The organism is Bradyrhizobium sp. Unk1, from assembly GCF_059512345.1.
The window spans coordinates 224,941-271,278 of sequence record NZ_JCAMOP010000009.1 but is presented as its reverse complement, the minus strand read 5'-3'; the positions used below and the strand labels follow the sequence as shown (position 1 = coordinate 271,278).

40 protein-coding genes and 1 pseudogene are annotated in these 46,338 nt (G+C 59.8%); 23 read left to right on the top strand and 18 right to left on the bottom strand.

The features are described from left to right. Positions 1-427 precede the first annotated feature (427 nt). The 4 genes from AC5ZFO_RS14475 to AC5ZFO_RS14460 all read right to left on the bottom strand — a co-directional run bounded on the left by AC5ZFO_RS14475 (position 428) and on the right by AC5ZFO_RS14460 (position 5,605). Complete coding sequence (locus AC5ZFO_RS14475) at positions 428-1,711, bottom strand: S41 family peptidase (RefSeq protein WP_282523994.1); 1,284 nt, start codon at positions 1,709-1,711, stop codon at positions 428-430. Positions 1,712-2,111: 400 nt separating this feature from the next. After that, positions 2,112-3,281, bottom strand: coding sequence for a saccharopine dehydrogenase family protein (locus AC5ZFO_RS14470; RefSeq protein WP_282523993.1), 1,170 nt, complete (start codon positions 3,279-3,281; stop codon positions 2,112-2,114). A 655-nt stretch (positions 3,282-3,936) separates the two neighbouring features. Next, positions 3,937-4,491, bottom strand: coding sequence for a thioredoxin family protein (locus AC5ZFO_RS14465; protein ID WP_496122183.1), 555 nt, complete (start codon positions 4,489-4,491; stop codon positions 3,937-3,939). A 271-nt stretch (positions 4,492-4,762) separates the two neighbouring features. Continuing rightward, a complete protein-coding gene (locus AC5ZFO_RS14460) occupies positions 4,763-5,605 on the bottom strand; it encodes a DUF1194 domain-containing protein (RefSeq protein ID WP_282523991.1) in 843 nt (280 codons plus the stop codon). Between the two features lie 1,161 nt (positions 5,606-6,766). On the opposite strand from AC5ZFO_RS14460, the gene AC5ZFO_RS14455 reads away from it, so the two are divergent. Beyond that, on the top strand, positions 6,767-6,862 hold the full coding sequence (locus AC5ZFO_RS14455; protein ID WP_368860679.1) for a hypothetical protein: 96 nt from the start codon (positions 6,767-6,769) through the stop codon (positions 6,860-6,862). A gap of 870 nt (positions 6,863-7,732) precedes the next feature. Here AC5ZFO_RS14455 and AC5ZFO_RS14450 read toward each other — a convergent pair. Both AC5ZFO_RS14450 and AC5ZFO_RS14445 read right to left on the bottom strand, forming a co-directional pair. Next, positions 7,733-8,161: a hypothetical protein gene (locus tag AC5ZFO_RS14450; protein ID WP_282523990.1), complete on the bottom strand. Its 429-nt coding sequence runs from the start codon at positions 8,159-8,161 to the stop codon at positions 7,733-7,735. 213 nt (positions 8,162-8,374) lie between these two features. Next, positions 8,375-8,722: a hypothetical protein gene (locus AC5ZFO_RS14445; protein ID WP_496122182.1), complete on the bottom strand. Its 348-nt coding sequence runs from the start codon at positions 8,720-8,722 to the stop codon at positions 8,375-8,377. Positions 8,723-8,834: 112 nt separating this feature from the next. On the opposite strand from AC5ZFO_RS14445, the gene AC5ZFO_RS14440 reads away from it, so the two are divergent. Next, the gene (locus AC5ZFO_RS14440; RefSeq protein ID WP_496122181.1) at positions 8,835-9,179 is read left to right on the top strand and encodes a hypothetical protein; all 345 of its coding nucleotides are present in this window, start codon (positions 8,835-8,837) and stop codon (positions 9,177-9,179) included. A 400-nt stretch (positions 9,180-9,579) separates the two neighbouring features. After that, positions 9,580-9,849 carry an antibiotic biosynthesis monooxygenase gene (locus AC5ZFO_RS14435; protein WP_282523987.1) on the top strand — a complete coding sequence of 90 codons (270 nt, stop codon included), beginning with the start codon at positions 9,580-9,582 and terminating at the stop codon, positions 9,847-9,849. Between the two features lie 166 nt (positions 9,850-10,015). Here the strand turns inward: AC5ZFO_RS14435 and AC5ZFO_RS14430 are convergent, their stop codons facing one another. The 4 genes from AC5ZFO_RS14430 to AC5ZFO_RS14415 form a co-directional block, all read right to left on the bottom strand. Then, positions 10,016-11,293, bottom strand: coding sequence for a complex I NDUFA9 subunit family protein (locus AC5ZFO_RS14430; RefSeq protein WP_282523986.1), 1,278 nt, complete (start codon positions 11,291-11,293; stop codon positions 10,016-10,018). A 1,876-nt stretch (positions 11,294-13,169) separates the two neighbouring features. Then, positions 13,170-13,379 carry a PRC-barrel domain-containing protein gene (locus AC5ZFO_RS14425; protein WP_282523985.1) on the bottom strand — a complete coding sequence of 70 codons (210 nt, stop codon included), beginning with the start codon at positions 13,377-13,379 and terminating at the stop codon, positions 13,170-13,172. Positions 13,380-15,024: 1,645 nt separating this feature from the next. After that, positions 15,025-15,447: an SseB family protein gene (locus AC5ZFO_RS14420; RefSeq protein WP_282523984.1), complete on the bottom strand. Its 423-nt coding sequence runs from the start codon at positions 15,445-15,447 to the stop codon at positions 15,025-15,027. Between the two features lie 98 nt (positions 15,448-15,545). Then, positions 15,546-17,423, bottom strand: coding sequence for a sigma-54-dependent Fis family transcriptional regulator (locus AC5ZFO_RS14415; protein WP_496122180.1), 1,878 nt, complete (start codon positions 17,421-17,423; stop codon positions 15,546-15,548). Positions 17,424-17,759: 336 nt separating this feature from the next. On the opposite strand from AC5ZFO_RS14415, the gene AC5ZFO_RS14410 reads away from it, so the two are divergent. The 10 genes from AC5ZFO_RS14410 to AC5ZFO_RS14365 all read left to right on the top strand — a co-directional run bounded on the left by AC5ZFO_RS14410 (position 17,760) and on the right by AC5ZFO_RS14365 (position 27,675). Next, positions 17,760-18,803: an NAD(P)-dependent alcohol dehydrogenase gene (locus AC5ZFO_RS14410; RefSeq protein WP_282523982.1), complete on the top strand. Its 1,044-nt coding sequence runs from the start codon at positions 17,760-17,762 to the stop codon at positions 18,801-18,803. A 57-nt stretch (positions 18,804-18,860) separates the two neighbouring features. Next, positions 18,861-19,232: a hypothetical protein gene (locus AC5ZFO_RS14405; RefSeq protein ID WP_282523981.1), complete on the top strand. Its 372-nt coding sequence runs from the start codon at positions 18,861-18,863 to the stop codon at positions 19,230-19,232. Positions 19,233-19,279: 47 nt separating this feature from the next. Beyond that, the gene (locus tag AC5ZFO_RS14400) at positions 19,280-19,498 is read left to right on the top strand and encodes a hypothetical protein (protein WP_282523980.1); all 219 of its coding nucleotides are present in this window, start codon (positions 19,280-19,282) and stop codon (positions 19,496-19,498) included. Positions 19,499-19,648: 150 nt separating this feature from the next. Next, on the top strand, positions 19,649-21,319 hold the full coding sequence (locus AC5ZFO_RS14395; RefSeq protein ID WP_282523979.1) for an aromatic/alkene/methane monooxygenase hydroxylase/oxygenase subunit alpha: 1,671 nt from the start codon (positions 19,649-19,651) through the stop codon (positions 21,317-21,319). A gap of 105 nt (positions 21,320-21,424) precedes the next feature. Continuing rightward, complete coding sequence (locus AC5ZFO_RS14390) at positions 21,425-22,465, top strand: 2Fe-2S iron-sulfur cluster-binding protein (RefSeq protein WP_282523978.1); 1,041 nt, start codon at positions 21,425-21,427, stop codon at positions 22,463-22,465. A 49-nt stretch (positions 22,466-22,514) separates the two neighbouring features. Beyond that, on the top strand, positions 22,515-23,618 hold the full coding sequence (locus tag AC5ZFO_RS14385; RefSeq protein ID WP_282523977.1) for an aromatic/alkene monooxygenase hydroxylase subunit beta: 1,104 nt from the start codon (positions 22,515-22,517) through the stop codon (positions 23,616-23,618). Positions 23,619-23,664: 46 nt separating this feature from the next. Then, positions 23,665-24,021: an MmoB/DmpM family protein gene (locus tag AC5ZFO_RS14380; protein WP_028150059.1), complete on the top strand. Its 357-nt coding sequence runs from the start codon at positions 23,665-23,667 to the stop codon at positions 24,019-24,021. A 109-nt stretch (positions 24,022-24,130) separates the two neighbouring features. After that, on the top strand, positions 24,131-25,174 hold the full coding sequence (locus AC5ZFO_RS14375) for an amidohydrolase family protein (RefSeq protein WP_282523976.1): 1,044 nt from the start codon (positions 24,131-24,133) through the stop codon (positions 25,172-25,174). Between the two features lie 5 nt (positions 25,175-25,179). Beyond that, complete coding sequence (locus AC5ZFO_RS14370) at positions 25,180-25,968, top strand: iron-sulfur cluster assembly protein (protein ID WP_282523975.1); 789 nt, start codon at positions 25,180-25,182, stop codon at positions 25,966-25,968. 78 nt (positions 25,969-26,046) lie between these two features. Further along, positions 26,047-27,675, top strand: a complete 1,629-nt coding sequence (locus AC5ZFO_RS14365; protein WP_496122179.1) for a molecular chaperone GroEL — start codon at positions 26,047-26,049, stop codon at positions 27,673-27,675. Between the two features lie 94 nt (positions 27,676-27,769). Here the strand turns inward: AC5ZFO_RS14365 and AC5ZFO_RS14360 are convergent, their stop codons facing one another. From AC5ZFO_RS14360 to AC5ZFO_RS14350, 3 genes and pseudogenes are all read right to left on the bottom strand, one after another. Further along, positions 27,770-29,695, bottom strand: a complete 1,926-nt coding sequence (locus tag AC5ZFO_RS14360) for a sigma-54-dependent Fis family transcriptional regulator (RefSeq protein ID WP_404979852.1) — start codon at positions 29,693-29,695, stop codon at positions 27,770-27,772. A gap of 385 nt (positions 29,696-30,080) precedes the next feature. Further along, entirely contained in the window at positions 30,081-30,689 is a 609-nt protein-coding gene (locus AC5ZFO_RS14355) for a UbiX family flavin prenyltransferase (RefSeq protein WP_496122178.1), read from the bottom strand. Then, positions 30,686-32,040 (bottom strand): annotated as a pseudogene (locus tag AC5ZFO_RS14350) (UbiD family decarboxylase); the annotation flags it as partial. The pseudogene AC5ZFO_RS14350 and the gene AC5ZFO_RS14355, both read right to left, overlap by 4 nt. Before the next feature lie 199 nt (positions 32,041-32,239). Here AC5ZFO_RS14350 and ubiT point away from each other — a divergent pair. Both ubiT and AC5ZFO_RS14340 read left to right on the top strand, forming a co-directional pair. After that, positions 32,240-32,779, top strand: a complete 540-nt coding sequence (gene ubiT / locus AC5ZFO_RS14345; RefSeq protein ID WP_282523971.1) for a ubiquinone anaerobic biosynthesis accessory factor UbiT — start codon at positions 32,240-32,242, stop codon at positions 32,777-32,779. Then, complete coding sequence (locus AC5ZFO_RS14340) at positions 32,779-33,777, top strand: peptidase U32 family protein (protein ID WP_282524002.1); 999 nt, start codon at positions 32,779-32,781, stop codon at positions 33,775-33,777. The genes ubiT and AC5ZFO_RS14340 overlap by 1 nt, the downstream gene beginning before the upstream one ends. Positions 33,778-33,906: 129 nt before the next feature. On the opposite strand, the gene AC5ZFO_RS14335 is transcribed toward AC5ZFO_RS14340, so the two are convergent. The 3 genes from AC5ZFO_RS14335 to AC5ZFO_RS14325 form a co-directional block, all read right to left on the bottom strand. Further along, positions 33,907-34,230: a hypothetical protein gene (locus AC5ZFO_RS14335; RefSeq protein ID WP_496122177.1), complete on the bottom strand. Its 324-nt coding sequence runs from the start codon at positions 34,228-34,230 to the stop codon at positions 33,907-33,909. Positions 34,231-34,755: 525 nt separating this feature from the next. Further along, positions 34,756-35,016, bottom strand: a complete 261-nt coding sequence (locus tag AC5ZFO_RS14330) for a hypothetical protein (protein WP_282523969.1) — start codon at positions 35,014-35,016, stop codon at positions 34,756-34,758. Between the two features lie 182 nt (positions 35,017-35,198). After that, positions 35,199-35,942: an SGNH/GDSL hydrolase family protein gene (locus AC5ZFO_RS14325; RefSeq protein ID WP_282523968.1), complete on the bottom strand. Its 744-nt coding sequence runs from the start codon at positions 35,940-35,942 to the stop codon at positions 35,199-35,201. Between the two features lie 164 nt (positions 35,943-36,106). Between AC5ZFO_RS14325 and AC5ZFO_RS14320 the strand changes: the two genes are divergently transcribed. The 6 genes from AC5ZFO_RS14320 to AC5ZFO_RS14295 all read left to right on the top strand — a co-directional run bounded on the left by AC5ZFO_RS14320 (position 36,107) and on the right by AC5ZFO_RS14295 (position 42,055). Further along, complete coding sequence (locus AC5ZFO_RS14320) at positions 36,107-37,339, top strand: hypothetical protein (RefSeq protein WP_282523967.1); 1,233 nt, start codon at positions 36,107-36,109, stop codon at positions 37,337-37,339. Positions 37,340-37,344: 5 nt separating this feature from the next. Next, a complete protein-coding gene (locus AC5ZFO_RS14315; RefSeq protein ID WP_282523966.1) occupies positions 37,345-37,929 on the top strand; it encodes a protein-S-isoprenylcysteine O-methyltransferase in 585 nt (194 codons plus the stop codon). Between the two features lie 203 nt (positions 37,930-38,132). After that, the gene (locus AC5ZFO_RS14310) at positions 38,133-38,330 is read left to right on the top strand and encodes a hypothetical protein (RefSeq protein ID WP_282523965.1); all 198 of its coding nucleotides are present in this window, start codon (positions 38,133-38,135) and stop codon (positions 38,328-38,330) included. 88 nt (positions 38,331-38,418) lie between these two features. Further along, on the top strand, positions 38,419-39,108 hold the full coding sequence (locus AC5ZFO_RS14305) for a hypothetical protein (RefSeq protein ID WP_282523964.1): 690 nt from the start codon (positions 38,419-38,421) through the stop codon (positions 39,106-39,108). A 701-nt stretch (positions 39,109-39,809) separates the two neighbouring features. Further along, positions 39,810-40,223, top strand: coding sequence for a Rap1a/Tai family immunity protein (locus tag AC5ZFO_RS14300; protein WP_282523963.1), 414 nt, complete (start codon positions 39,810-39,812; stop codon positions 40,221-40,223). 215 nt (positions 40,224-40,438) lie between these two features. Next, positions 40,439-42,055, top strand: coding sequence for a B12-binding domain-containing radical SAM protein (locus AC5ZFO_RS14295; RefSeq protein ID WP_282524001.1), 1,617 nt, complete (start codon positions 40,439-40,441; stop codon positions 42,053-42,055). On the opposite strand, the gene AC5ZFO_RS14290 is transcribed toward AC5ZFO_RS14295, so the two are convergent. Continuing rightward, the gene (locus AC5ZFO_RS14290; RefSeq protein WP_282523962.1) at positions 42,035-42,952 is read right to left on the bottom strand and encodes a lipid A biosynthesis lauroyl acyltransferase; all 918 of its coding nucleotides are present in this window, start codon (positions 42,950-42,952) and stop codon (positions 42,035-42,037) included. The two genes, AC5ZFO_RS14295 and AC5ZFO_RS14290, sit on opposite strands and share 21 nt — an antisense overlap. 310 nt (positions 42,953-43,262) lie before the next feature. Between AC5ZFO_RS14290 and AC5ZFO_RS14285 the strand changes: the two genes are divergently transcribed. Both AC5ZFO_RS14285 and AC5ZFO_RS14280 read left to right on the top strand, forming a co-directional pair. Next, positions 43,263-43,847: a hypothetical protein gene (locus AC5ZFO_RS14285; protein ID WP_496122176.1), complete on the top strand. Its 585-nt coding sequence runs from the start codon at positions 43,263-43,265 to the stop codon at positions 43,845-43,847. A gap of 214 nt (positions 43,848-44,061) precedes the next feature. Then, on the top strand, positions 44,062-44,844 hold the full coding sequence (locus AC5ZFO_RS14280; protein WP_282523960.1) for a response regulator transcription factor: 783 nt from the start codon (positions 44,062-44,064) through the stop codon (positions 44,842-44,844). Positions 44,845-44,899: 55 nt separating this feature from the next. Here AC5ZFO_RS14280 and AC5ZFO_RS14275 read toward each other — a convergent pair whose 3' ends face one another. Next, on the bottom strand, positions 44,900-46,252 hold the full coding sequence (locus tag AC5ZFO_RS14275) for an HlyD family type I secretion periplasmic adaptor subunit (protein WP_496122175.1): 1,353 nt from the start codon (positions 46,250-46,252) through the stop codon (positions 44,900-44,902). Positions 46,253-46,338 lie beyond the last annotated feature (86 nt).

Sequence of the window (46,338 nt, the reverse complement as noted above, 5' to 3'; positions counted from 1 at the left end):
CTGCCAAGGACAAGAAATCATCCTATTTCGATGTTCGAATACAAAACGCCGCTTCGGGAAACCGAGGCGGCGTTTTTTGTCTCGAGCTCTAGGTCGCTTGGGGTCTTGGGGATCGTCAAATCAGAAGGCTGATTCAAGGCTGCTTTTAGGAGGCAGCCCGTGACGGATCAACGACGAGCACCGGAGCCGCATCTCAGGCCTCATCATCGAGCCCGCCAGCATCTCGAACAAAGATCCGGCGGCAAGGTTCCTCGACAAGACGGTGATGCTGGGCCCGGCTTTGACGGTGGTCTGCACCCGCAGAAGGCGATCGAATGAACTGCGTGCCTAACGACTCTGGGTCAAACTGCGACTTGGCGGGGAGGGCAGCTTTTGGCGCGCAAACCGGACCTAGTCAGGAATGGATCTCTTAGCTGCCTCCCAAGGATCAGTCCACGGACAGGACTGCGATTGCACGATTAAGTTGAGGATCATCTAGACCCATGGAGCCCGGCTCGGCTTGGACCTCGATCGTGGGGGCGACGCCAACGCCTTCCAGCCGCTCGCCGTCGACCTGCACGTCCCCGACCGCGAGCAACAGCAAGCCGCCATCAATGAGAAATGCCGTCGCAGAGAGGACAGCTCCCTCGGTCCGGCTACCGATGACCTCGCCAAGCCGATATTTCTTGAAGCCATAGGCAAGGATTTCCTTGCCGCTGCGGGTGCCACCGTTGACAAGCATGGCGGCAGGCTTGCGCCACTTCACGTTCTCGAGTTCGCTGGCGCCATTGCGATCAGTGACCTGTATCGTCGGCGCTCGCGTGTTGAACAAATCAAGATATCCGGGGATCGCGCCGCCCCAGCCATCGCGCAAGTCCCAGATCAGTGCGTCGGCGCCGTTCAGGGGACTCTGCGATAGAAGATGCTCGAGCGTCCGCTGATACACGGAGCCGGCGTAGCACCAGACATGAACATAGCCGATGCTTCGGCCGTTGGCCGGTATTATACGGGCGCTGGCCCTCAAGCCGTCCAAGAACATCTTGTTGGGCTCAATTTCGACCGGAGTAACCGATATTTGCATAAACGCGCCGGCACGACGCAGCCCCAGCACAACTTCCTTGCCGACCTTGCCACGGAATGATTGTACCGGCTCAAACGGTGCACCATCGGCGAAGACGATCGCATCGCCAGCGAGCAGGCCGGCTTGTTGGGCTAGCGTGCCTTCTATAACACCGGTGATCATGTTGCGACCCTGCGTGTCGAGACGCGAGAGGATGCCGATGCCGGGATAGGAGATACGGCCATTCGGAAAAACACGTTCCAGTCCGCGCCGCCTTAACGCACCAGCAAAGATATCAGAAAGCTGGTAGTACTCTGGTTCGTACGGTGTGTAGTAGCGGGTGTGCGAAGCATGCAGCTCAGAGAGCATGCTATTAATGACGCCGGCCAGCGCCTCTTCGGAACTCGCCCGCGCGGCGTCCGGCAAGTAACGTTCCCGGACGGCCGACCAATCGAGCCCGTCTAGGTGCGGATCGTAAAAACGATCTCGCACGGTCCGCCATACCTCCTCGAACGTGGCGATGCGTGCGGGCACGGCCTGGGATGTGGCCGAATCCGCTGCTTGTTGCTGCTCGGCCCACAACACCGTTGGAGTCAGAGCTGATGCCGCGGCCACTGACGTGAGCCGCAAAAAGTGGCGGCGCGACAGTGCTGAGTTGATTACCTTCTTCATCGTGCAACCTTGCGATGGAGCTCGTCGCTGTCCCGATAATCGGACATTCTCAGAGCCAGAGGGAATGTCTCAAACGGGCCGATATTGTTGCAAAAGTCGATTTTCGCCGATGACCAAAATTCTGCGGGCCGTGGGCGCGACTTTCGCATGCAGGGACCTCACGGCCTCACGCAAAATTCACAGGCGCCTTCGGCAACGCGATTGAGGTCATACGAATCAGCGATCGCTCGCTGCTTAGTGTTTTCGCGGAAAATCTTGAGCCCAGCAACTTTCGACTTTTGCAACACAATCGGCCGAAAGCGGCCATTGAACCGGATTTGAGGCCGCGCACGCCAATCCGCGCTTTTCGTTGGCTACGATCCACGTGATCCAGCACGCCGCTGCAGTTCTGAGCGTTACCTCAACGCGCGTTGAAGGTGAGGCCGGCGCGCTCCTTTAGACGCTTGCGCAACGCCGGACCCATCAGCGCGCCCGGCGTCCAGGTGCCGCCCTCGCCCTGCACGTCGCGCACGAGGCAGAGAGCGCTCTCGGCGATCATCTTGCTGGTCGAGCCGTAGCCCGGATCGCGGTCGCCCGTGACGACCGCCTCGACCCGTCGGCCATCCGGCAACTCGCCCAGGAAGAGGATGTCGTAGAAGCCCTTCGCGCGCTCTTCCCGAGTCGGGCCTGCACCGGGTTTGAGACCGCCGGTCCCGAGCAGGGAAAATATGGTGGCGAAGGTCTCCGTCGTCACGCGACCGATTTCCCCAAATCCGGGCGCGACCATCATCTCGTCGTAAACGAAGTCCGTGCCGTAGGGATGACCCAACAGGAAATTCGTGCGGTGTACGTTCTTGGTGTTGACCGGCGCCATGGGAAACGGCACGAGCCACACGTTCATGCTCGGGTCGTACTCGGGGATAAGGCCCGACGGCTGAGACGGCCCGGTGAACCCCGGTGTCAGCGCGAAGGGATCGGTCAGCAGCCGGATCAGGGCCGGGTCGCGCGCCGCGGTCGCCAACGTCGCCTGGGCGCTCGCTGCGGTGCCGCCCGACATGCCGCCTTTCACCTTGCGCAGGCGGGCTTTAACCCGCCGCGCCGGGTGTCCGAATTTCTCGCGCGCCTTCTCCTGCAACGTGAGCACGCCGAGATCGAACGGGATGGAATCGAAGCCGCAGGAGAAGACGATGCGCGCGCCGGTCCGTTTCGCCTCTTCGTGATGGGCGTCGATCATGCGCCGCATCCATGCCGGTTCGCCGCACAGATCGACATAGCTAGTGCCGGTGGCCGCGCAGGCCGCCACAAGCTCGGGGCCGTAAAGCTGATAAGGCCCGACCGTCGCGATAATCACGGCCGCACGCTCGCACATCGAGCGTAGGCTGGCCGGTTCGCCGGCATCCGCTTTGACCAAAGTCAAATCGTCTGGTGCGCCGATGTCGGCACGCACTTTCTGGAGCTTGTCGGTCGAGCGTCCCGCGATCGCCCAGGACGGAGCATCGTCGCCGCGATAGGACGTCGTCAGATATTCGGCGACGAGACGGCCGGTGTAACCCGTCGCGCCATAGACGATGAGGTCGAAGTCCCGCTTCACGACGTTGGTCCTCCTCGCGACCGGGAGAGCGCTACCCCGTACTCGCACCGGTCTTCCGCCGGCAGGATCGCACCAGCTTGCCTAGCGCGCTCATTCGATCACCTCGTCGGCGCGGGCCGAGCAGGCGCCTAAGAGGTGAGGATGCCAGGCCATTTTGTGCTGTCCCGGAGCCCGGCGAGGACACGAGGACGCGCAGTAAGTGACACTAGAGGGGGCAGCCGCTTTCGTTGAACCGTCCCATCGCATTTGACGGAGGATACCACAGTTCCTGTCTTGGGGCGCGCAACGTCCGGTTGGAGTCAATACGCCATTTTGACCAGGCGAGCCACTTCCCGTCTCCCCCTCGACAAGCGGACAGTTTCCGGGCCGGTTGGCGTGCCCCAAACGGGCCAACAAGAACTCAGGGTGAGCAAATCTGGTCCGAGCGCTCGACAGGAGTCGATCGGTGTCGCAAAAGCGACGCAGCACTGACGGGTCGGATTGCAGGAGCCGAAGCCTCGTGTTGCCCCGGAAGCAGACCTGAAGGAGAAGGGGCGAACGCGACTCCGGCAGCAGCCGCAGGGTCCTCGTGATGCCGCTAGTCAAATCGCACATGTGCAGCAAATGCTGCGCACGCGGCGGTCTCAGATACGAAACCTGTTGACAGGGATCGGCTTCATTCGTCCTTCCATTTGATCGAGCAGCCAATAGACGCCTTTTGGTCAGCCGGCGCAAGACCGGTGGTCGCAATCGCGCGCATGGCCTCGACAAGCTCTCGGGGCGCCCCCGCGCGAGGCGGAGTTGCACGCCCTTCGTCGAGCCGGCCGCGATACTTGAGCTTGCGGTCGGCATTGTAACCGAAGAAGTCCGGCGTACAGACCGCCCCATACGCCCGAGCGACTGTCTGGGTCTCGTCGTGGAGATATGGAAACGGGAAATCATGAGCCTTCGCGAAACGCTTCATATTCTCAAATGAGTCTTCGGGATAGTTCGCCGCATCGTTCGAGCAAACCGCCGCAAAGCCTATGCTCTCCGACATCAGCACGCGGGCGTCTGAAACCATGCGGTCGATCACAGTTTTGACATAGGGACAATGGTTGCAGATGAAGACGACGACGGTGCCTTTTTCGCCCGCAACGTCGTCCAGAGCGTAAATCTTGCCGTCGGTGGCCGGAAGCTGGAACACGGGCGCCGGCGTATCAAGAACGACTTGAGTAGCTGCTGTCGCCATTTCGCACCTCCTTGTGCCCAAATATATGCTGACTACGGCCTGCTGGGGCACAGTTTCCAAAGCCTGCTCGCTAGTCGCGTTGTTTTGGCCATATGTTAGCCATTTCCGGTCGCTCCTTAACAGCCGTCATTGGGACGAGCGCGGGATTTCGTCGGTGTAGGCCACGAACGGACGTTAGCAGCTCCAATGTCCCGACGCGTGGGGCTGCGACCATGATAAACTGCTGTCTAAAGTTTGTTCGCCCGGCGGCTCTGAATGATCGTCTCGACACTCACCGCCGGCCGCGCTCCTGCGATTTTTTTTCGCCGATCAGACAGGGCACCCGGGGCTCTTTCTCGGCGGCTGGGACGATCCCGCTCTCTGGCGTGAGGCCCGCAACTTCGCGAACAAGCTTGGTTCGGATCGCTGCCTGGAATTTTTCGCGATCTTTGATCGTCATGATGAAGGCGCCCGGCCCTCCGATCACGCAGTCCTCGTAATAGAGATCGAGGTTCTCGATATCGGTCGTCGAGAGGGATGGCTCCTTCACCATGATCGGGAGGCCGTTGATGATGATGCCTTTCTCCAGGGCAGCGTCGCGCGCGCCGGTTACGGGGGCTCCGTCGTTGTTCGGCCCATCGCCGGAAATGTCGATGACGCGCCGCAACCCGCGATACGGATTCTCTTCGAACAGCTGCAGTGCGAAATTAATCGCACCGGAAATTGAGGTACTCGAACCTCGGCGAACCGGTGTTTTCATGATCTCGGAGGCCACGGCATCCGCCGATTCCGGGCCATCGATCACGCGCCAGGGAATGATGATCTTGTCGTCGCCCGACATCGACCACTCGAAATAGGTCATGGCCACCTTGTTGCCCGGAACAGCACTCAGCGCCTGCAGGAAGTCTTTCGACACGATGGCCTGTGCATAGCCTTCGCGCTGAATGGCAAGTTCGTCCATGTCCATCGAATAGGAGACGTCGACGGCGATAACGAGCTCGACATTGACGGATGATACTTTGTGTTTGGTGTCGGCGAATTGAGATTTCGAGCTCGGCGCGGCAATGCTGGCAACGTCACCTCCGACGATCGTCCCCGCAACAAGCACCGCCCCGACCGAGACACACCAGCGCATGGCGGCCCTCCCGTCCTTTCACGAGCATGGTGACACCCAAAACGCGCTCCGAAAAGCGGAAACATGCAATTGCCGTTCACGTTCGCAGCAATTGAGGCTTGCTCTGGACGATGAGTAGAAGCCCGGAGCTGCCTCGTGCTTCCAGAAAGAGCCGGATCGCGCCAACTCCAAAAGCTTTGCCTGTCACGGATGAGACTCCCCAGGTTCCAGTTGGCAAGATGACTGAGCAGGATCTCAATGCCCTCGTTGCCTGGTTGCGCACCATTCCGCCGATCGAACAGGGGTGATCTTCCTTCGAATGCCGAACGTCGCAGATGGGGTCGACGCTGGCGCAGGACAGGGAAGTGATTAGGAAAGAACGGCGAGCCTAGCTTTCTAAGTCCACAAAAGGGGGCGGCACTCAAGGCGGCGAACGCGAGCGTCATGCACGAGGCCGGCAAGAGACGCGACGCGTAGAATCGGGCCCCCGGAATCGAGCGGCGCAATTTCGATAGGGAAAAAGGGAAGGCACGCGTTTTCCGCAAAATTGCGGGACTCACACCAAACTTAACCGTTTTGCTCAACGTTAATTCGTACCCGTTGTTGTTGATCGAGACGAAACCGGACACTCTTATTGAGCAATCGCATTGTTTGACTGTCGCGCCATGGTCTCGAAAGCAATGAAACGAATGAAGCGGCCAAGGTTGAAAATGTCCGAAACGAAGTGTTCGGCATGCGGCGGCACGGGGCATGAGCCAGGTGAGCAACTGCAGGGCGGTCGCAGAATTTACCCGCCTAAGTGCAAGGTCTGCGAAGGCAAGGGCCGGGTGAAAGAGACCGCCAACTGAGGCGGGCGAACTCGACGAAGCGGTCTACGCCAACACCTCGCTGCGGCGACCCATGCCGCGCATTGTTGAAATTCGGGGGTTCCGCTACTCCGCGCTTTTGGGAATTTTCCAATGGGCTAACTGGGTATTGCGTTGGTGGTTGGCGGCATGGCTCTTCTTCTCGGCGGCCCGATAGTTGCCCTTTCCCCAGAAAGAGGGAGCCGCCAAAGGAGTCGTTTGAAGAAGCCGGCTACTGACCATCGGGCGGACCAGCGAGGGCCGCACGCGTGCCAAGGCCAAGGGTAAGCAGTTCGGCCGCCCAGCACGCTTGAGCGGCCACTAGCAGGCGGAAGCGATCCAGCGTCATCATGACGGTGAGAGCGTCGGCGAGCTGGCGCGATCTTACGGGGTCCACCACTCGATCATCTCGTGTCTGGCCACCGAGGTTTAGAGGGGGGAGGGGTTCTCCATCCGGGCCCGAATTCGAGGGCGGGCGGCGGGTAATATTCTATTTTTCCGAGAATGCAGACGTTCGGGAATACCGTAAATTATAGGGGGCTGCGTCCATCATTGGCCTCAATTGCATCGACAAATTGCGTTACTGATTTGTCAGTGAGCCAGCGTCTCGCAAGCGGTCGGTCTTTCTGGCCTTTGAACTCACAACTCACCGACGCGAGTGGCGTGCAATGGGGCCCGGCCTAGCCGGGCCTTTTGTACTTCGTGGCTGCCCTCACTTCACCGTGGACCTGCCGCGCCGCATCGCGATCAGGGCCGTGCTTGGCGCAAATTCACAAATTTTTGGCTTGAACGGCCAAGATTCAAATCGACCTTTCTACTATGGCGACCCAGTCGGCCCCACACCGGGGTGCACTTCGACCGGAGATCGATGACCAAGCAGCCACCATTGCGCGTCTTTTTCAGTTGCTTGTTTTGCGGTGCGCTTAATAGCGCTCTCCAGGTAAAACGACCGTTCGTGGGAAGCGGGCGCCTCGATTGTAAAGCGCGCGGGCGGACACTCCATCGATGGTGGGGCACATACGACTTTACAGATCGGATGGGGTCGCTCGACTCGTAGCGAGCGGCTTCGCCGACGCGATCGCTGCAAGCTAAACCGCCGCGCAGTATCCCGGCCTCCGGCACGGCGCCAAGCCCTAAAAGGCGCCGTCGCGACATCGATAATCGATGCAGGTTCGAGCGAGGACCAGCAGCGAGTCGCCTATCACATGCGCAGAGCCGGCCATGCGTTCGAGGTGGTCGACAGCGTCGATCAGGTTATCGAGTGGTTGAAGCACCACGGCTTACCGCAGAGGAAAAATCGCGTTCATCGCTTGAGAATATATCCGGTCAAGTCGATCTTCCGCATGATCAACAACTGCATCGCGATATCTTCAACACCGCTCGCGTGAGCCTTGAGAAGGTCCCAGGCGCGTTGATGTCCCTTGTCACGCAAAACGTCACCGTCAGCGTCGTTGACATTTCTGATTAGCTCCAGGACGAGGACATGGTCACCAAAAGTCGCGAGATCGTGCGTCGGGGCATTAAACATGTCGTTTGCGTTCATCCCGCCAACGCAGAGAGCGATCCTGTCCTCGATAGGCAGGTGATCGGCTGGCTCGACGTCGGTGGCACCTGAATGGTCCTCTGGAACAACTTCGACGCGGGCGACCCGCAAGCCGAGTGCCAGCGCGACCACGGCATGGCCGGCTTCGTGATAAGCCGCGCCGAGAAAGTCATCGTCGCCATCGTTCATCGCCGTCCCCCGTCCCGGTTCATCACACCGCGCACATGCTCATGGCCGTCGCCGCCGATCAACGCCTGACGCCGAACCATGCTTCGCTTTTGCCACCGAGCACCGCGCAGTGAGCAAAGCGACATTGCGCGAGGCCGTGACCATTTTACTAAAGATGGCCGTTTAACCGTGTATCGTGCTTTCGATATCAGCGACGCTTAGAGAGCGATATCGTCAGCGCTGACTAAACATGCTGTTCCTGAAAGTGCCAAAGCCAGCGCGGCCACGGACTGAGGATGGCACATGATCAAGCATTCCACAGATGGCCTGCTGTTTTTTGAAGGCCGAGAATTGAGCATTACTGCTTACGGCGTTAGCCGGACACACGCCAAAATCCACGCGGATGGGCTGGGTCTTCTTCCAATACACTTCTACATCACGCTTGACGGCTTTCTTACAGTTGCAAAATGTCGGCTCGTGTGGAGATGGCGGGACGATATCAGTGTCCTCTTTGAAAGATGGCTTGATATCCGCCAACGTATCGCGCTTGATCAAGCAGGTGCTTGTGAAGCCGGTGATCATCGATCCAGATAGGTGATGGCCGATGCACCGCTCGCACCGAAGCCGGCCAAGCGCGGCTGGTTGGGCGGGTGGCTGTTTGAAACCAGCCAACGGGGAGATTTAATCGTCGCCGATGTTGGGCATGCGCTGGCAGGCCCAGAACAGCGGGGCAAAGCAGACATCCTGCCGCAAGGCCGCGACCTCCGAGTTTGACCCGGAACGGACCTCGTCAAGCGAACGCACCCGTTGCAGACGATCTGTACAACGCGTACCGTCGCCGATGCTGATGCAAGGAACCCCAATGACTGATCGAGAAAAGATTCTAATTGCCCTTCGCGAAAAGCCTCTGAAGGTTTTCGAAATCATGAAGCGCGTGAACATAAAGCATCAGGACGACTGCCAATCGCTCCTGTTGAAGATGCGTGACGACGGCGCCGTGAAGTTCGATATTCACAGGGGACATTGGCTCGCTGCGTGACAACGTTCGCTTGGTCACCAGCGGCTGGTAGAGTTGCCTCCAAGTTCCTTTCAGCGGAGAGAACGACTAGCCGCCTTCGGGCGGTTCTTTCTTTTGGCGGCATCAGTTGGGTAACTTCCGTTGGTCACTTTTCAGAAATGGCCTAGGGCTGCGGGATGTCCGTTCGCAGGGGTAAACCTGACCCTAACGGATTAAAGTGCCGACTTCCGAAATTGACCCGAAGCGGACATCCGACTTATGAGGCCGTTCTATCGGACAAAGGGCAAACCTCCGATGGCATCAGTGCAACCCGGAAATGAAATAGCTCCAAGCGATGGCCAGTATTATGCTGGTGCTACTGGACGTGCTGTTTCAAGCGTTCGTGAAAAGATTGTTACGACCAGTCAGGGAGGAACATCTGATGACGACTATGTTTGTTAGACACACGGTTTCCGACTACAAGACTTGGCGGAGGGCTTACGACGATTTTGCTCCGGTTCAGAAGGCGAAGGGCGTAACAGCCGAGGCTGTCTACCGAGCAGTCGAAGATCCCAATGACATCACAGTAACTCACGAGTTTTCCACGATTGAAGCTGCGCAGGCCTTCGCGGAGAGTGCTGAATTGAAGAATGCCATGCAGAATGCGGGAGTGGCGGGAGCTCCAACGATTTGGTTTACCAACAAGGCGTGAAGTATTGATCCCGGCCAAGTACCGGGATTTGTTTTGCTGTGGTGTGCCATGTCGCCTGTTGACCCTGAGCTGACCGTCGATCTTTCGCGCCTAGTGCGCGACCCCGGAGGCAAGCCCCTTTCCGACATCAGTAGTCACATCGTGACACGGTAACGAAGTCGCAACCCTACCTGGCCCGACCCTTACTTGTGTTTTGAGCTTCCTCGTTTGTATGCTTGAGCATCGCCTTGAGTTCTTCTTCGAGCGATCGCGGCGAAATTCCGAGTGAACCGAATCCCGGCCGGCTGCCCGAGACCATCGTGTCGATCTGCATAAGCTCAACCTGATTGCGCGTGAGTGGCGGGTGCGGCAGGATCTCAGCGAGGCCGGCGGCGGCATTCCAGAAAGCAAAGGGCACTCGCACCAGGATTGGCTGCAATCCGGCGGTGCGCGCAATGGTCCGCAACAGCTCCCCGTATGAGTAAACGCGCGGGCCGGCCAGTTCGTAGATAGGATACGGTCTTTGTGTTTGCCGCAGGACTTGTGCGATCGCCGCGGCGACGTCGTCCGCGTACACCGGCTGAAGCCTCGTCCTGCCGTCGCCGAATATCGGATAAGCCGGCAGGGTCCGAAGCAGCCCAAGAATTGTCGTGAGAAAGGCGTCGTCCGGCGCGAACATTACCGCCGGGCGGATAACGACTGCGCCAGGGAATGCCGCTTGCACAGCCACCTCGCCCTCGCCGCGATTGCGAATATAGGGCGAAGGCGATGTGGGGTCAGCGCCTATTCCTGATAGGTGCACAAACCGTTTGATCCCGGCCCGCCGTGCCACTCCGGCGATCCTGGCGGCCGCTTCGACGTGCACCGAATGAAATGTGTCGCCTCCATGCTCGGTGTAAAGGCTGATCGCGTTGACGACGCCGTCGGCACCCATAACGGCGGCCTCTACAGAGCGCTCGTCATGTGCATCAGCGATGACCTGTTCCGCGTTGTCGCCCTCGGCCCGCGCAGGATGCCGTGAGGCTATGCGCACCGTGACGGTGGAGACGCTCAAATGGCGCACAACGCGACGACCAACGAAGCCGGTCCCCCCAAACACGGTCACGCGGTTCATTCCCCGGTCCATCCCACGATCCTGCGCAAAGTTCTGTATTGACCCGCCGAGCGCCGCGCGCACTACCTCAGCGGCCTCCGCCGGCGAGCTGCCTTTGTTGAGATGATGCGAGATCACATCAATCAAAATTTGCGCTGCAGGGCCGACCGTTTGCCACTCTTTCCTAGCTTGATCGATCAGCGGCTGCGCCTCATTATAGAGCGTTTCCGCCTGTTCGATGATCGGATGTGCCTTACTGAGAAGATCGATCAGCGCCTTGGTCGCTGGCAATGACCGCTCAATTTGTTCAAGCTGCGCGTCGCTGAGACCGGAAACGTGACCAATGGCTTCAATGAGCAAGTGTTTCAGCATAGCGCAACCTTGCTGGTAGCGACGCACTAACTCAGGGCAACCAAGCGAAAGTGGGCACGGCTCGGGGGTGTGTCAGTTTTTGTCTCAGCCGACCGGGCCCGGCCGCCAAGCCCTCAGAGCTTGAAACAATCGCGCGCAATGGTGGCTGATATTTGATCCACATCGATTATGTCCAGCATCTGGACCCAAATTTCCGTTAGCTGCCTTGGACAAGGCCTTTGGGGAGTGCAAGGCTGACAAGTCTTGGAACGTCCTAGAAAACACGACGTCGGGCCACTCTGTTAGGACACATCCGGCGGGGCCGCCTTGCCGAATGAGGCGCGGTATTGAGAACTGTCCTTATGGACAGATAGGCTCAGTGCCCAAGTCGAACTGCTTGAAGTGGTGGATACGGGTCGGCGGTGCCGCTAGTCCGAGGACGAGAGTTCAAGGTAGTCCTAGAGAGCTCACAAGCACCTCGGCAGATGACCGCTACGGCGCGGCGACACGGTCTCTCGCGCTCCTTGTTGCTCCGACGGCGATGGTTGTTTCGCCCTGAGCCGAAGGACGCCGTCGCGCAACAAATGGGCCTCGCAGCATGTCCGCCGCGGCGGGCAACGAGCGATCTCTCGTCGGCGCTTGCGATCATCCTGGCGGGGTATTTCGAGCCTAAGCGCTTCGCCGGGTAGCACGCGCTTCGCGCTACTAGGAAGAGTCGCCGCGCCGGCTGCGCCCCGCTCGGAATGCGCCCGCGAGATTATCTCCGGGTCAACCGCCTGAACGTTAGTTCGCAATTACACCAAGGACCGGGCCCATAAGCGTCATATGCAGGTGCATACCCGCCGTAACCGGGCACAGCATAGGCGCCGCAGTTGTAGTATTCCCCGTACCCGGGTTCAGGGCAGCCTCGATACCCATAGTATCTGTGTATCTGTCGCCTGGCCCTGGATAATACCCAGGTGCATACCCACCGTAGTAGCCATAGCCCGGCCCCCAGGCATATGCACCTCCGATCACGGCTCCCGCGATCAATCCGCCAGCGAGAGCGGGACCAAATCCGCCGCGCCAACCACCTCCTGCAAACCCACCATGAAACCCGCCCCCATGAAAGCCACCACCGCCGAACCCACCCCGCGCGGAAGCGCTCGTCGGCGCGAGCGCAACGGCTACAGCAACGAACGCGATAAGAGCTTTTCTGAGCATGAAAACCTCCCTGGTTCAGGAGCATGTCAAAGCTAAACGCCACAATGTCTGTTTGGTTGCCCGAGACTGGCCGGCGGCTCCCTTGATTTGGCATGGCCCGCGGCGTGTCGTTGTGGAGCTCCTCGCAGAAGCCACCCTTGCCGACGTAGCTCGACTTAGCCGGTGGGGCAGGTGCCGGTCCTCTGGATGCGTTCCCCATCCGTGGCCAGCCTCAGCAGGACGAGTTGCCTGTCAGGACGTTGACCTTGCTGAAGCGGAAATCAAAGCCGTACGAAGTAATCGAATGACTTTAGATGTTTGCTGCGGTGCACGAGTCCGAAGATGGCCCATCGCTTCAGTTGGCGTAGTGCCACGCGATGTCTGAAGTTGATGGCAAACCGGAAGTAGCTGGCCGACTGCAAAAACGACGCGATTGACCCGAAGCGGGCCTTGCTTTAGGCCGCCTCGGATATCCGCGCCGCTCGCATCTCGCGCCGTCTGCGTTTGGAGCTGAAACATTTTCTAGCCTGAATGATTTACTCCCGGGGCTTCGCAAGATGCGAGGCATTCATGAACCCTCTTTCGGCGAGCGACGTGTTTCTTACGGTCGCGGTTATGAGCACGACGTTCCTGATTTGAGATCGGGTTTTTCATCCTGATCGGAATGTTCTGAAATAGCGCGCTATTGGGGGTGGTGCGCAGCAGGGTGCGAAGGCTAGTTCTCCTCGAATTTGATGGTTGAGACCGGCCATCTTCCGTCATGACCTTTGATTGAAATCCGAAGCCCGTGCAATTCATCCAGCCAAACGTTCTCGACCGTGCCTGCCTTTCCGTCGGTAAGGACGACGGTTTTGCCAATCAATTCGGATTGCGCCTTACCGTACTCATTCAAAATCGTCGATGCATGAAGCTTCACCGGCGGCATCGTTCATCCATATTCGGCCGAGCCGACTGCGGCTCAACCGCGCGGCTTGTTCCAGTGCTCGGCCGCTTCCAATTCGCGGAGCCGATCGATTTGCGCTCTAAGGCTCGCCGGTAGTTCCGGCTCTGGTTTCAGCGACGCGCGTAATCTCTCGCCGATCTCTCGAACGATGGCCCAACTGTGTATGTGGTCAATGTCAATCCGGTTGCGCATGATGGAGCCCCTGGTTCCTCAGCACGCCGTGCGCTCCCCCCGCAACCGATCAGGGCACTGCTGGCGATTTTGGATAAAACGGGAGACCGCCGCATTTGGCTATCTGCGCGAGCGCTTGTACTGAGAACAGCGGGTCGATGACCGCGACCTTTGGCTATCCCGCGACGTGCGCCGTGTTACTACCGGCGAGCGACGGTCTCGTGTTCTCTAAAGCCTTGCAGGCGCTTTCGTTCCTTGCTGGTCTGATCGCGACGCGATGTTCCATTTGGAAGGAGGAATCTACCCGAGCCGCTAGTCAGGGGGCGCCATGGCGGCACTTCCTGATGCGGCCGAAGACATCGAGCCCCAGCGCGGGGAACCATTTCTGAGAGTGCCGGGTTAGTTCATGGGGCGATAAAGGGGACCATCGTCATGAGGACCAAATATCTCGCTGCGATTGCGATAGCTGTTCTTGCTTGTAGTGGGCTGGTCGTGAATTCAGTCGGCTCGCTTCATCGCGAAAAGCAGTCCGCGCCGGCCGCCATACAAGTGGCGGACCGATTAGCTGGGTCCTTGGATCCGTATTTGATACGGTCTGGTGGCTAAAACGGCCGGTGTAACTCAGAAATGCATTGGCGGCGCTGCTTTAAGTCATGGGGCATCGCGCCCGTTCGGCAAGCAAGGCTGTAACGCCTTTGCCTCACATCCCATCGCGCTCGCATCCATACGTCGCATTCCTCGTCTGTCGGATTGAACGCTGCCTCTGCCTACGCCGCAACTTCGTGTCCGTTACTTCCGGTATTGGCCCATCGCTTCGGTTGGCGTAGTGCCGCGCGATGTCTGAAGTTGACGGCAGACCGGAAGTAGCTGGCCGACTGCAAAAACGACGCGATTGGACCCGTTCCGGACATTCGATAAGCACCGGAAGCCACGCGGGCGACAATGACTTTGGTAGGCGTCGTTTGAACAACTCTGTCTCAGGCGCAGGATTTGATAAGGTATCGTAGGTTTGGTTGGTGTGGGGAAAGGCGGTGAATCATGATCCGCTTTCCCCCGCGCTCTGGTCGACCGAGACCTGTCATTCCGACAGAGACAAAATCAATAGAAGGTTCAATGCAGGTCTGGCGGTTCAATTGTTGGAATAGGCGTTGAGTTTCCTCGCAAATCATACGCCTCTTAATCAGCGGTGTTGTCGGATTTCGCGTTGTGCACCGGCTATAGAGCCGAGGACCCCAGCTCTCCAGTAATCCTTCATTCCAGTCTGGCTCGCCGTTCTCTGACGAGCGGTCTTAAGCGGATGATTGAAGCAGATATCGAAGTCCGGACGGGTGTGGCGAAAGGCTGTAGCGCTCTCCCGCTACGAATTCTGCGTCCGGCTGAGTGCGAGAGCGACGAATTCGACCCGGCCTGCAGTGCGGGCTGGTCGTGCCGATACATTGTTGCGCAAGCACCGCGCCTATCGCGCGGACTTGATCGGCATGTCAAAGATCTCGCCACTCATGAGGAGAGCGATCTCGGCGGCGGGCAGTGGCTTCTGACATTCGGACAACGGATTGAGCCAGAAATTAGAGTCAGGCAACATTTCGAACAGATTGCGCGCAGCGGCGCCAAGGCACACTTCAGGCTGTTTTATATAGTCGTGGATGCGTTTCTTTGAGGTGAAGGTGGGGTGCCATCTCATGTTCTTGAAATCGACCGTTGCAACGTTGATCTCCTCCTGAAATTTGAGCGAGCGACGGCGTCCAGGTTTCATCGGCGCTTCCGGCGTCAGAATGTAGATCTCCGTCTCGAGCAACGCGCGATAGAATGCGGGAACGATGCTGGCGTCCCTTGCGGCAGCCTGCATCAGGGCTTCGAGACTGTTTTCCGGTTCAAACATGGCGACACTCCCAATTGAACCCGGCGAGGGGCTGGACTTCAACGCCTCCAGTTACAGCCGGATCGCGCTGTCGCCGCAGAGCCTTCGCCACGATTGTGCTAATCCTTGTTGCCGCGCAGGGCACGATAGATCGTATTGCGCGACACGCCCAGGCGGCGCGCGGTCTTGCTGATATTGTTGCCCGTTTCCGCATACGCGGTCAGGACATGCGAGCGCTGAATCTCATGCAGATTGGCCTTGAGCCCACCACCCACCGCCTTGCCGGTCAAGCGCACGCTGCCTGAATGTGCAAGTACGGACTCGACCGATGTCTCGTCGATCAGATCTCCCGGCTCGGCCAGCGACAATCGGGAAAGCACGTTGCGCAGTTCGCGGATGTTTCCATCCCAATCGACTTCGGCCAAACGATCGATCGCCCCTTCGGTCAAATCCATCAAGGGATCGATCTTGTGGATCAAATGGCGCGCGATCTCGGCGAAATCGGAACGCTCGCGCAAAGGCGGCAACGTCACCTCCAGCGTGTTGAGGCGAAACAGCAAATCAGATCGGAATCGGCCCTTCGCAATCGAGTCGTCGAGATTGGCATTGGTGGCAGACACCAGGAGAACGTCGACCTGACGTTTGGTGCCACCGACGGGCCGGACAGTCCAATCGTCCAGAAAGCGCAGCAGCACGGCCTGCAACGTCACCGGCATGTCGCCGATCTCGTCGAGGAAGAGCGTTCCGCCGTCCGCTTCCTTGAACAGTCCCGCAGCCCCACCCTTTTTTGCTCCCGTGAAAGCGCCGTCGGCATAGCCGAACAGCTCTGCCTCGATCAGGCTGTCAGGGAGCGCTGCGCAATTCACCGGGACGAAAGCGCCGGCCCGTCCACTGGCGGTATGAGCATGGCGGGCGAGTTGCTCCTTGCCGGTGCCGGTTTCGCCACGGATCAGGATCGGCATCCTGCGGATCGCCGCGACTCCCACCCGTTGGACAACGGAAGCGATCGCCGGATCGGCGGAGACGAACTGGGTGGGGACGTCCTTGGGCGTCGACGGCCGAGGCCGCGAGATGGCTTGCATCATCGAGAACTGGCGCGCGTTCTCGATTGTTGCGATGAATTGGCTACCGACCTCGTCCTCGAGGCGCTGGCGTTCCTTGCGCCGGCCTTCATCGACAAAGGCGTTGAATTTCGTACGAAAGACGTCGGCGAAGCGACGACCCGGCGAGGCTGGCAGGCCATGCAGCAGGACGCTTGCGGCCCTGTTGGCTGCAAGGATCCTGCCCTCGTTGTCGACGGCCAGCAGGCCCGCGCTCAACGTATGCAGATACTCGCCGCGGTTATGGAAAGCGATCAGGATGTTTCCGCGGTGATGTTCGCGGAACAGACCATTCTCGATCTGGGTTGCCGCCATCGCGACGAGCGCCTGGGTATGCGCCTGCCTCGACATGCAATCCGATGACGCGTCCAGTATTCCGGCCAGTTCGCCATCGGGCGCGAAGATTGGCGCCGCGATGCAAGTAAGATTGTTGTAGCGCGAGAAAAAGTGCTCGCCCCCGTGAACGACGATGGCCCGCTTGAGATATGCGGCGGTGCCGAGGCCATTGGTGCCGCAAATGGCTTCAGTCCAGATAGTGCCGGGCCGAATGCTCGCTGCGTTCGAGGCATCGCTGAAGCTCGAGTCCGAGATGATGTCGAGCAGCAGGCCGTCGGCATTTGCAAAGGCGATCATGAAATTGGAGCCGGCAATCTGCTGATGCAGCGTGTGCATCTCCGCGAGCGCCAGGCCGCGAATCAGTGAACAGCGCTGCTGCTCCTGGCGCAAAACAGCGGAGCTCACTAACTCGGGCGAAGGAGGGCGCAATGTATCGAGACCAAGCGAAATGCAGCGCATCCAGCTGTCGTAGATATCGGCCGATAGAAGCTCTGCCGGCGGCGAGCCGCGCTGATCGAGCGTCATCCAAGCATTGTCCATGCGTCGGCTGGCGGTCAGCATCGTAGCTCCTCCTGGAGTCGCGGCTTGGCGATTTCCTCTTGGTCGTAGCCCGGTTCGGGTCGTTCTCGCGCGTGGCGCGGTTCTCACGATCATAGATCAAACAATCAAGAATCCAAATTTCTGCTCAACCGCTCTTGTAGCCGTCGAACTGTTCCGTCTCGGAACAGTCGCGCGCAAAGTCTGCTCCGAGGCGGATCGGCGCGAGCACTCCCGAGATCGCAATAACACTAGAAAGATCAGACCGTTGTGCGCTTGGCACAGCCCTTGCTCAACTGTTCAGCGGGACGGCGATCGCGTCAGATCGACGGAATAAAAATTTTGCCGGGGAGGCGTTTGATGAAAGCGGCGGTGCTTCATGAGTTCGACGAGAAGCTGACGGCGAAGGAGTTCGTCAAGTTCGATGACGTAACTGACCCGAAGATCTCGCGCCCGATGGACGTGATCGTGCGCATCGGTGGTGCCGGCGTCTGTCGCACCGATCTGCACATCGTTGAGGGCATCTGGCGCAGCAAGGTCGACGTCAAGCTTCCATACATCATGGGCCACGAGAACGCCGGCTGGGTCGAAGCGATCGGCCCGGGTGTCGAAGGGGTCAAGGTTGGCGACAGCGTAATTTGCCATCCGCTGGTGACCAGCGGGCATTGTCTCGCGTGCCGGCGCGGCGACGACATGCATGCGCTGGACAGCTCGTTTCCTGGCATCAATGCCAATGGCGGCTATGCGCAGTATCTGCTGACGGGACAGCGCTCCCTGATCAAGCTGCCGAAGTCGCTCGCACCGAAGGATGTTGCTCCCTACACCGATGCCGGGCTGACGGCTTATCGCGCCGCGAAGAAGGCATCCCGTCATCTGTTGCCCGGCGAATATGTCGCGGTGATCGGCGCCGGTGGGCTGGGCCATATCGGCATACAGGTTCTCGCGGCGCTCTGCGCGGCAGAAATCATCGTCGTCGATCGCGCCGAACAGTCTCTCGAACTCGCCAAGAAGTGCGGTGCGCATCATGTCGTGAAGGCAGACGGCAACGAAGTCGAGGCCGTGCTGGCGCTGACCGACGGGCGCGGCGCGGAGGCCGTGATCGATTTTGTTGGCGAGGGTGACGCTATCGCCAAGGGCCTGTCGATGACGGCGAACGCCGGCTACTACTACATCGTCGGGTATGGTGGGAAGATCGATATCCCGACCATCGACATGATCACATCGGAAAAGACCATCGTCGGCAACCTGGTCGGCACATACGCCGAGCTGGTCGAGCTGATGGCGCTCGCGGATCGCGGCCTCGTCGAACTCCACACCAAGGAATACAGGCTGAGCCAGGCCAATGACGCGCTTCATGATCTGCATCATGGACGCATTCATGGCCGTGCGGTCCTGATCCCGTAGGGCATGTGCCGCGAGATGCAAAGCTTCGGTCTAGATCATCGAACGAGAGTGGCGCGAGTGATAAAGGACAGCCGACGCCGGCCACCGATCACCGACGAGGAAGCCGCTGAATTGCAGCGCGCCCGCGATCGGATGATTGCCCGTGACAGTCTGATCGACGAGATGGTCGATAACAACGAGATGCAGATCAAGAATGAGCATGCGCGCGGCGGAGCCGAAATCGAACTCGCGTGCGCCGTGCGTGACGTAGCGCGCGCCGAGGCCGGAAGCGACGCGCATGCCGAACTGGAGCGAGCGATCGCGCGCCTGGAGATGCTCCAGGAGGAGCATCGACGCCTGGTGGCCGAGCGTGAATGGCTCGACACGTCCCTGCTTGAGATCGACAACGGTCCTTCGTCCGGCGACCACCAACGTTCGGGGCACGCATGATGAGCAAGAACAACGCAACCATGATTGCATCAAAGGAACAGGCACAAATGCCGCCTCCGCAACCGGACATGAGCGAGGAAGCCGGATCGAAAGACGCCTTCTTCATTCAGCTGGCCGAGATCACGGAGGCCATGATCGCCGCGCACGGCAGGGATTTCGCCACTGGTGCGCTGGTCCTCTCGGCGAAATTCGTCGCCGAAGGCAGACCTCTCATCAAACGAGCCAACGGAGGTGACGAGACCGTCAGCGCCGAGAAGCCGGGCTGACGTGAAGCGACGAGTCAGCAGATCAATCAATCCATTTAGCGGACTTAAAGTGTGTTTTGCGGCGGAGAATTTCAACAAGGCAATCCAGGGGTTTGACCCGGAACCGAAGCGAGAATGCTGAAGATAACGCAACGTTCAAAGGAGCTGGAAATGTCTGCAAGTCTGACACTGAACAAGATCACCGCGCAGAAGGGGATCAGCATCGCTGAAGCGGCCAACCGCGTCGCGGACCTTGGTTGGACGCCAAGCTACGTGCAGGAGGCGATGACGTTCCCGACCGACTACAAGATCTCGAAGACACCGCGCGACCCGATGAAGCAGGTCCTGCGGTCATATTTCCCGATGCAGGAAGAGAAAGACAACCGCGTCTATGGCGCGCTGGATGCGGCGTTGCGCGGCGACATGTTCCGCAATGTCGAGCCGCGATGGGTCGAGTGGATGAAGCTGTTCCTGGCGATCATCCCGTTCCCGGAGATCTCGGCGGCGCGTTCGATGGCGATGGTCGGGCGGTTGGCGCCCGGCGAGGAGTTGCGCACCGGCTTCACCATGCAGATGGTCGACGAGTTCCGGCACTCAACGATCCAGATGAACCTCAAGAAGTGGTACATGGAGAATTACATCGATCCAGCCGGGTTCGATATCACGGAAGCCGCGTTCGGCAAGTGCTATGCGACCACGATCGGCCGCCAGTTCGCCGAGGGCTTCCTGACCGGTGACGCAATCACCGCGGCCAACGTCTATCTGACGGTCGTCGCGGAAACCGCCTTCACCAATACCCTGTTCGTGGCGATGCCGTCGGAAGCGGCGCGCAACGGCGACTATGCATTGCCAACCGTGTTCCTGTCGGTCCAGTCGGACGAATCCCGTCATATCGGCAACGGCCACTCGATGCTGATGGCGATGATCAACGATCCGTCGAACCACCAGTTGCTGGAGCGCGATCTGAAATACGCCTTCTGGCAAAATCACGCGATTGTCGATGCCGCGATCGGGACGTTCATCGAGTACGGCACGACCAACCGCGACAAGAACAAGGAGTCCTACGCCGAGCTCTGGCATCGCTGGATCTACGAGGACTATTACCGGACCTACATGCTGCCGCTCGAGAAGTACGGCATCAAGATCCATCACGATGACGTCGCCGCCGCCTGGGATCGGATCGTCAAGAAGAACTATGTCCACAAGACCGCGCAGTTCTTCACGGTCGGATGGTCGGTGAACTTCTGGCGTATCGAGGCCCAGACCGAGCGTGACTTCGAGTGGTTCGAGCACAAATATCCAGGTTGGTACGCCGAATTCGGCGATTTCTGGAAATGGCATGCCAAGCTCAGCGTGCCCGGCGAGACCAACATCCTCTTCAACAGCGAGGTGGGCTATTCATACCCGCATCGTTGCTGGAGCTGCATGGTCCCTTGCCTGATCCGCGAGGACTTCGTCTGCGACGAGGTCGACGGCAAGATCTACACTTACTGCTCCGAAGGTTGTCGTTGGACCCACAAGGTGGCGTTCGCCGCGGAATACGAGGGCCGCGCGACGCCGGCAATGGGCCGCTTCAGCGGTCGCCGTGAATGGGAGGACTGCTATCACGGCTGGGATGTCGCCGACGCGATCAAGGATCTCGGTTTTGTCCGGCCCGACGGCAAGACCATGATCGCGCAACCGCATCTGCGCTTCGACTCCAAGGACATGTGGACGCTCGATGACGTGCGCGGACACACGCTTGGCAGTCCGTTGCGTGGCTTCAGAGCGCTTTCGCCGATCGAGCGCGAGGTGGCGACTGCCGAATACCGTAAGGGCTTCAAGATCAATCCCTGCCACTAAAGAGATGATGAGGGGAGGGGCCGCTTTCGGCGGCCCCTCTTGCCAGGACCGGCAAACGGTTTGGCGATCGTTCTGTACAACTGCCACGACGACAGGGCCGGGATAATGACGGACGTGCGGGTTCACAAGGTTCGTTTCGAACCAGTGGGTATCGAGATGGAAGTGGAAGAGGGCGAGACCGTCCTGGATGCCGCGTTTCGTCAGGGCATCTCGCTGATGCATGGCTGCAAGGAAGGTCAGTGCGGCAGCTGCAAATCAAAGCTGGTCGAGGGGGACATCGAGCTTCTGAAATACTCGACCTTCGCTCTGCCGGATTACGAGAGCGAGACCGGCCACATCCTGCTGTGCCGGACGCATGTCTACAGCGACATCGGTGTTGAATTACTCAACTATGACGAAGACCTGCTCAGCCGCTCGATCGCGGTGAAGGCATTTTCCGGTCGCGTGGCAGGGATTAGCGCGCTGACGTCAGACATCAGATTGCTGGAGATCGAGATCGAGAGGCCGATGAAGTTTTGGGCCGGCCAGTACGTCGATCTGACGCTTCAGGATGGCACCATCACCCGCGCCTTTTCGATGGCGAACCCGCCCGGAGAAGGCACCAATCTCCGCTTCATTATCAAGAAATATCCGAAGGGGGCATTCTCGTCCCGGCTCGATGGGAAATTGGCCGTCGGCGACGCCGTGATCGCCAAGGGGCCGTATGGCACCTGCTTCCGGCGCGAAGAACGTCCGGGGCCGATGCTGCTGATCGGCGGCGGCTCGGGCATGTCGCCGCTGTGGTCGATCCTGGCCGATCACATCGGGAGCGGCGAGCAGAGACCGGTCCGGTTTTTCTACGGAGCGCGTACCCGCGCCGACTTGTTCTACCTCGATGAGCTCGCGGCCATCGCGGCGCGGCTGAACGATTTCAAATTCGTGCCGGCACTGTCGCATGCGGAGACGGGTGACGGCTGGGACGGCGAGACCGGACTGATCCACGAGGTCGTGCTGCGCCATCTGCGCGAGGAGAAGCTGAGCGGTGCCATCGACGCCTACGCGTGCGGGCCGACGCCGATGATCGACGCCGTATTGCCCGTGCTGCAAATGAACGGCGTCGAGCCGGACCACATCTATTTCGACAAGTTTACGCCGGCGGTGCGATGACGGCGTTCAAGGTTCGTCGCAGAACAGAATGGCAGAAAGGGAGTAAGCAATGAGCGCACAAACGAGCAGAGCAGCAGCGACCAAGCCTGCGGCAATCGTCAAATCCGGAGCCGCGGGGGCAGCGGTTTTCCCGGGCTCCGACAGCCGCAAGTACAACTACTTCGAACCGAAGGGGCGCAAGGCGACCCACTACGAAGACATGACGGTCGATGTTCAACCCGATCCGGAGCGCTATCTGCTGCAGGATTGGATCATCTCGTTCCCTGACGGGACGCCGACCTATTCCAAGGATTGGACGGCGGCAAAAAGCTCGAACTGGCACAAATTCCGCGCTGTCGACCAGGAGTGGGAGCGTACCCATTACCAGCGTCAGTCGACGATCTGCGGCATGGTGCAGAACACCATCGAGAATGGCCGGAAATCGGGCGCGCCGACCCGCTTCGATCCCGCCTGGGTGAAGATATTGCAGAACCATCTCGGAGCCTACAAGCATGCCGAGTTCGGTCTCGGCACCTCGACGATGCAGGCGCAGCGTTACGGCTACACGCAGATGGTCAACAATGCGATCTTGACCAACTCGTCCTACAAGCTTCGCTTCGCGCAGGACATCACTCTTTATCTGAGCGAAATCGGCCTCGACCTTCCAGGCTTCGACATTGCCGCCGGCAAGAAGCACTGGCTGGAAGATCCGATCTGGCAAGGCGTGCGCAAGTCGGTTGAATCAGTGATGGGTTCAAACGACTATCTCGAGCAATATTTTGCGACCAATGCGGTGTTCGAGCCGCTGGTCGGCGAACTCTTCCGCTCGGGCTTCCTGATGCAGGCGGCGTCTGCGCAGAACGACTTCATCACTCCGGCTGTCGTCTCCGCTGCGGAGGCCGACTATGAGCGCAATCTCGCCAACACCGTCGAGCTGTTCCACATCCTCGGCACTGATCCGACCTTCGGGGCGCAGAACCTTGGGTTGTTCAACAAATGGTTGGCCAATCATGCCGATCTCGCGCTCGATGCCGCCAATCATTTGCAGCCCATCTGGTCGCAGCCTCGGGTCAAGGTCGCGGCTTTCGCCGATGCCATGGCACACGCGAAGAATCGTATCAGGGGTATCGCCACCGAGCTTGGCCTGACGGTTCCGGCCGGATTGGCGTCGTAATCGGCATCGCTTCACGCCCTCACACTCAATCCCTCTGGAGACCGACATGCTGCACGAGAATGACAACATCTTCAAATCGATGAAAGACATCACGTTCGAGGACACGGTGTCGCATCAATGCGGAGTGACAATGAACGATAGCGTCGAGGCGCGCGCTATCGCCGAAGTCATGAGCCGTCATGAACACATCAAGGTGACCTACATGCCGGCGATGATCCGTATCGATGGCGACGGCAAGATGGAATTCAAGATGGATGAGATTTCCGAAGAGTTGGGCCGCGTCATGACCCCGCATCTCTTCGAGATTTCAACCTCGACGCATTACGGCCGCATGGTCATGACGGATGACAACACCGTCATGCTGTTCGGCGATATGAACGAGATGATGAAATACATCGTTTAATGATCGCCAGCGAACCAGCCTGGCCGGCATCGAGCCGGCCGGGCTCATTCGACGACATCAATCGCGCCTCACAACAGTACGCAATATCCAGCGGAGCGGGAGTAATGCCATGTACAGGACGGCCAAGGGTGAAGAGATTTTTGTCATCGATGGGCATACGCATTTCTGGGATGGTAGCCCGGCCAACCAGAAGAATATCCACGGCAAGCAGTTCATCGACTGCTTCTACGCCTATCACTCGAATCTGAGCCCGCCGTCGGAGAAATGGGAGAAAGAGAAGTTCGAGAAGTACGACGCCAAAACGATGTTCGACGACCTGTTCGTCACCGGTTACGACGACATGGCGATCCTGCAGCCGACCTATCTCACCGACTTTTACAAGAACGGCTTCAATACCACCGAACGAAACTCGGCGATGAAGAAGAGCCATCCGGACCGCTTCATCCTGAACGGCGCCTTTGATCCGCGTGACGGTACCAAGGGCATCGAAGACCTTCATGCGCTCTCCGAGAAGCACAAGCTGAAGGGTGTCAAGCTTTACACCGCCGAATGGCGCGGCGAGTCGAAGGGCTACAAGCTCACCGACAAGGCATCCTACCAGTATCTCGAGGCGGCGCAGAAGCTCGGGATCAAGAACATCCACGTCCACAAGGGGCCAACGATCATCCCGCTGAACCGGGATGCGTTCGATGTTGCCGATATCGATGACGTCGCCACCTCGTTCCAGGATTTGAACTTCATCGTCGAGCATTGCGGCTTGCCGCGCCTTGACGATTTTTGCTGGATCGCGACCCAGGAAACCAACGTCTATGCCGGCCTCGCGGTGGCGTTGCCCTTCATCCATTCGCGGCCGGGGTATTTCGCCCACGTCATTTCCGAACTGCTATTCTGGGTCGGACCGGACAAGATCCTTTACGGCAGCGATTATGGCATCTGGACGCCGAAATGGCTGATCGACAAGTTCATGGCATTTGAAATTCCGGCCGACGTCACCAAGGAGACCGGTTCGGTGCTGTCGATGGAAACGAAGATCAAGATCCTCGGTCTCAATGCCGCGCGCATCTACGGCATTGATGTCGAAGCGCAGAAGAAGAAGATCCGCGCGGGCGGCGGTTATGCCCACTTTCCCGAAGCCGTTCACGCGCCGAGGTGATGGCCATGAAGCGTGGCGTTGAGGGGAGGGAGCGGCCGAGAAGCCGCTCGTCAGATGACAAGCAGGCCCAGATATGGGCCTGCCTGCGAGACGTGATGGATCCGGAACTCGACGAGTCCGTCATCGACCTGAATTTCGTGACCAGGGCCGATGTCGACGCGAAGGATCGGGTCCACGTCGAGTTCCGCTTGCCGACCTATTGGTGCGCTCCCAATTTTTCGTTCCTGATGGCGGACGACATGCGCCGGTCCATCAGCGCGTTGGACTGGGTCAAGGGCGTCAGCGTGGTCTTGGGTGAGCATATGTATGCCGACAAGATTAATGCGGGCCTCGCGCAGGGGCGCTCGTTCCAGGAAACGTTCGGCGCCGAGGCCGATGGCAGCCTCGATGATCTGCGCCAGACATTCCTCGTCAAGGCGTTCCAGCGCCGGCAGGTTGCGCTACTGGGTCACCTCATCGCGCTGGGGCAATCGCCGGCGGAGATCGTCGGTCTGACGTTGACAGAGCTCGGGTGCCTGCCGCTCGACGATGCAGGTGAGAAGCTGATTCAGCGCTATCTCGAGCGACGCGCCATCGTAGGTCCGGCAAGCGGTGATGAACCCGCCTTTGTCGATGCGAACGGAGCGCGGCTGAAGGCCGACGGCCTTGCCGCATACGTATCGAATCTACGGCGCGTGGGCATCAATGCTGAATTCAACGGTGCGCTGTGCCGCGGCCTGCTTGCCGCGCGGTTCGACCTCGAGACACCGTTCGTACCGAAATCGAGGACGATGCCGGCGTCGCCGGGCACGTAACAGGTGCCGTGATGCGGGTGCGCAGCATCGATAATAAGTCCAGACCAGACGACCTCAAGGCAAAGTCGGGGATATAGAATGCCGAAGATTATGTTGCACGATGAAGCTGCGCGGGCCGCGCTGGGTCGGGGCGTCGCCAAGCTCGCCAAGGCGGTACGCGGAACGCTGGGTCCGAGGGGCATGAACGCGATCATGGACCGACCGATCGGCACGCCGATCGTGTCGCGCGATGGCGTCAGCATTGCCAGCGAAATCGAACTTGAATGCCCGTTTGAGAATATGGGCGCGCAGGTGTTGCGTGAGGTTTCAGCGCGAACCAATGAGGTGGCGGGGGACGGCACCACCACGGCCACCGTGTTGGCCGATGTTCTTGTGCAGGAAGGCCTGAAATGTTTGGCGGCCGGCGCCAATCCGGTCGAGCTGGTTGAAGGGCTGGAGCTGGCGGTTAGTGAGACCATCACGGCGTTACGACGGTCGGCGAGACCGCTGCAGGGGTCTGCTGGCCTGCGGGCTGTTGCGAGCATTGCCGCCAACGACACGGCGCTTGGCGACATGGTCGGCGAAGCCTTCGAGCGCGCCGGCAATCACGGAATCGTCGCGGTGGAATTTGGCAACACGGTCGAGACGACGCTGGAAATCGTTGAAGGCATGGCCTTCGATCGTGGTTATCTTTCACATCACATGGTCACCGATGTCGAGAAAATGCAGGTGGTTCTCGACAGTCCGTTCATCATCATGACCGATCTCAAGATCCAGACCGGGGAGCAACTGGCTGGTGTGATCTCGCTCATCGAGAAGAGCGGGCGACCTTTGCTGATCATCGCCGAGGAAGTGGCGCCATCGGTCATCATGCAATTGCTGGCGCGTCGGGAGAAATCCAATTTCAAGGTCGCCGCGATTCATCCGCCGGAGTTCGGCCATTGGCGCAAGGCGATGCTCGAGGATATCGCGATCACGACCGGAGGGCGCGTTATCTCGGCTGATCTAGGCGGAAGGCTCGAGAAGGTGGAGCTGCACGACCTTGGGTCCGCGCGCCAAGTGCGCATTTCCGCCTCGAAGACCCTGATCACGGCTGGAGGTGGCGATCAGAAGACGATCGCGGCGCGACGCGAGCAGGTGTTGCGCCAATACGATGTCGCTCCCGAAAATATTGAGCGGGACAAGTTCCAGGAGCGCATCGCAAAACTGTCCGGCGGCACAGCGATGATTCTTGCCGGCGGCGCGACGCCGGTCGAGCAAAAACGCCGGACCCAGCTGATCGAGGATGCGATCAACGCGACCCGCGCCGCGATCGAAGAAGGCATTGTGCCGGGCGGCGGAGTGGCCTTGCTCAGGATCGCTGCAAGGCTCGACGAATTGATCAATCGTCTGGACGGAGGCGCCAGGCAGGGCGCCGAGCTGCTGCAACGCGCGCTCAGCCGGCCGCTTTTCTACATTGCCGCCAATGCCGGCTTGAACGGAGAGGCGGAAGTTGCGAGGATTGCCAAGGCCACGAATGGCCACGGGCTCGACGTGCGCAATGGCTCGGCGGTCGATCTTGTCGAAGCTGGCATCATCGACCCGGTCAAGGTTTGCTACAGCGCGGTTCGCAATGCGGCATCGGTGGCCGGACTGATCCTGACGACGCAGACCTTGATTGCCAAGAAGCCGGATGATTACGATCCGACCGCTGGCCCGGCCCGAGGTGGTGGTGCTGAGCTGCTTTGAACGGAACCGGTCATCGGTTCGAAGCGACCGGGCTCTATCCATAACTGGGCATGCTGCGATACTCGCAGCATCGGTGCTTCGAGGCACTGTGGCATCACTCGGGCTTCTTCTGCCCCAGTGCGCGATAGATGGTGTTTCTTGAGACGCCGAGGCGTCGCGCGGTTTCGCTGACGTTTCCGGCGGTCTCGGCATACACCACAAGGATTCGCGCGCGGTGGATGTCGTGGAGCGATCCGGACTCCGTTCCAGGGAGTGGAACGATGTTCTCCGCGCTGGCTTCGTTGATAGAGCCGTCCGCGGCGGCAAGGGTGAATCGCGCCAGAACGTTGCGTAGCTCGCGGACGTTGCCAGGCCAGGGACGTGCGGCGAGATGCGCAATGTCCGTCCGCGTGATTTCGCAATTCGGGTCGATCGCATTGAGCAGATGGCGAACGATGGCATCAAAGTCGGTGCGATCTCGGAGTGGCGGCAGGTTGACCTCGAGCGTATTGAGACGATAGAGCAGGTCGGATCGGAATCGGGCTTCGGCGATGGCCTTGTCCAACCTGGCGTTGGTGGCGGAGATGAGAAAGACATCGACCTTCGATCTGACGCCGCCGACAGGACGCACGGTCCAGTCGTCGAGCAGGCGCAGAAGCACCGCTTGCAGCGCGACGGGCATGTCGCCGATCTCGTCAAGGAACAGCGTGCCGCCGTCGGCCTCCTTGACCAGTCCAATCGCGCCGCCGCGCCGCGCGCCGGTGAATGCTCCCTCGGCATAGCCAAACAGCTCGCTCTCGATCAGGCTTTCCGGCAGGGCGGCGCAATTCACAGGGATGAACGCGCCGGTTCGCCCACTCGCCATATGGGCGTGGCGGGCAAGCTGTTCCTTGCCGGTTCCGGTCTCGCCGCGGATGAGGATGGGCATCTTGCGTGCTGCCGCGGTCTCGACTTGACGGACGATGGCTCGGACCGCGGGGTCGCGCGCAACGAAGCCGGCGGCCATGCTCTGAAGAGACCGTGGTTCCGGCTTTGAATCCTTTCGGGCAGATGATGAGCTCGCGGTCTCGCGGCCGTCAGATCCGGATCTCGATTTCTGGACATCGCGATGCGTGATCAACTGGCGTCGTCGCGCATGCAGCACCACGATGGCGCCGATGCCGGAGCGTTCGTTTTCGACGAAGTTAAAGCTCGCGTTGGGAAGCAGCTCCTTCAACCTGCCCGGCCACTCATCGAAGGGAACGGTCTTCAAAAAGCGGGTTGGCGCGTCGTTGTGAATGCCGTGGCGATCATGCTGGAGTGCGTTCAGAGCACGCTCGGTGGCGTGGAGGATCATGCCACGACGATCGAGCACGATGCATTCATCGTTCGCCCATTGCGATCTCTTGCCGAGAAAGCGGCACAGCAACTCCTCATGTTCCTGTCGGACTGATTGGGCCAGAACGCTTTCCACGTGATGGCCGACCGCGACGGCCAAAGCCAGGCTCTGCGGGTTGAAGGTGCTTGCAGGACCCGAGATGTCGACCACGCCAAGCAGTTCGCCATCGGTCGGGTCATGAACCGGGACGGCAGCGCAAGTCCACCGCTGCACCTCCGAGCAGAAATGCTCTGTACCGTGAATTTGGACAGGTTTCGATTCCGCTATCGCGGCGCCAATCGCGTTGGTGCCGATGTCGGCCTCGCTCCAGCGACCTCCGTGTTCGAGATGGACTGCGCGGCCGGCGTCGATGACCCTGTCGTCGCCCTGTGTATCGATGATCAGCCCACTCGGATCGGTGAGGATCATGATTGAGTTTGCATCGCACAGAAATGTTTTCGAATTCTCGAGAGCGCAGCGGGCGGCATGACGGAGCGACGCGTATTTGGAGCGATGACGGAACAACTCGGCGTCCGCGACGAGCGGCGCTCGCGCACGGTCGACGGTGACGCGATGGTTCCTGGATCGCTGCCACGACGCTGCGACCGATGATCTCAAGTCGGATGACAACGCTCCGCGCTCGACGAACTTCTCCCACGCCGCCAGCACTTCTCGTTGGTCCATCCCGGCTCCTCCGACGTGAAAGGTGCTGGACCCGCTCATGACGGGCCCTGCGATCATTCACCTGAATGCGGGGGAGTGCCTGCCGCAACTGCCGGTTCGGCTCACGCAAAGTCCGACGGTAAGACCCTTCCAGGCCGCCGTGACGGCCGTCTGAATCGGATTCCATATCCGTCGCACCCGCCGTGAAGACGACCGCGCCTTCCGATCAAGCAACCCCTTCAGCGTCCCACGTCCCTAACGTCCCAGGCCTTTCTCTCAAGCCCGTTGACCAGATCAACCTATACTTTTTGAATGGTTCTAGCAAAGGTAGCGATCGAAGTTCCGCTTGGCCGCGGCTCGATCTGTTCGAGAGTCCGGGCTAGGCGCGCTGTAGTGCGGCGCAGCATTAGGGAATTGGGCGGCGCGCGCTATTATCTTCGCCGGCCCATGCCTGCGCTGGCGCCGACACGCCGGGCAGGTCCAGGAGATTGATGGCGCGGCAGGCGATCTGGTCGACCACCTCAGCCAGAGACTGCGGCTTGAGATAGAAAGCCGGTAGCGGTGGCGCGAGGATTGCACCGCTTTCAGTCACCTGCGCCATCGTGCGGAGATGGCCGAGATGCAGCGGGCTTTCACGCGCCAGGAGCACCAAGCGGCGCCGCTCCTTGAGCTGCACGTCGGCAGCGCGTACCAGCAGATTGTCGAGTTGCCCCCAGGCGATGGCGGAGAGCGTACGGATCGAGCAGGGGGCCACGATCATCCCGTGAATCGGAAACGAGCCGCTGGCGATGCAGCTACCGATGTCATGGTGAGCATGGTAGCGAAAGGCCAGGCCGCGCAGACGCGCCGGCGCGTTGGCGTCCACCTCCTCGGCAAGCGTGCGCTCCGCTGCCGGCGAGATCACGAGGTGGAGGGCGCAACGCGGATCTTCCGCGAGCCGTTCGACAATGCGAGCGCCGATTGCAGCGCCTGAGGCCCCGCTGATGCCGACGATGACGCCCAGCCGCTCGCTCATGCCAATTCCCGTGCGACGTCCATGAGGCCGAGGCGCGACCACATTGCATCGACCCGCGCGATCACGTCGGGATCCATCGCGAGCGGTTCGCCCCAGAGCCGTTCTGTCTCCGGCGGGATTTTTGTGGTGGCATCGATGCCGAGCTTGCCACCGAGTCCGGATTTTGGAGAAGCAAAGTCGAGATAGTCGATCGGCGTGTCGGTCAGCGTCACCAGGTCGCGCGAGCTGTCACTGCGAGTCGAGACCGCCCACATCACCGCGCGCCAGTCGCGAATGTCGATATCGTCGTCGACCACGATCAGCAATTTCGTATAGCTGAACTGCGGGAGCATCGACCACAGGCCGAGCATCAGCCGTCGCGCCTGGCCCGGATAGCGCTTCTTGATCGCCGCAATCGCGATGCGATATGAGCAGGCCTCCGGCGGCAGAAAACAGTCGACCACTTCGGGAAATTGCTGCCGGATCAGCGGCACGAACAGTCGGTTCAGCGCCTCGCTGATCCGCGATGGCTCGTCCGGCGGGCGGCCGGTAAAGGTCGAGAGATAGATCGGTTGGCGCCGGCCGGTCACGGCGGTGACGCGCATGACCGGAAAGTCCTCGACCGAGTTGTAGTAGCCGGTGTGATCGCCGTGGGGGCCCTCGGGCGCCGTTTCGGTTGCCGAAACAAAACCCTCGATCACGATCTCGGCTGCGGCCGCAGTTCGGAGATCGTCTCGGGCAGCGGCAGCACGGAAGCCAGGACGGTCGCGGGATCGGCGCCGATGACGACCGCCACCGGCATGTCGCGGCCGAGTGCTTTCCACTCGCGGTGATGGCGTGCGCCGCCGCGGTGAGCGAGCCAGCGGATAATGGTGCGGTTGCGGCCGAGCACCTGGATACGGTAGACGCCGACATTCTCTTCCTGATCGGCGGCTGCCGATTCCGGTGGCACCGTGATGACAAGCGGCCAAGTGATCAGCGGCGCGGGTTCGCCCGGCCAGCAGATCTGCACCGGCAGCCTGCCGAGGTCGATGTCGTCGCCCATGGCGACGCAGTCGTGGACCGGCGCGGCTGCGCGCGTGCGGGGCCGGGTCGCGAGCGCGGCGCGCGCCAGCGGAAGCTTGTCCCAGGCATCCCGCAATCCGTGCGGCGGGCGCGGCGCGCGCAGTTCGGCCATCGGCGCGCCGAGCTCATCGAGGCGATCCGGCGTAATTCCCATACCCCACGCGATGCGTTCGACCGAGCCGAAGACGTTGGTGAGAAGCGGCATCTCGGACGGCGTGCCGTCGGCCTTGATCGGCTGCTCGAACAATAGTGCAGGCCCGTGCTCGCCAAGCACCCGGCGGTGGATTTCGGTGATCTCATGGACCACCGAGACTCTCTCGCGAATACGTCGCAACTGCCCCTTGCTCTCGATGAAGCGCAGGAAGTCGGACAATTCTCGAAAGCGCGGGACATCACGCTGCAAGTGAACGAACTCCTCTAGAATAGGCAGAGCTAGCCGGGATGATTTCCGCCTTCATTGTACCGGCTCAAATACATCCGCGCACAATCCGTCCAGATTTGATCCCATGAATGCTCCGTCCGTTGCGCCGTCCGGCCCTTTGCCGGTCATCCCGCCACTTGTCGCTGTCGCGATGCGTCCCTTGCCGCTGCTTCCGCTGCAGCGCGTTCTATCAGGCTTCTTGCAGCGGATATGCCAGCGCAATCCCGCGATCTTCGATCGGCTTGGCGAGCATTCGCGCGCGCGGTTCGGCATCAGACCAACCGACCTGCCGTTCGCCTTCGTCGTCGAGGCGGCGCCGCCACACCTTACGGTGGTGCGCGACCTGCCGCGTGATCTGGATGCGCGCATCTCCGCCTCGCTCGCCAATCTGCTGGCCCTGCTCGAAGGAAAGGTCGACGGCGACGCATTGATGTTCTCGCGCGAGCTCGTGATCGAGGGCGATATCGAGGCGGTGCTCGCGTTGCGCAATGCAATCGACGACGCTCAGCTCGATCTCGCGGCGGAGCTGTCCTCGTTGCTCGGCCCGCTGGCTGGCCCCGCAAGGCGCGCGCTGGAGGCGGCGCGCGACAGCCTGATCGGCGGGTCGCGGAGGCCGTTCAAATGATGGAGCTGATCTGCCCCGCCGGTACCCCGGCTGCGCTGAAGAGCGCCATCGATGCCGGCGCCGAAGCGGTCTATTGCGGATTCAACGACGAAACCAATGCGCGTAACTTTCCGGGCTTGAATTTCAGCCGCGACGAGCTGCGCAGGGGGATCGCGCTCGCGCATAGAAGCGACGCGAAGGTGCTGGTTGCCATCAACACCTTTCCGCGTGCTTCCAGAGTCGAGCTGTGGCAGCGCGCTGTGGACGATGCGGTGAGTGCCGACGCCGATGCGCTGATCCTCGCCGACATCGGCCTGATGGACTACACAGCGAGGCGCCATCCAAACCAGCGCCTGCATGTCTCGGTGCAGGCGGCGGCCGCAAACCCGGACGCCATTGCCTTCTATGTCGAGACCTTTGGCGCCCGCCGCGTGGTGCTGCCCCGCGTCCTCAGCGTGCCGGAGATCGCGGAGATCTCGCGCGAGGCGGCTTGCGAGACCGAGGTCTTCGTGTTTGGCGGCCTCTGTGTGATGGCGGAAGGACGCTGCTCGCTGTCCTCCTATGCCACCGGCAAGTCGCCGAACATGCAGGGCGTCTGCTCGCCCGCAAGCCACGTGGCCTACGAGCAGACGCCGCAGGGAACGACGTCGCGGCTGGGCGGCTTCACCATCAACCGGTTCGAACCCAGCGAGCCGGCCGGCTATCCGACGCTGTGCAAGGGGCGCTTTTCGACGGAGCAGGCCAAAGGCCTTGCCGAGCGTCAACCCGAACAGCGGGTCGCTTTTCTCGATCGGGGCGGCCTCCAAAACAGCAGTAAATTTTGCGAGTGGCCATACGCCCTCACCCGTTCCGGGAGACCAAATTTTGCGGCCGAGCGCGCCATCCTGTCTGAACTTCGCGGGATGGAGGTCAGGCCCGAATCTATAGATCGCGGTCGCGCTCGTCTTTCTGTTAATCTTGGCGCTCGGCTTCTCTCCCTTACCCGACCTGAGGCTGACCGGCGCCGGTCAGGAAGTTGACCATCACTGGGTTTGGCGCGGCTCCGGTGAGCACGCCCACGCCGGTCACCGACGGCAAGATGCCAGCTAGAAGGTCGTGCGACGAATGCCCATTTTCCGCCGGATAAGCCCGGCGGTGCGACCACTAAGTCATTGATTGTTTTCAGCCCGGGGCTGACTCTTAATCAGCGGGTCCCAGGTTCGAGCCCTGGTGCGCCCACCAAATAAGATCAACGACTTGGGACGTTTGGGGATCAGAACGGGCCCCGCAGTTGCGAAATCGGCTTGATCCGCCTGATAAACTCGCGTGAAAATCAAACTTTCATGATCATGCGCTTGTCCATGTTCTGTACCTTCGCGCGCTGAAGTACAGCGCGCAGACCACTTGGTACAGATCGATTGCGTGAGCTGCTTGGTACAGATCGATTGCGTGAGCTGCGCGCTCAACGATGTGAGCATCGGTTCAAAGGCCATCTTCGAGCTCAGGGCCGAGATGGTCTCGCAAGGAGAACTCGGATGCGCCGTCGGCGCGATATTGTCCTCGAGCAGCCGGGGCAACCAATTTTGCGTCTATGGAAAGACGGAGAGGTACGTCAGGGTCAAGCTGATGACCACCGAGCCATTGGCAACAGCTCTAACGTCCTAGTACTCGCCGGACGCAAAGCATTCTGATTTCGTTAGTTTGGTGTAGTTGCTCAGCACTCGGGGGATCAATGGAGCCGAGAGTCTCGGTACTAAACTTCGTTTCCAATTCTGAAGCCATGCAGATGCAAATCTGCAAGCAAGCGTCCGTCGAAAAGCCGCCTTGCTGCGCGCAACCGTTTCGGCACGCTGAGAGAAACTGCGGTCGCCATTCTGCAGCCGTGGCGATTGTTATAAAATTGATAGCAACCATCGTCAGAACTGGGAGAAACGCGGACATTGCTTCGCTTCCCTTTTTTAGTTTGTCGAGGGGCGCTCTAATTCGACCCTATCTTTTTCGCCTCTAGCAACATCCAGCTACTTGCGTAGCTGTCCCCTGAAGCGGAACCACAAATGACCGATCAGTGATAGGACTATGGCGGCCAGAATTATCGGGAGCCAGATCGACGTGGTTATGATGAACAAGGATATGATCACCGCACGTCCAAAGACCGATTCGGTGACCGGATTCTTAAGACGAGCGAAATAGGCGTAGATAATAAAGATGGTGGTTGGCACCATCCACGCGGCGACAAGCACCAGTAATAGGTCAACAAGTTGGCTGGCATAATGGTGCATGAGCGCACCTCCTGACAGCGTCGGCGCGAGTTACTGTCACCGTTGCGAGAGATGCGGTGATTGTCGACGATAATTGGTCTTTGTTCGCGTTGGTGGGCATCTGTACGCTCGGCATCGCTGTCACGGCCGGTGCCCAAACTCATGCGAACCCACAGACTTCGATTCGCTTGAGCTCGGGCCTCTCAACGCGCACTCGTTGAGATTGCTCGGGCAAGGGCTCGTCCAATGCAATCATAACCATCGGCGGTGTTGTGCAATCCGTCCCACGTTACAAGCGCGCTTTGCGCAACTCCGGCACTGACCGAGTTTCGCATCAGCGCAAAACGAGAGAATAGCCCGACCCGTTCTTGTTTTGCGACATCGATGATGATGTCCTCCATTGTCGAATAGCCAGCTGAGGCGAGCACCTGTGGCGCATATTGCAGATCCATCAACACGACATCGGCAGACCCCGCCTTAAGTGCCCTTACCCCTTCAAGAACGTTTCTTTTGAGCCCTTGGTCCGGTCGGCCACCCCAGGCGACGTCATTGGTACCTAATTGCCAGATAACGAGATCAGGAGTGTGTGCGAAAACGTCACGCTCGAACCGCGCGATGTTGTTCGGAATCGTATCGCCGACTCGACCGCTGTTGATGACCTCGATCGTTGCGTTGGATCTAAGCCTCGAGAGTTCTCGGCGCATCACCTGCGGATATGTGGCCGCGGACCGAAGTACCCAGAGCCCCACCGTCGACGATGATCCGATCGCGACAATCTTTAGCGGCGCACCAGATCTCAAGCGCGCCGCCGTGCGCGGCAATTGTGCGCCCAGCGAGACATCCAAATTTGCAGCAAGGCATCTCTCGCCAGATGATGCCTCGTCCTGCGCTTGAGAGGGCGCTATGCTGGACAAACCGACAATCACGGCAGCACCGATCGACGCCATTGTTCGAGCGGTTCGGCTTACGCATGGCAGAACAAATCGACCCATGTTCCCCAATAACTGGTCGATTCTCTCTTGACAACCCTTGGCTTCAAACGTCTGTCTTTGATTGCAGGTCGATTGACGTGTGGGGAGCGAGCAGCACGCATGAGTCCGGGGATAAGACAATGTCCGGCAAGCCTGTAGCGAAACGGTTGGTATTCCATATCGGCGGCTATGATCCAATCACGTCGCATGCCAGCGCGCAACGACGCTTTGTGCGCGAAATTGCGAGGTTCCAACGTACTTGGTCAGTGAAAGCGGCCGTTGACGGTTTGCATGATACCGCCGACCAGATACGATGGAATGTGACGACAACTGGCCCCGATTGGCTCGTCGAAACCGATTACCGTCTGGTCCGATGGCACGACGTAATTGAGGCCTTCGGGGGTCGAAGCATTGGCTCACGCATTTCCGTCGGGAGTCTTGCGTTTCTGGATTTCGTTCTGACCGGCACTCTTTGGCGGTACTTGCTGACCAATTGGCGCTACGCACTTTTCTTTCTCTATCCATTCGTCACGTTCGGATTGCTCATCGCGGCCGCCTTTTTGATTGGCGTGGCTGCATTCAAGATCACCGGATCCATTCCTATCGCTACCGGTGGCGGTTTCTTCGGAATCGTAGCCGTTTTGGCGGGCCCGTGGCGCTGGCTCCACCTGGGCGACTTGTTCGACGATTGGATTTTTTCTCGCGAGTATATTCGATGCGGTAATTCGGAAATTGAGCAGAGACTGGACAGATTGGCCGCCGAGCTCGTGGCTGCGGCGAGCAACTCTGCCGCAGACGAAATCTTGGTCATAGCGCACAGTCTTGGCGCCGTACTTGCGGTTGATCTGCTTGATCGCGCCTTGAAGCAGGACCCTGAACTCGGTCGGAATAAAACTCCCGTCACGTTCTTGAGCGTTGGATCATCCATACTCAAAGTCGGCCTGCACCCGAAAGCAACACGCTTTCGCGCGACGATGGAACGCGTCGCCAAGTCGCGCGCGATCTTCTGGGGCGATTATCAGGCCCTCGTCGACCCGTTGAACTTTTACAAGAGCCGGCCGATGGCCGAAATGGGCTTGTCGACAGAGAACGAAGCGACCGTCAGGGTCGTGAGATTCAGTCGAATGCTCGACGACGAGATCTATCGACGCATCCGCCTCCACTTCTTCCGTTTGCACAACCAGTTCGTCAGCGGAAATGACAAGCGAACATCGTATGACTACTTCATGCTGACTTGCGGACCTGTTTCAGCCAAATCCCAGACGCTCGCCCCGGATGGCGCCGTGTCGATGATCGCTGACGACGGAGGACTGATTGCGAGCGCGGCGCTTTCGGAAGGCGAACTGCCAAGTCGTCCGGGCGCGGCGGCCTGATTCAAATGACGCCCACTATTTCGAAAATCATTTTCGTTGCCTTGGCGATCGGCTGGTACCTCATACGCTACAAGTACGCGCGGCGTTCCCGCCGTGCGAGGATTGTGCGGAGCGCTCGCGGCCCGCTGGAAATTGCCCTCCTGCTTACATCACTTTCGGGACTCGGACTTGTTCCGCTTGTCTACGTAGCGACAGGGATGCCTCGTTTCGCAGATCACAACTTTTATCCCTGGTTGGCTTGGCTGGGGTCTTTCTTTGCGATCGCGGCTTTGAGCGTGTTTCACCTGACACATCGTGCACTCGGCCGGAATTGGTCGGTAAGTCTCGACGTGCGGGAGAACCATGAACTCGTGACGGAAGGGATTTACCGGAGAGTTCGACACCCGATGTATTCGGCATTTTGGCTGTGGGCTATCGCCCAAGCATTGCTGCTGCCGAATTGGATTGCCGGTTTTGCAGGCATTGCCGGCTTCGGGATTTTGTTCTTTGGCCGCGTTGCAAGAGAAGAGCGAATGATGTTGCAGGCGTTTGGCGACAGCTATCGCGAGTATATGGCGCGGACCGGTCGGGTCTTCCCGTGGATACTCTGAGGTAGGTTCCGGCGCGTCCGTTGTGCCCACGGGAGTGATTAGGAACCAGACGCGTCATTTGCGTGCCATTTCCGCAACATACGGTAGAAAAAGCTGCCGGAGCCGCCGACTCCCCGGTCTAATCGTTGGTGTCGTGGCGAGTGTCAGGTTATTCCTATGCGTGTCAGGTGAATCCAATCGCTCGCGAACAATGGTGAGATCCGATGTTGAAATTCGTTGTACTGGGAATTGCTTCGTTGGCCTTCGTGGGAACCGCAGTTGCTGCGGATCTGCCGCGGCCTCAGCCGGTTGCCGCCGCGGCGCCCGTTGGCAAAGCTCCGATCGGCAAGTATCCCGTGGGTAAGAGCCCGGTGGGCAAATATCCGGTTGCCGCCCCGGCCCCGTTGGTGACCAAGGGTTGATCTGACTATCCATTCGTACGCCAGTGGCGTTCGTTTGGGGTAGCAGACTACCTGTGGCATGGGATCTTGGATCCAAGAGGATTCGTGGATGGCGGGAGTGATTCGGAAATATCCGGGTCTAGAGCTTCTTGCAAAGGCCGCCATGCTGGCGGCCTTTGTGGGCTTGGGGACCGGGATCAGTAGCGCGCAACCACTCGTGGCGCGTACCGACCAGCAGCAACGGGACGTTCTCCCCAGTTCGGCGACGAAGCATGCGGCGAGCATGGCTGCTGCTACGCCGTCGATATCCGATGTAAAGCCAGCTCGAAGAGCTGTCGCCACGGGTCCCTACTACGTTGATTTTCGTGCCCGCACGGCAGCAACGTACGGTCATGCATTCGTCTGGTACGGAAAGACGAGCGAGAAGAAGGTCGAGGTCGCTGGTCTGGCTCCGGCCGGCGACGAGGTGCCCTATCTCCTGGGACACATCATGTTTGTCCCTTCTGAGACGGGAGCGACCTACGGTGATCTTGACGAGCAATATCTGACGGCCAGCTATCGCGTCTATTTGTCTGAGGCAGACGCCAAGAAGGTCTTTGCTTATATCAAGCGCCAGCAGGAGTCTTCGCCGCTCTGGAATGCAGCAACGGCAAACTGTACTGCCTTTATCGGCCGCATAGCGACTTTTATGGGCCTCAACGCTCCGTTTCATCTGCTAAAGCCTGAGGAATACGTCAACAAACTCAGAGAGCTGAACGGGGGGCGAAAAACGGTGCAGCTTGAATCCGGTCGAGGCTAGAATCCTCGGACCGAGTTCATCCGGTTTTCCTTGCGTCAGGATAGGGGTGAGGTCTTCAAGAAATTCAAGCAAGCTTGTTCTTTGAGGATGCGGTTCGATACGACAAACATTCGTGCGCTGCCTCGCTTGGTTGATGAATAGGCCGGGAGATCATCGGAACGTCCGTGGCGCTGCGCTGCAAGGCAGTCCACCTCCGCTTGGTCGTGGCTAAGCTCTTGTTGGAAACCGTTCTGAGGGTGAAGTCCTCCTTGGCGTAGTTGAGGAAGGTTCGCAGAACTTGTCGTTGCAGACGAAGGTCACCGCTTAGGCCATGGTTCTGCGTCGAGGCCGAGCATCAACATCAATCGACCTCTGCACGTCGCGTACACACGGCAGGACAATAGACGCTCTCCGCGCCGGATCGGGATCTGTACCATCAGCACGCTTGTCGCCGCCGATGCTGATTCGCGATCATGATCGCGGTGTAGCCGACCTTTGCGGTGATCACGGCGCGTAAAGCTGCGTGTTGTCAAGTCAACAAGCGCTCTTTCAGCTTTGTGGAAATGGAAGAGCTGAGTTCACTTCGCTCCTATTTGAGCGCGGTGGATCAGACGCTTTTTTTGAGCTAAGCCGTCTGAGCCGCCTGGAACGGCGCGGGCGGCCACTCTATTGCGGCATACTGAATGCAGTAAGCTATCGCGCCGTTGTTTCGGGGGACGCGGATGCGGGTTCATATTATTGTTGCCGGCCTAATCCTGTTGGTCATCGGGAAGGCCAGCGCCACGGTTGTCGATAAAGCAACCGACGCGCAAAAGTCTTGCGAACTGCTTGTTCAGAACTCGTTTCGCAATCAGGACGAAGCTCGGTCCGCTGGCGTATGTGAGGGAATGATCGAGACTGCGATGCTCTTTTCACCAAATCTGCCAGCTAACGTGCGTGCATGCCCCCCCGCGCAAGGCAGCGCTTTGCAAAGTGCCAAGGTTTTTCTGCGGTATCTTGATAATAATCCGGATCGAGTGAAGGAACCGGGGATCACCGTCGCCATCGAAGCATTCAGGGATGCTTGGCCCTGCCGTGGGGACGACGCGTCCACCGGAACTGGATCGAAAATGCGTGCCCCAAAAAAATCCAATTAGAACGCGTATCTGCAGATACTGGTGCTAGCCTTACGGTCCGCGATGTTCGCGTCAGGCTAGATTGTTTCGCAATGCACTACCGCCGAGGTGCGCGAACTGAACCGCATTGCACACCTCCACGATCAGCACTCGACGCCTTATCGACGAGCGGAAGCGAACCCTTGAGCCCCGATAAACAGCGGGGCATTGTGCCATCAACGCCCGGGCTGGACAGCATGACAATCCCCTGCCGCGTCCTGATGATCTATCCGAAGTTCGTTCCGAATTCGTTTTGGAACTATGCGGAGGCCTGCGAACTCGTCGGCGCGAAGTATCCAACGGCGCCGCTCGGCCTGATCACCGTCGCCGCTATGTTGCCGAAGCATTGGGACATCCGGCTCGTCAACCGCAATACCGAGGCTTTGACAGAGGCGGACCTCGATTGGGCCGATCTTGTGATGATCGGCGGTATGCTCAACCAGCAACCGGATGCCATCTACCTGATCGATCTCGCTCACCTGCGCGGCAAGCCAGTATGTGTCGGTGGGCCGGACGTCTCCTCCAGCCCGCATCTTTACGCGGACGCGGATTTTCAGGTGATCGGCGAGGCCGAGCATGTCATCGAGCAGTTCATCGCCGCCTGGGAAAGCGGCGAACGCAAAGGCGTGTTCATCGCCGAGAAATTCACGATAGATGTCACGCTGAGCCCGATGCCTCGCTACGATCTTCTCAACTTCGATCACTATCTGTACATCGGCCTGCAGTATTCGCGCGGCTGCCCGTTCACCTGCGAGTTCTGCGATATTATCGAGTTGTATGGTCGCGTGCCGCGTACCAAGACCAACGATCAGATTCTCGCAGAGTTGCAGGCCCTCTACGATCACGGTTATCGCGGGCATGTCGATTTCGTCGACGACAATTTCATCGGCAACAAGAAGAACCTCCGCACCTTGATGCCTCGGCTCAAAGCCTGGCTGGAAGACCACGACTATCCATTCGAGTTCTCAACCGAAGCCTCGATCAACATCGCGGACGACAGCGAGTTGTTGCAGGCAATGAAGGATGCGAACTTCTTCGCGATCTTCGTCGGCATCGAGAGCCCGGATCCCGAGACGCTCGTGCAGATGAAGAAGAAGCAGAACACCAGGCGCAACATCGCCGAGTGCATTCACAAGATTTACGGCTACGGCATGTTCGTCACCGCTGGCTTCATCGTCGGGTTCGATAGCGAAAATGCCTCGATAGGACAGGCAATGGCCGACCTCATCGAGGAGGCGAGCATTCCAGTCTCCATCGTTGGACTGCTTTATGCGCTGCCTGGGACGCAGCTTACACGGCGGTTGGCCGCGGAAGGCCGCTTGCACCAGGGCCATGACCTCATGAACGTCGAGCAGGCGGGCGATCAGTGCACGCTCGGCTGTAACTTCGATACCAAGCGTCCGCTTCGTGACATCCTTGCCGATTACAAGGCCGTGCTCGGGCACGTCTACAGTCCGGCAGCCTATGCAGGACGGCTGTCGCGTCTCGCAGCCATGCTCGACCGGTCCGACCGGCGCCGCGATCTTCCGGATGGCGATGTGCGCAAAAGGCTTGGCGGCGTCGACAGCGTACACAAGATCATGCGGGCCTTGCCGAAGGTTCGTGAGCCGTTCTGGAAGACCTTCGTCGACGTCGCCGAGACCAATCCAGGCGCGCTGCGGTACATAGTGATGCTGATGGCGCTGTACATGCACCTCGGGCCGTTCTCGGAACGCGTCATCGGCGAGATTGACCGCCGCATTGCCGAGTTGGACGATGTTCCTCTGCCGAGGGCTACGGCGGTTGGCCAGGTGCTACCGCCAGCGACGGTGTAGCCACAGCCACTGGTCGGGATATTCGCGGATCCAGCCCTCGATGACCGATGTGACCGCCTGCATCGTTCCCTGAATGTCGATTTGTCCGGCGGCATCGCGGACCGGCTTCACTTCTTCAGACAGTTCGCCACGAAAGCGCTGTCCGGGCAGACGGGTGATGCGCACGCCGTGAATTGGGCACTCAATCTGCCGGACCAGCCGGGCAAGCAACGGATTGGCCCGGGTCTTGCGGCCGAAGAAAGTGACCTCGACGCCGTTGGTCAGATACTGATCGACCAGCATTCCAACGTGCTGGCCACTTTTAAGGGCCTCGGCAAGTCTTAAGGGCGCGTCACGACCCGCTGGAATGAGTGTGCCCATTTTCACGGCGCGCAAATCCTGGATGATGCGGTCGGCAGACGCGATGTCGGGTCGCCGATACAGGATCGCGGTATCCAGCCCGTGCGCGACGGCTGCCAGGGCCGGAATTTCCCAGTTAGCGAGATGACTGGCAAAGATCAGCGCCGGTTTCCCGTCGAGCCGCAGCTGCGTAAACAGATCATACGAGCGCTTGTCGATTTCGATCCGGCTATCCTCTGGCCGCGCGGAATCGTAGTTCCAGATGTGATCAAGGTGCGCGAATTCGGCGCCGACTCGACCGAGATTGTCCCAGACGCCTGCGAGAATGGTCTCGATCTCCGCAGGCGATCTTTCCGGAAATGCGGCGGTTAGATTGGCTCGACCGGTCTTTTGCTCCCGCATCATGGGCCCGATTGAGCGAGTGATCCGAGCGAATAAGTTGGCGGTCTTGGTTGGATCGAAATAGCGAGCGGTACGCAATATTCCGATCGTCAACGCGCCCACCGCCGCTTGGCCCAGGGGCTTGGTCACGTCGCGAAGTCGGGGCCTGGTCCGCATTGAAACGACAACCTTGGCTTACACTTTCGACTTTCCATGGGCTTCAGCGCGCACCATCATACCACCGACACGCGATGCGATCAAAGACACCGATGGGGTGCGCAGGGCGTATTGGGTTGCCGAATTTGGTCGATCTGAGATCAGCGCTTCAGCCCTTCCTTGCTCACCTGCAATTCGAGCCGGTCGATGGATGGGCCGGACAACGGCGCGCGCTTAATGGGCGCTTAATGCTTTTGCGCAACAGATAGATCACCAGCGCGGAATTAGTCCTAGTTACGAGTGCGAGCCGAGCTCCTGAGGAGGGAATCGGATGGGACTGCTTTTTGTCGGAGTGCTGGCAGGAGTGCTGATCGGCTTTGGCTGGTTCGCGCCTTCCCGAGGGTATTTCCTCGGATGCGCGTCACGCCCCTGTTTCGCTGTCGCCCAACCCGCGCAGCCAATGCCGACGGCGTTGGCGCAAGAGCCTGCGGCTGTCAGATCGAGTTCCGCAACGCCGGCAAGGCCCGGCAAGACATCATCTCCGAAATCTCCGAAGAAGCGCGGATCGACCGACCTTGCCAAGGCGGCGTCCCCGCGGACGATGATCAGCGTCCCGGCACCCGAACGGCCCGCGGAAACGTCGGATCCCGCTCTGGACAAGGCGAAGGTTGCGATCGCGACGCAGATGGGGAATCTGGAAACGGCCGAATTCAGCGATGTGAAGCGCGCAATGCGAAAGAACATGCTTGGACGCCGCGTCGATACGATTTGCGGGCGCGTGAAAGGAAGAAGCGCGTCAGGTAGCGAGACTGACGAGACGCCGTTTCTGTATCTCGTGAAGGAGGATGAAGCATATGTCGTCGACGGCAAGTCAGGGTCGGCGGCGTCAACGGCGTATCGAAATATCTGCAAATAGAGGATGCGTCGACTGCGCCACCGCGCGGTACACGTCCAAATGATTTGAGCGGAAAGAATTTCCACCCAGACGCCAGGTGATCCCGCAGTGGATATGGCACCAACGGCGGCTCTGCGCCGCTCTCGTGATGATGCATTCAGGTTGAATGCAGCGGCAGGGGAGACGCAATACGGAATGGGAATATCGCGGAAGTTCTTTTCATCTCGAGGAAATCATGCACGACATAACCAGTACCTCGAAACGACTCAATGGCTCGCTTCACTTGCCGGTTCTGGTGATTATCGAGCCGCTCCTGTTGCCTCGCACATGCATTCTGAACGTCCTCAGGCGGGAATTGGACGAACTTGAGATCCTTGACATGGCATCGGTCCAAGGCCTGGACTGCACGTCAGCCCGCGATGTTCGTCTGGTGATGCTGAGTATCGCGAACAAGCCCATCGGCGATCCCTCGGTTGAGGACGATCTCGGCTTCGTTGCGGAGTGTTGTCCCAACGCCGCCGTTGCAGTCCTGTCAAACCTTGACGACGAGCCGACCGTGCAGGCCGCGATGCAGCGGGGCGTGCGCGGCTTTCTTTCCACCTCGCTACCGATCGAGATCGTCATAGCCGGCCTGCGCCTTGTTCTTGTCGGCGGCGTCTACAGGCCGTTGCCCGTGGCCGGGATGAACAGGATACCGGACTTCGAGCCGCCGGATGCGCGCGGGCTTACGCCCGCATATCTGATGAATGATGGAGCCAGAGCGGCTATCGAGAGGAGCGTGACCGATCTCACGCCTCGTGAGCAACAGGTTCTGGCGGAACTGGAGCTCGGCCTGCCCAACAAGCTGATCGCCGCCAAATTGGGTCTGTCGGAAAGCACGGTCAAAATGCACATCCAGCATATCATGAGGAAATGTGCCGCGCACAATCGCACGGAAGCCGTCCTCCGCTGGCGCGGCCGGTTGCCCGCGCAGAGTCGCGATCACGACCCCGGCGCGGCTCTCATGCGGGAGACGTGAAGCATGATCCGGACCCGGAAAGTGCAATGACGATCGACCCCGATCTCACCGCGCTTTAGTCCTCTCTGAAGGCACCACGGAAGCTGTCGAGCAGGGGCCTGAGCGCGTAGAGCGCCACGGTGCCGCGCCCCGTCGTGATGAACACCTGAACCGGCATGCCGGGGACGATCTGGATGTCGTTCGCGACGATCTGCCCGTCGTCGATCCGGATCCTGGTCGCGTAGTATGGCTGGTCGGTACGCTTGTCGAGCAGCCGGTCTGCGGATACGTGCACGACAGTTCCCTTCAGGCGAGGCACGCGACGCTGATTGTACGGTACGAGTTGAACCTCGGCATTGAGGCCGGGATGAACCACATCGATGTCCTCGGGCCTGAGGCGCGCGGTCACGATGAGGCGGTCTTGCCGGGGCACCAGGTCCATGAGCGGAGCGCCCGCTGCGATGACGCCGCCGACCGTATGAATCCGCAGATCGGTTATCACGCCGTCCTCGGGCGCCTTGATCTCCGTTCGCGATAGCTGGTCCCTGGCCGCAAGCAACCGCTCGCGGAGCTGGAATATCTGGTTCTGTGCCTCACGAAGCGACTGTGCGATCTCGTTCTGCCTTTCGCTCTCGAGCTTGAACAGGGTGGCCTGCTGTTCGCTGATGACCTGCCCGGCGCGGGCAATCTGCGCGGCGATCTCGCCGCGGCGGCCCTCGACGTCGGCCAGCTCCCGCTGCAGGTTCAGAAGCCGCGGCCGCCGTTCGAGTCCCTTGTTGACGAGGGTCGCGACCATATCCAGTTCCTCCCGAACGATGTCGACGCGCTGCCCGGTGGCGGTTTCCTGAGCCTTAAGACCTTGGATTTCCTTCTCGACTTGACCCCTTCGTTCGCGAATGACCGCAAGCTGCGACTCGTGAACCTGCAGGCGTGCCTGAAAAATGAATTGCTGCGCCGACACCGCAGCGGCAGCCACCCCGCTCTGCTTGCTGTCCTGTTCCAGCGCGTCCGGGATTGCGATCCTCTCGAATCTCTGCTGCTCGGTTTGAAGCCGTGCGGCACGAGCAGCTGCATCCCAAAATTGGCCTTGGAGGCTTTGCATCTCCGAGCCGGCCCGGGTGTCGTCCAGCTCGATCAGCGTTTGGCCGCTGCGCACGATATCGCCATCCGAAACCAGGATCTTCCTGATGATACCGCCTTCCAGATGCTGAATCGTCTTGCGGCTCGATTCCGATTCCACGACGCCGGACGCGATCGCGGCGCTCTCAAGAGGCGCTAGGCTCGCCCATGTCCCAAGCCCCAGCATGAAGCAGAGCACCATCAGATTGCCCGCGACGGTGATGCCGCGAAGCCTTCCGCGCGGAGAGGTCGGCGTGGGCGTCGAACACCATGGAAATTCCAGAGGTTCGAAATCGTCGATTGCGGTCACCACGACGCCAGATCGCCGGGCGGGCGGGGGGCTCGCCGGCGCTCGCACGAGCTGGCCCCAGATCATGGGAAGTCTCGAGACGGCGG

Excerpts from the sequence above, each read along its gene's own strand:
- AC5ZFO_RS14475 (WP_282523994.1), bottom strand. The coding sequence starts at position 1,711 with ATGAAGAAGGTAATCAACTCAGCACTGTCGCGCCGCCACTTTTTGCGG.
- AC5ZFO_RS14465 (WP_496122183.1), bottom strand. The coding sequence starts at position 4,491 with ATGGCGACAGCAGCTACTCAAGTCGTTCTTGATACGCCGGCGCCCGTG.
- AC5ZFO_RS14460 (WP_282523991.1), bottom strand. The coding sequence starts at position 5,605 with ATGCGCTGGTGTGTCTCGGTCGGGGCGGTGCTTGTTGCGGGGACGATC.
- AC5ZFO_RS14450 (WP_282523990.1), bottom strand. The coding sequence starts at position 8,161 with ATGAACGATGGCGACGATGACTTTCTCGGCGCGGCTTATCACGAAGCC.
- AC5ZFO_RS14445 (WP_496122182.1), bottom strand. The coding sequence starts at position 8,722 with ATGATCACCGGCTTCACAAGCACCTGCTTGATCAAGCGCGATACGTTG.
- AC5ZFO_RS14440 (WP_496122181.1), top strand. The coding sequence starts at position 8,835 with ATGTTGGGCATGCGCTGGCAGGCCCAGAACAGCGGGGCAAAGCAGACA.
- AC5ZFO_RS14435 (WP_282523987.1), top strand. The coding sequence starts at position 9,580 with ATGACGACTATGTTTGTTAGACACACGGTTTCCGACTACAAGACTTGG.
- AC5ZFO_RS14430 (WP_282523986.1), bottom strand. The coding sequence starts at position 11,293 with ATGCTGAAACACTTGCTCATTGAAGCCATTGGTCACGTTTCCGGTCTC.
- AC5ZFO_RS14425 (WP_282523985.1), bottom strand. The coding sequence starts at position 13,379 with ATGCCGCCGGTGAAGCTTCATGCATCGACGATTTTGAATGAGTACGGT.
- AC5ZFO_RS14420 (WP_282523984.1), bottom strand. The coding sequence starts at position 15,447 with ATGTTTGAACCGGAAAACAGTCTCGAAGCCCTGATGCAGGCTGCCGCA.
- AC5ZFO_RS14415 (WP_496122180.1), bottom strand. The coding sequence starts at position 17,423 with ATGCTGACCGCCAGCCGACGCATGGACAATGCTTGGATGACGCTCGAT.
- AC5ZFO_RS14410 (WP_282523982.1), top strand. The coding sequence starts at position 17,760 with ATGAAAGCGGCGGTGCTTCATGAGTTCGACGAGAAGCTGACGGCGAAG.
- AC5ZFO_RS14400 (WP_282523980.1), top strand. The coding sequence starts at position 19,280 with ATGCCGCCTCCGCAACCGGACATGAGCGAGGAAGCCGGATCGAAAGAC.
- AC5ZFO_RS14395 (WP_282523979.1), top strand. The coding sequence starts at position 19,649 with ATGTCTGCAAGTCTGACACTGAACAAGATCACCGCGCAGAAGGGGATC.
- AC5ZFO_RS14390 (WP_282523978.1), top strand. The coding sequence starts at position 21,425 with ATGACGGACGTGCGGGTTCACAAGGTTCGTTTCGAACCAGTGGGTATC.
- AC5ZFO_RS14385 (WP_282523977.1), top strand. The coding sequence starts at position 22,515 with ATGAGCGCACAAACGAGCAGAGCAGCAGCGACCAAGCCTGCGGCAATC.
- AC5ZFO_RS14380 (WP_028150059.1), top strand. The coding sequence starts at position 23,665 with ATGCTGCACGAGAATGACAACATCTTCAAATCGATGAAAGACATCACG.
- AC5ZFO_RS14375 (WP_282523976.1), top strand. The coding sequence starts at position 24,131 with ATGTACAGGACGGCCAAGGGTGAAGAGATTTTTGTCATCGATGGGCAT.
- AC5ZFO_RS14370 (WP_282523975.1), top strand. The coding sequence starts at position 25,180 with ATGAAGCGTGGCGTTGAGGGGAGGGAGCGGCCGAGAAGCCGCTCGTCA.
- AC5ZFO_RS14365 (WP_496122179.1), top strand. The coding sequence starts at position 26,047 with ATGCCGAAGATTATGTTGCACGATGAAGCTGCGCGGGCCGCGCTGGGT.
- AC5ZFO_RS14360 (WP_404979852.1), bottom strand. The coding sequence starts at position 29,695 with ATGGACCAACGAGAAGTGCTGGCGGCGTGGGAGAAGTTCGTCGAGCGC.
- AC5ZFO_RS14355 (WP_496122178.1), bottom strand. The coding sequence starts at position 30,689 with ATGAGCGAGCGGCTGGGCGTCATCGTCGGCATCAGCGGGGCCTCAGGC.
- ubiT (WP_282523971.1), top strand. The coding sequence starts at position 32,240 with ATGAATGCTCCGTCCGTTGCGCCGTCCGGCCCTTTGCCGGTCATCCCG.
- AC5ZFO_RS14340 (WP_282524002.1), top strand. The coding sequence starts at position 32,779 with ATGGAGCTGATCTGCCCCGCCGGTACCCCGGCTGCGCTGAAGAGCGCC.
- AC5ZFO_RS14335 (WP_496122177.1), bottom strand. The coding sequence starts at position 34,230 with ATGGCCTTTGAACCGATGCTCACATCGTTGAGCGCGCAGCTCACGCAA.
- AC5ZFO_RS14330 (WP_282523969.1), bottom strand. The coding sequence starts at position 35,016 with ATGCACCATTATGCCAGCCAACTTGTTGACCTATTACTGGTGCTTGTC.
- AC5ZFO_RS14325 (WP_282523968.1), bottom strand. The coding sequence starts at position 35,942 with ATGGCGTCGATCGGTGCTGCCGTGATTGTCGGTTTGTCCAGCATAGCG.
- AC5ZFO_RS14320 (WP_282523967.1), top strand. The coding sequence starts at position 36,107 with ATGTCCGGCAAGCCTGTAGCGAAACGGTTGGTATTCCATATCGGCGGC.
- AC5ZFO_RS14315 (WP_282523966.1), top strand. The coding sequence starts at position 37,345 with ATGACGCCCACTATTTCGAAAATCATTTTCGTTGCCTTGGCGATCGGC.
- AC5ZFO_RS14310 (WP_282523965.1), top strand. The coding sequence starts at position 38,133 with ATGTTGAAATTCGTTGTACTGGGAATTGCTTCGTTGGCCTTCGTGGGA.
- AC5ZFO_RS14305 (WP_282523964.1), top strand. The coding sequence starts at position 38,419 with ATGGCGGGAGTGATTCGGAAATATCCGGGTCTAGAGCTTCTTGCAAAG.
- AC5ZFO_RS14300 (WP_282523963.1), top strand. The coding sequence starts at position 39,810 with ATGCGGGTTCATATTATTGTTGCCGGCCTAATCCTGTTGGTCATCGGG.
- AC5ZFO_RS14295 (WP_282524001.1), top strand. The coding sequence starts at position 40,439 with ATGACAATCCCCTGCCGCGTCCTGATGATCTATCCGAAGTTCGTTCCG.
- AC5ZFO_RS14290 (WP_282523962.1), bottom strand. The coding sequence starts at position 42,952 with ATGCGGACCAGGCCCCGACTTCGCGACGTGACCAAGCCCCTGGGCCAA.
- AC5ZFO_RS14285 (WP_496122176.1), top strand. The coding sequence starts at position 43,263 with ATGGGACTGCTTTTTGTCGGAGTGCTGGCAGGAGTGCTGATCGGCTTT.
- AC5ZFO_RS14280 (WP_282523960.1), top strand. The coding sequence starts at position 44,062 with ATGCACGACATAACCAGTACCTCGAAACGACTCAATGGCTCGCTTCAC.